Source organism: uncultured Cellulomonas sp., assembly GCF_947494015.1.
Classification (GTDB): domain Bacteria; phylum Actinomycetota; class Actinomycetes; order Actinomycetales; family Cellulomonadaceae; genus Pengzhenrongella.
This window is the reverse complement of sequence record NZ_CANLTL010000002.1, coordinates 170,421-228,091: the sequence shown is the minus strand read 5'-3', so window position 1 is coordinate 228,091 and position 57,671 is coordinate 170,421. Positions and strand designations below refer to the sequence as shown.

The 57,671-nt window shown below is 74.0% G+C and carries 46 protein-coding genes and 1 tRNA gene (2 of these 47 cut by a window edge); 30 read left to right on the top strand and 17 right to left on the bottom strand.

All coding sequences use genetic code 11. The annotated features are described in order from the left end of the window. Window positions 1–75 carry the 5' end (the start) of a DUF1003 domain-containing protein gene (locus Q0840_RS02850; protein ID WP_298456049.1) on the bottom strand. Its footprint begins 504 nt before the window's first position, so 75 of the gene's 579 nt are visible here — the first part of the coding sequence; the start codon lies at window positions 73–75; its stop codon lies off the left edge, out of view. Further along, entirely contained in the window at window positions 68–1,366 is a 1,299-nt protein-coding gene (locus Q0840_RS02845) for a magnesium transporter MgtE N-terminal domain-containing protein (RefSeq protein WP_298456047.1), read from the bottom strand. The genes Q0840_RS02850 and Q0840_RS02845 overlap by 8 nt, the downstream gene beginning before the upstream one ends. Window positions 1,367–1,485: 119 nt before the next feature. On the opposite strand from Q0840_RS02845, the gene Q0840_RS02840 reads away from it, so the two are divergent. Both Q0840_RS02840 and Q0840_RS02835 read left to right on the top strand, forming a co-directional pair. Then, window positions 1,486–2,169 carry a general stress protein gene (locus Q0840_RS02840; protein WP_298456045.1) on the top strand — a complete coding sequence of 228 codons (684 nt, stop codon included), beginning with the start codon at window positions 1,486–1,488 and terminating at the stop codon, window positions 2,167–2,169. 181 nt (window positions 2,170–2,350) lie between these two features. After that, window positions 2,351–6,166, top strand: a complete 3,816-nt coding sequence (locus tag Q0840_RS02835) for an FG-GAP-like repeat-containing protein (RefSeq protein WP_298456043.1) — start codon at window positions 2,351–2,353, stop codon at window positions 6,164–6,166. An 84-nt stretch (window positions 6,167–6,250) separates the two neighbouring features. On the opposite strand, the gene Q0840_RS02830 is transcribed toward Q0840_RS02835, so the two are convergent. Further along, window positions 6,251–6,577 (bottom strand): biopolymer transporter Tol, encoded by a 327-nt coding sequence (locus Q0840_RS02830; RefSeq protein ID WP_298456041.1) that lies wholly within the window; start codon window positions 6,575–6,577, stop codon window positions 6,251–6,253. Between the two features lie 102 nt (window positions 6,578–6,679). Further along, window positions 6,680–8,209, bottom strand: coding sequence for an aminopeptidase P family protein (locus Q0840_RS02825; protein ID WP_298456039.1), 1,530 nt, complete (start codon window positions 8,207–8,209; stop codon window positions 6,680–6,682). Between the two features lie 123 nt (window positions 8,210–8,332). Here Q0840_RS02825 and Q0840_RS02820 point away from each other — a divergent pair, with 123 nt between their 5' ends. Both Q0840_RS02820 and Q0840_RS02815 read left to right on the top strand, forming a co-directional pair. Then, entirely contained in the window at window positions 8,333–9,175 is an 843-nt protein-coding gene (locus Q0840_RS02820; protein WP_298456037.1) for a PHP domain-containing protein, read from the top strand. 19 nt (window positions 9,176–9,194) lie between these two features. Beyond that, window positions 9,195–9,815 carry a MarC family protein gene (locus Q0840_RS02815; protein WP_298456034.1) on the top strand — a complete coding sequence of 207 codons (621 nt, stop codon included), beginning with the start codon at window positions 9,195–9,197 and terminating at the stop codon, window positions 9,813–9,815. A gap of 38 nt (window positions 9,816–9,853) precedes the next feature. Here the strand turns inward: Q0840_RS02815 and Q0840_RS02810 are convergent, their stop codons facing one another. After that, entirely contained in the window at window positions 9,854–10,414 is a 561-nt protein-coding gene (locus tag Q0840_RS02810; protein WP_298456032.1) for a TetR/AcrR family transcriptional regulator, read from the bottom strand. Window positions 10,415–10,514: 100 nt separating this feature from the next. Here Q0840_RS02810 and Q0840_RS02805 point away from each other — a divergent pair, with 100 nt between their 5' ends. Then, on the top strand, window positions 10,515–11,231 hold the full coding sequence (locus Q0840_RS02805; protein WP_298456029.1) for an MBL fold metallo-hydrolase: 717 nt from the start codon (window positions 10,515–10,517) through the stop codon (window positions 11,229–11,231). A gap of 81 nt (window positions 11,232–11,312) precedes the next feature. On the opposite strand, the gene Q0840_RS02800 is transcribed toward Q0840_RS02805, so the two are convergent. Then, window positions 11,313–13,031: a DEAD/DEAH box helicase gene (locus tag Q0840_RS02800; RefSeq protein WP_298456026.1), complete on the bottom strand. Its 1,719-nt coding sequence runs from the start codon at window positions 13,029–13,031 to the stop codon at window positions 11,313–11,315. Window positions 13,032–13,275: 244 nt separating this feature from the next. Here Q0840_RS02800 and Q0840_RS02795 point away from each other — a divergent pair, with 244 nt between their 5' ends. Continuing rightward, window positions 13,276–13,983 carry a ferritin-like fold-containing protein gene (locus Q0840_RS02795; RefSeq protein ID WP_298456023.1) on the top strand — a complete coding sequence of 236 codons (708 nt, stop codon included), beginning with the start codon at window positions 13,276–13,278 and terminating at the stop codon, window positions 13,981–13,983. A gap of 116 nt (window positions 13,984–14,099) precedes the next feature. On the opposite strand, the gene Q0840_RS02790 is transcribed toward Q0840_RS02795, so the two are convergent. Further along, entirely contained in the window at window positions 14,100–14,324 is a 225-nt protein-coding gene (locus Q0840_RS02790; protein WP_298456020.1) for a DUF3107 domain-containing protein, read from the bottom strand. Between the two features lie 93 nt (window positions 14,325–14,417). Then, the gene (locus tag Q0840_RS02785; protein WP_298456017.1) at window positions 14,418–15,128 is read right to left on the bottom strand and encodes a TetR/AcrR family transcriptional regulator; all 711 of its coding nucleotides are present in this window, start codon (window positions 15,126–15,128) and stop codon (window positions 14,418–14,420) included. 166 nt (window positions 15,129–15,294) lie between these two features. Here Q0840_RS02785 and Q0840_RS02780 point away from each other — a divergent pair, with 166 nt between their 5' ends. The 3 genes from Q0840_RS02780 (at window position 15,295) to Q0840_RS02770 (ending at window position 23,092) form a co-directional block, all read left to right on the top strand. Continuing rightward, window positions 15,295–16,212, top strand: a complete 918-nt coding sequence (locus Q0840_RS02780) for a DUF3152 domain-containing protein (RefSeq protein ID WP_298456014.1) — start codon at window positions 15,295–15,297, stop codon at window positions 16,210–16,212. A gap of 92 nt (window positions 16,213–16,304) precedes the next feature. After that, window positions 16,305–19,574 carry an ATP-dependent helicase gene (locus Q0840_RS02775; RefSeq protein WP_367183060.1) on the top strand — a complete coding sequence of 1,090 codons (3,270 nt, stop codon included), beginning with the start codon at window positions 16,305–16,307 and terminating at the stop codon, window positions 19,572–19,574. Next, window positions 19,571–23,092 carry an ATP-dependent DNA helicase gene (locus Q0840_RS02770; protein ID WP_298456011.1) on the top strand — a complete coding sequence of 1,174 codons (3,522 nt, stop codon included), beginning with the start codon at window positions 19,571–19,573 and terminating at the stop codon, window positions 23,090–23,092. The genes Q0840_RS02775 and Q0840_RS02770 overlap by 4 nt, the downstream gene beginning before the upstream one ends. A gap of 50 nt (window positions 23,093–23,142) precedes the next feature. Here Q0840_RS02770 and Q0840_RS02765 read toward each other — a convergent pair whose 3' ends face one another. Next, on the bottom strand, window positions 23,143–24,081 hold the full coding sequence (locus Q0840_RS02765) for a phosphotransferase (protein WP_298456008.1): 939 nt from the start codon (window positions 24,079–24,081) through the stop codon (window positions 23,143–23,145). 76 nt (window positions 24,082–24,157) lie between these two features. On the opposite strand from Q0840_RS02765, the gene nudC reads away from it, so the two are divergent. Beyond that, a complete protein-coding gene (gene nudC / locus Q0840_RS02760) occupies window positions 24,158–25,216 on the top strand; it encodes an NAD(+) diphosphatase (RefSeq protein WP_298456000.1) in 1,059 nt (352 codons plus the stop codon). Window positions 25,217–25,389: 173 nt separating this feature from the next. On the opposite strand, the gene Q0840_RS02755 is transcribed toward nudC, so the two are convergent. Further along, window positions 25,390–25,650, bottom strand: coding sequence for a mycoredoxin (locus Q0840_RS02755; protein ID WP_298455998.1), 261 nt, complete (start codon window positions 25,648–25,650; stop codon window positions 25,390–25,392). Window positions 25,651–25,831: 181 nt separating this feature from the next. Between Q0840_RS02755 and Q0840_RS02750 the strand changes: the two genes are divergently transcribed. The 3 genes from Q0840_RS02750 (at window position 25,832) to Q0840_RS02740 (ending at window position 28,695) form a co-directional block, all read left to right on the top strand. Beyond that, entirely contained in the window at window positions 25,832–27,859 is a 2,028-nt protein-coding gene (locus Q0840_RS02750; protein ID WP_298455996.1) for an ATP-dependent helicase, read from the top strand. Window positions 27,860–28,045: 186 nt separating this feature from the next. Continuing rightward, window positions 28,046–28,198 carry a hypothetical protein gene (locus Q0840_RS02745; protein ID WP_298455994.1) on the top strand — a complete coding sequence of 51 codons (153 nt, stop codon included), beginning with the start codon at window positions 28,046–28,048 and terminating at the stop codon, window positions 28,196–28,198. Between the two features lie 143 nt (window positions 28,199–28,341). Continuing rightward, window positions 28,342–28,695 carry a WhiB family transcriptional regulator gene (locus tag Q0840_RS02740; protein WP_298455991.1) on the top strand — a complete coding sequence of 118 codons (354 nt, stop codon included), beginning with the start codon at window positions 28,342–28,344 and terminating at the stop codon, window positions 28,693–28,695. Here the strand turns inward: Q0840_RS02740 and Q0840_RS02735 are convergent. Then, the gene (locus Q0840_RS02735) at window positions 28,681–29,847 is read right to left on the bottom strand and encodes a ThiF family adenylyltransferase (RefSeq protein WP_298455988.1); all 1,167 of its coding nucleotides are present in this window, start codon (window positions 29,845–29,847) and stop codon (window positions 28,681–28,683) included. The genes Q0840_RS02740 and Q0840_RS02735 overlap by 15 nt on opposite strands. Window positions 29,848–30,041: 194 nt before the next feature. Further along, on the bottom strand, window positions 30,042–30,200 hold the full coding sequence (locus tag Q0840_RS02730; RefSeq protein ID WP_298455985.1) for a DUF5679 domain-containing protein: 159 nt from the start codon (window positions 30,198–30,200) through the stop codon (window positions 30,042–30,044). 225 nt (window positions 30,201–30,425) lie between these two features. Here Q0840_RS02730 and Q0840_RS02725 point away from each other — a divergent pair, with 225 nt between their 5' ends. Beyond that, window positions 30,426–31,070, top strand: a complete 645-nt coding sequence (locus tag Q0840_RS02725; protein WP_298455983.1) for a M48 family metallopeptidase — start codon at window positions 30,426–30,428, stop codon at window positions 31,068–31,070. Window positions 31,071–31,083: 13 nt separating this feature from the next. On the opposite strand, the gene Q0840_RS02720 is transcribed toward Q0840_RS02725, so the two are convergent. Next, entirely contained in the window at window positions 31,084–32,613 is a 1,530-nt protein-coding gene (locus Q0840_RS02720; RefSeq protein WP_298455981.1) for a zinc-dependent metalloprotease, read from the bottom strand. A 188-nt stretch (window positions 32,614–32,801) separates the two neighbouring features. Here Q0840_RS02720 and Q0840_RS02715 point away from each other — a divergent pair, with 188 nt between their 5' ends. Further along, window positions 32,802–33,950, top strand: a complete 1,149-nt coding sequence (locus Q0840_RS02715; RefSeq protein ID WP_298455978.1) for a PDZ domain-containing protein — start codon at window positions 32,802–32,804, stop codon at window positions 33,948–33,950. Window positions 33,951–34,001: 51 nt separating this feature from the next. Here Q0840_RS02715 and Q0840_RS02710 read toward each other — a convergent pair whose 3' ends face one another. Next, a complete protein-coding gene (locus Q0840_RS02710) occupies window positions 34,002–34,598 on the bottom strand; it encodes a PPA1309 family protein (protein WP_298455975.1) in 597 nt (198 codons plus the stop codon). Between the two features lie 113 nt (window positions 34,599–34,711). Between Q0840_RS02710 and Q0840_RS02705 the strand changes: the two genes are divergently transcribed. From Q0840_RS02705 to Q0840_RS02690, 4 genes are all read left to right on the top strand, one after another. Next, window positions 34,712–37,750 carry a UPF0182 family protein gene (locus Q0840_RS02705; RefSeq protein ID WP_298455972.1) on the top strand — a complete coding sequence of 1,013 codons (3,039 nt, stop codon included), beginning with the start codon at window positions 34,712–34,714 and terminating at the stop codon, window positions 37,748–37,750. Between the two features lie 130 nt (window positions 37,751–37,880). Further along, window positions 37,881–37,954, top strand: a tRNA-Met gene (locus Q0840_RS02700). A gap of 496 nt (window positions 37,955–38,450) precedes the next feature. Next, window positions 38,451–38,798 carry a YciI family protein gene (locus Q0840_RS02695; RefSeq protein ID WP_298455970.1) on the top strand — a complete coding sequence of 116 codons (348 nt, stop codon included), beginning with the start codon at window positions 38,451–38,453 and terminating at the stop codon, window positions 38,796–38,798. Window positions 38,799–38,877: 79 nt separating this feature from the next. Continuing rightward, window positions 38,878–40,089 (top strand): RNA polymerase sigma factor, encoded by a 1,212-nt coding sequence (locus Q0840_RS02690; protein ID WP_298455967.1) that lies wholly within the window; start codon window positions 38,878–38,880, stop codon window positions 40,087–40,089. A 201-nt stretch (window positions 40,090–40,290) separates the two neighbouring features. Here the strand turns inward: Q0840_RS02690 and Q0840_RS02685 are convergent, their stop codons facing one another. Next, window positions 40,291–40,890, bottom strand: a complete 600-nt coding sequence (locus tag Q0840_RS02685; protein ID WP_298455964.1) for a putative glycolipid-binding domain-containing protein — start codon at window positions 40,888–40,890, stop codon at window positions 40,291–40,293. Window positions 40,891–41,196: 306 nt separating this feature from the next. Between Q0840_RS02685 and Q0840_RS02680 the strand changes: the two genes are divergently transcribed. Together Q0840_RS02680 and Q0840_RS19030 are read left to right on the top strand one after the other, a co-directional pair. Further along, the gene (locus Q0840_RS02680) at window positions 41,197–41,475 is read left to right on the top strand and encodes a hypothetical protein (RefSeq protein ID WP_298455961.1); all 279 of its coding nucleotides are present in this window, start codon (window positions 41,197–41,199) and stop codon (window positions 41,473–41,475) included. A gap of 285 nt (window positions 41,476–41,760) precedes the next feature. Next, complete coding sequence (locus Q0840_RS19030) at window positions 41,761–42,114, top strand: DUF6308 family protein (RefSeq protein WP_367183064.1); 354 nt, start codon at window positions 41,761–41,763, stop codon at window positions 42,112–42,114. Window positions 42,115–42,285: 171 nt separating this feature from the next. On the opposite strand, the gene Q0840_RS02675 is transcribed toward Q0840_RS19030, so the two are convergent. Beyond that, complete coding sequence (locus Q0840_RS02675) at window positions 42,286–43,326, bottom strand: LacI family DNA-binding transcriptional regulator (protein ID WP_298455958.1); 1,041 nt, start codon at window positions 43,324–43,326, stop codon at window positions 42,286–42,288. 238 nt (window positions 43,327–43,564) lie between these two features. Here Q0840_RS02675 and Q0840_RS02670 point away from each other — a divergent pair, with 238 nt between their 5' ends. Then, on the top strand, window positions 43,565–45,901 hold the full coding sequence (locus Q0840_RS02670; protein WP_298455956.1) for a hypothetical protein: 2,337 nt from the start codon (window positions 43,565–43,567) through the stop codon (window positions 45,899–45,901). Between the two features lie 138 nt (window positions 45,902–46,039). On the opposite strand, the gene Q0840_RS02665 is transcribed toward Q0840_RS02670, so the two are convergent. Next, window positions 46,040–47,059, bottom strand: a complete 1,020-nt coding sequence (locus Q0840_RS02665) for a LacI family DNA-binding transcriptional regulator (protein ID WP_298455952.1) — start codon at window positions 47,057–47,059, stop codon at window positions 46,040–46,042. A gap of 202 nt (window positions 47,060–47,261) precedes the next feature. On the opposite strand from Q0840_RS02665, the gene Q0840_RS02660 reads away from it, so the two are divergent. The 8 genes from Q0840_RS02660 to Q0840_RS02625 form a co-directional block, all read left to right on the top strand. Then, on the top strand, window positions 47,262–48,569 hold the full coding sequence (locus Q0840_RS02660; RefSeq protein WP_298455947.1) for an ABC transporter substrate-binding protein: 1,308 nt from the start codon (window positions 47,262–47,264) through the stop codon (window positions 48,567–48,569). Between the two features lie 71 nt (window positions 48,570–48,640). After that, window positions 48,641–49,606, top strand: a complete 966-nt coding sequence (locus tag Q0840_RS02655) for a carbohydrate ABC transporter permease (protein WP_298455943.1) — start codon at window positions 48,641–48,643, stop codon at window positions 49,604–49,606. Next, the gene (locus Q0840_RS02650; protein ID WP_298455940.1) at window positions 49,606–50,442 is read left to right on the top strand and encodes a carbohydrate ABC transporter permease; all 837 of its coding nucleotides are present in this window, start codon (window positions 49,606–49,608) and stop codon (window positions 50,440–50,442) included. Before Q0840_RS02655 ends, Q0840_RS02650 begins: the two co-directional genes overlap by 1 nt. Continuing rightward, window positions 50,439–52,052, top strand: coding sequence for a glycoside hydrolase family 43 protein (locus Q0840_RS02645; protein WP_298455937.1), 1,614 nt, complete (start codon window positions 50,439–50,441; stop codon window positions 52,050–52,052). Before Q0840_RS02650 ends, Q0840_RS02645 begins: the two co-directional genes overlap by 4 nt. A 133-nt stretch (window positions 52,053–52,185) precedes the next feature. After that, window positions 52,186–54,507 carry a hypothetical protein gene (locus tag Q0840_RS02640; RefSeq protein ID WP_298455935.1) on the top strand — a complete coding sequence of 774 codons (2,322 nt, stop codon included), beginning with the start codon at window positions 52,186–52,188 and terminating at the stop codon, window positions 54,505–54,507. 473 nt (window positions 54,508–54,980) lie between these two features. Then, window positions 54,981–55,985, top strand: a complete 1,005-nt coding sequence (locus tag Q0840_RS02635; protein ID WP_298455932.1) for a LacI family DNA-binding transcriptional regulator — start codon at window positions 54,981–54,983, stop codon at window positions 55,983–55,985. 586 nt (window positions 55,986–56,571) lie between these two features. Further along, window positions 56,572–57,402 carry a sugar phosphate isomerase/epimerase gene (locus Q0840_RS02630; RefSeq protein ID WP_298455929.1) on the top strand — a complete coding sequence of 277 codons (831 nt, stop codon included), beginning with the start codon at window positions 56,572–56,574 and terminating at the stop codon, window positions 57,400–57,402. Window positions 57,403–57,474: 72 nt separating this feature from the next. Next, window positions 57,475–57,671, top strand: the 5' portion of a protein-coding gene (locus Q0840_RS02625) for a substrate-binding domain-containing protein (RefSeq protein WP_298455926.1). The gene runs 997 nt beyond the window's last position; 197 of the gene's 1,194 nt are visible here — the first part of the coding sequence; its start codon is at window positions 57,475–57,477; its stop codon lies off the right edge, out of view.

The following is a 57,671-nucleotide window of genomic DNA, read 5'->3' as shown; positions in this document are numbered from 1 at the left end:
GGCGTCGGGGTCGGCCTTGAAGCGCGGCACCCAGGCCCGTCGGGTGACCTTGGGGGTGTCGAGGCGCTCAGGCACGACCGGCCCCCGTCCCGCCGAGGTGGACGATGCCGTCGGTCGCGTCGTCGTGGGACTCGCGCCAGTCCTCGGGCAGCAGGTGGTCCAGGACGTCGTCGACGCTGACCACGCCGAGCAGGCGCCGCTCGGCGTCCAGCACGGGGACCGCGAGCAGGTCGTAGGTCGCCAGCAGCCGGGTGATCTGCAGCAGCGGGGCGTCGGCGGTGACCCCGTCGATGCCGGAGTCGACCAGCGTGCCGATCGGCTCGTGCGGGGGTTCGCGCAGCATGCGCTGCAGGTGCACGACGCCGAGGAAGCGCCCGGTCGGGGTCTCGGCCGGCGGGCGCGCGACGAAGACCATCGACGCGAGCGCCGGGGTCAGGTCCTGCCGGCGCACGTGCGCGAGCGCGGCGGCGATCGGCGTCTCGGGCGGCAGCACCACGGGCTCGGTGGTCATCAGGCCACCGGCGGTGTTCTCCTCGTAGGCGAGCAGCCGGCGCACGTCGCGCGCCTCGCCGGGCTCCATCAGCCCGAGCAGCTCGGTGGCCTGCTCCTGCGGCAGCTCGCCGAGCAGGTCGGCGGCGTCGTCGGGCTCCATCGCCTCGAGCACGTCGGCCGCCCGGCCCTGGGTGAGCCCGGACAGGATCGTGACCCGGTCGTCCTCGGGCAGCTCCTCCAGGACGTCGGCGAGGCGGTCGTTGGTCAGCGCGGTCGCGACCTCGAGCCGTCGCGGTGCGCCCAGGCCGTGCAGCACCTCGGCGAGGTCGGCGGGCTTGAGGTCCTCGTAGGCGGCCAGCAGCAGCGCGGCGCCCTGGCCGGCGTGGGACCGGGCGAGCCCGGTCACGCCGGTCACCGGGACCAGCAGGGTCTCGCCGCGCCGGCGCAGCAGCCCGCCCTTGGCCCGCACATGGCGGCGCAGGAACAGCTGGGTGACGAGCCAGTCGCCGTTGCGCTGCCGCTCGATGGCGAGGTCCTCGACGGTGGCGCTGCCCGAGCCGTCGGTGAGCTCGACCGACCGGTCCAGCAGCTCGCCGACCGCCAGGGTCTCCATCGCCCGCTGCTCGAAGCGCCGCATGTTGACCAGGCCGGTCGAGATGACCTGGCCCGAGTCCATGCTCGTCACGCGGGTCAGCGGCAGGAACACCCGGCGCCGACCCGGGACCTCCACGACGAGCCCGACGGCACGCGGCAGACCCTTGGGCCGGAGCAGCACGACGACGTCGCGCACGCGGCCGACCTGGTCACCGAGGGGGTCGAAGACGATGGTCCCGGCGAGGCGCGCGACGAAGACCCTGGTCCCTGCGCTGCTCACGGCCGCCAGCCTAGTGGGCGTGCGTCGGGCCGGGCCCGGCCAGGGCGCCGGTGGTCCCCGCTCCGGCCCGGCCGGGCACCGACGTGGCCACCCGTCGCGCGGTGGGGGAGGATCGGGGCATGTCCTTCGCGAACCCGGCCCGCGTCCCGCGCACGCCCACCCTGCCGCAGGGCGAGCAGGTCGCCGCCTACGGCACCTACCTCGAGGCCCAGCGGGCCGTCGACCACCTGGCCGACAAGCAGTTCCCGGTCCAGCTCGTCACCATCGTCGGCGGCGACCTGCGGATGGTCGAGCGGGTCACCGGGCGGCTGTCCTACCCGCGGGTGGCGCTGGCCGGTCTGGCGTCGGGTGCCTGGTTCGGGCTCTTCGTGGGCTTCCTGCTGCTGCTGTTCAGCTCGCCCGAGGGGCAGACGTTCCCGCTGATCGCCGCCATCCTCATCGGTGGTGCCTTCGGGATGCTGTTCTCCGTGGTCACCTACTCCTTCACGGGGGGCAAGCGCGACTTCACGTCCCAGAGCCAGATCGTGGCGAGCACGTACTCGGTGCTGTGCGCGGCCGAGCAGGCGCACAAGGCCCGGGCGCTGCTGCAGGAGATCGGAGGCACGACGTCGGGGTGGCCGACGCCGCCGGCGTCCGGCCCAGGGGCGCGGCCGTCGGACCCGACGTCGGCCCACCCGCAGGGGCACCCGGCGCAGCCCTCGGGTTCGCCGACCGTCCCCCCGCCGCCGGCTCAGCAGCCGCCGGCCCAGCAGCCGCCGACGGGCGAGAGCCCGTACGCCCCGCCGCGGGACCCGCGCACCTGACGGAGCGCGACGCGCCGCCACCGCGCTCACGGGGCACGGGGCACGGGCTTCTTTTCACCCTGCTGGACGCCGCGCGACGGGGCCCCCGGGCTCGATGGTGTGCCCGTGGGGACGGCTGCGTCCTCCCGGACCCCTGGAGCCCTCTGCCGTGCGACACCTCGCTGCTGCCGTCCTGACGGCTGTGCTCACGTCGACCCTGCTCGTGCCCGGCGCGGGCGCGGGCGCGACCGCCCCGGCCCCGGCGCGGGTCGTGCCGACCCCGGACCCCGAGTGGTCGCCGGTGGACGACCTCGTCCTGCGGGTGCCTCGGGCGTGGCAGGTGACCGCGGGCGGCGGAGTCACCGTGGCGGTCGTGGACAGCGGGGTCGACGCGACCCACCCGGAGCTCGCCGGTGCGCTCGCACCGGGCGTGGACCTGGTCGGGAGGGACGCCGTCCCGGATGACACCACCGGCTTCGGCACGGCGGTCGCCGGGGTGATCGCCGCCCGCCTCGACGGAGCCGGCACGACGGGCGTCGCGTACGAGGCGACCGTCCTGCCGGTCAAGGTCACGGACGCCGGGCCGGATGCACCCGCGTCGAGCGAGGTGGTCGCCGAGGGGGTGCGGGCCGCGGCAGCGCGCGGTGCGGCCGTCATCCACGTGTCCCACTCCGTCCCGGAGGCGTCGACCGCGCTGCGCTCCGCCGTGGCCGCGGCCATCGCGTCCGGTGCCGTCGTGGTCGCCCCGGCCGGCGACGCGCGCGACGGATCGCCGTGCTACCCGGCGGCGTGGGCGACGGAGCTGCCCGGTCTGGTCGCGGTGTCGCGGTCGGACGAGGACGAGACGCGCAGCGGGTTCCAGAGCTGGGGCGACTGGGTCACGGTGGCGGCCCCGGGGGACGACGTCCCGGTCCCCACCGCAGGCGCTGCCGTGTCCACGATGTCGGCCGATGCGCTCGCCTCTGCCCGGGTGGCCGGGGTGGTCGCCCTCGTGCGGGCCCACGAGCCGGGCCTCACGCCCGCGCAGGTGGACGCCCGCCTGGCGCTGACCGCACGCGACGCCGGGACGCCCGGCGCCGACCCGTACTACGGCGACGGCGTCGTCGACGCGGCGGCCGCGGTGACGCTGGACGACCCGGTGCCCGCCGCCGTGGCGCCGGCGCTCGACCGCTCGGCCGTCGACGGCGGGCAGGACGACGTCATGGCCGGCGCTCGCCGGATCGACCGGACGAGCGGCGACAGCCCGCAGATGCGGGGCACGTTCGACACCGAGGGAGACGTCGACTGGTACGTGGTGGATGCGGCGCCCGGTGAGCGGTTCGTCGCCCGGGGCACCGGGGTGATCGACGTCTACGCCGCCGACGGCGCCCATCTGGCCACGACGGGCTGGTCGCCGATGCCGCTGTGGTCCCAGGTGGAGGGCCCCGGGCCCCTGTACCTGCGGGTGCGTGCCGACTTCCCTCGCGTCCTGGGGGGCTACGAGGTGGAGCTCAGACGCCTGGACGAGCAGCCCGTCACCGCGCTGCGGTTCGATCGAGAGCCGGTCGCGTCACGGGGCGGATTCGCGTGGGGCGGGCTCGGGGTGGCGGACGTCACCGGCGACGGGGTCGACGACGTCGTCGCCGGGACCATCGCCTGGGAGAGGCTGCCCCAGGGTGGTTCCCGTGGGATGCCGGCCGTCGGGTACATGCCGGGCCGGGGCGACGGGACCTTCGGCACCTTCGCGACCGTCACGGTGGGTGCCGTGAGCGGCGGGACGCCGTCGCTGACCAGCGCGGACCTGGACGGGGACGGCGTCACCGAGGTCGTCGTGGCGACCGGGACCGAGCTGTGGACCGTCGACCTGAGCGGGACCGATCCCGCCGCGCGACGGCTGGCCCAGCGCGACGACTGGTCACCGCGGAGCCTGGTCGCCGTGGACCTCGACGACGACGGAGACCAGGACCTCGCCGGCGTCGACTCCGTCGGTGCTCTGGTGGTGCTCAACGACGGGTCGGGCGGCATGACGCCGACGTCCGTCCCGGCAGCCGGGCTGACGATCACGCCTGCTGCGGCGGACGTCGATCGCGACGGGATGCTGGACCTGGTGTACGGGGGGCCGGCCAGCACGGTGCTGTACCGGCAGCGCGACGGGTCCTTCGTCGTCGGACCGGCCATCGACTGGCTGATGGGTTCGTCCGCGGTGCAGGCCGGCGACCTGACCGGCGACGGCCGGGACGACGTCGTCGCATCCCTCGTCGACGGCCGCGTCGTGGTGAGCCGGTGGACGCCGACCGGATGGTCCGGGCCGCAGACCGTCACGACCCTGGCGCCTGAGAGCCATCGGCTCGCGCTGGTCGACATGGACGCCGACGGACGCACCGACGTGGTGAGCTCTCCCGCGTTCGTCACCGCCGTGAGCCTGCAGCAGCCGGACGGCACGTTCCTCACCGACACCTTCCGGATCGCGTTGCCGGACGAGCCGCTCGGCGGGCCGGCCGTGCCCGCCGACCTCGATGGGGACGGACTGCCCGAGCTGGCCCTGACGGACCGTTCGGGCGCGGTGCAGGTCGCTCACCAGGGCCGGCAGCTGCGGGGGATGACGCCCTGGGTGACCGGCGTCTCCCCGGCCCCGACCAGCGCCGGCGCCGCGGTCCGGCCGACCGTCGCCGTCACGCTGGGGCGAGACGTCGAGCGCGCGTCGGTGACCGCCCAGACGGTCCGTCTCGTGGATGCCGCCACCCGAGCGCCCGTCGCGGTCCAGCGCACCGTCTCGGCCGATGGCGTCGTCCGCATGGTGCCGACCGCCGACCTGGTGCCCGGACGGACGTACACGGTGCGCACGGAGGGCCTGCGGGCGCACGACGGCACGGTGCAGACCGAGGCGACCCGGTCGTGGTTCACCGTCGCAGCGGGCGGTGACCGGTTCACCCCGCTCGAGCCGGTACGGGTGTTCGACAGCCGTGACGAGGTCGGCCGCATCGACCCGGACCAGCCCATCCAGCTCTGGTTCGGCGGCGTGCTGCCGCAGGACGCGACGGCGGTCGTCCTCAACGTCACAGCGGTCGCCGCCGATGCGGTCGGGAACGTGCGCGTGTACCCCACGACGGACGGCGGCGTCCCGCCCGAGGTCTCGAACATCAACGTCGTACCGGGGGTGGACCAACCGGCAGCGGTGACGGTCGGGCTGGGTGTCGACCTGTCCGTGGACGTCCTCACCGAGGGAGCCTCGGCGGACCTGGTGGTGGACCTCGCGGGCTACTTCTCCCCGTCGGCGGCGACCGCGTTCACCGCCACCTCGCCCGTCCGGCTGATGGACACCCGCGACGGCACCGGGGGCGTGCCGGCGCTGCCGGTGACGGCTGGGCGGTGGGTGGAGCTGCAGGTCGCCGGTCGTGGCGGGGTGCCGGTGGACGCGTCCGCCGTCGCACTGAACGTCACCGCCACCGAGGTGGCCGCCCGCACGCACGTGCGGGTCTACCCGACCCCGGCCGCGTACGCCGACCAGGCACCGCCGATGGTGTCCAACCTGAACCTGATGCCGGGGCGGGATCAGGCCAACATGGTGGTGGTCCGCGTCGGTGACGGCGGACGCATCCGCCTGTACACGCACAGTGCCGCCGCGCACCTGGTCGTCGACCTGGCCGGCTGGTACACCGCGACCGGCGAGCTGGGCTTCGTCCCCGTGGAGCCGGCCCGCATCGTCGACTCCCGACGCGGCCAGGGTCTTGCGGGAGCACTGAGGAGCGGGCGCTCGGCCGAGGTCGCGGTGGGTGGCCTCGCCGGTGTGCCGGGGACCGCCCGGGCTGCCGTCCTCACCGTGACGGGAACCGGTCACCGGGCCGGGACGCACATCCGGACGTTCCCGGTCACGGACCCGGCGACGCTGCCCTTGGTGTCCACGCTGAACCTCGTCGCCCGGCGGGACGAGGCGAACGCCACGGTCGCGCGACTGGGGCGGGGTGGCCGGGTCGGGGTGTACAGCGCGAGCGCCGACATCGACCTCGTGGTGGACGTCTCGGGCTACTTCACGCGGTGACGCCCGGCCCGACATGACCGGCAGCCCGCTGACCGCGTCGCGACCGGGCGCCGGGCCGACCCGGTGCCGGTCCGCTGTCCCGGGTCAGGCTCCGGGTGGGAGTCCGGCGAACCAGTCGGCGTACGGTCCGGTGCGAGCCAGGTGCCCGGTGAGGTCGGGAGCGCCGTCGTCCCACCACACGGGGCCGCGCTCGCCCAGGGCGACCTTCGCCGCGTCCACCCGCGCACGGGCCAGCTCACGCGCCTCGGCGTCGCGGGCGCGCATCGCGTCCCCCTTCGCGCGGCGTGCCGCCATGAGCTCGTGGACGAGCCGGTCACGGACCTCGGGGTCCAGGTCCGGGTCGGCGCACCGCCACAGGCGTCCCCGCACGACGAGGTACCGTCCGTCCGGCGTGGTGGTCGGCTGGGGCACCTGCGCAGCGTGCTCGGTCGGTGATCCCGCCGCCACCGCTGGGCCCGGCACGTCGCCGACCCGGACGCCGCCCCCCGCACGGCTCGGACCGCCGGCCGGCGGTCAGTCCTGGAGGATCGTCGCCATCCACCGCTCCACGTCGTCCGGCCGCCGCGGCAGGGCGGCCGACAGGTTCTCGTTGCCGTCGGCGGTCACCAGCACGTCGTCCTCGATGCGCACACCGATGCCGCGGTACTCCTCGGGCACGGCGAGGTCGTCGGACTTGAAGTACAGCCCCGGCTCGATGGTGAACACCATGCCCGGCTCGAGCAGGGCGTCGAGGTACATCTCGCGCCGGGCCTGGGCGCAGTCGTGCACGTCCAGACCCAGGTGATGACTCGTGCCGTGCACCATCCACCGCCGGTGCCACTGGCCCTCGGGGTCGAGCGACTCCTCGGCCGTGCCCGGCAGCAGGCCCCACTCCGCGAGCCGGGCCGCGATGACCTCCATGGCCGCGGCGTGCACGTCGCGGAACCGCGCCCCCGGCACGGCGACGGCGAAGGCGGCGTCGGCGGCGTCGAGCACGGCGGTGTAGACCCGGCGCTGCACGTCGGTGAACGTGCCGTCGACGGGCAGGGTGCGCGTGACGTCGGCGGTGTAGAGCGAGTCGGCCTCGACGCCGGCGTCGACCAGCACGAGGTCGCCCGGCCGGACGGCGCCGTCGTTCTGGGTCCAGTGCAGCGTGGTCGCGTGCTCGCCGGCGGCCGCGATCGTCTCGTAGCCGACCGTGTTGCCCTCGAGCCGGGCGTGCGCGCCGAAGGTGCCCTCGATGACCCGCTCGCCGCGCGGGTGCTCGACGGCGACCGGCAGGTCCCGCACGATCTTGGCGAACCCGGCGATCGTGGAGTCGACCGCGACCCGCATCTGCTCGACCTCGTGGGCGTCCTTGACCAGGCGCAGCTCGGACAGCGCCTCGGCGAGTCGGGCGTCGTCCTGCCCGGCGTCCTCGGTGGCGCGGATCTCCTCGACGACGGCCTCGACGGAGTCGTCGGCCCCCGGCACCACGAGCAGGCGCACGCCGTCGGCTCCCACGTCCTTGGCGAGGTCGTCGCGCAGCGTGTCGAGGTGGGCGGTCGTGATCCCGGTGAGGGCGGCGAGGTCCTCGAGCGTCGGGCGCGCCCCGACCCAGAACTCCCCGTACCGGGAGTCGGAGTAGAACTCCTCGGTGTCCCGGCCCGCGAGCGGACGCATGTAGAGGACGGCGCGGTGGGCCGAGCCCTCGTCCGCGGAGCCGTCGTCGGCGGGGTGCAGCACCAGGACGGCGTCGGGCTCCTGCTCGGTGCCCAGCCCGGTCAGGTGGGCGAAGGCCGAGTGCGGACGGAACCGGAAGTCGGTGTCGTTGCTGCGCACCTTGAAGCCGCCGGCCGGGACGACCAGGCGAGCGTCGGGGAACGCGGCCGACAGCCGCGCGCGGCGCTGCGCGGTGAAGGGCGCGGCGGCGCCGGGACCGGTCGCGGCGGCAGCGCGCTCGGCCCAGCCGGAGGTGATGAAGGCCTTGAACGCCGCCGAGCTGGGCCGCTGGGAGCGGTTGTCGCCGCGGGACTCCAGCGGCTGGGCGTCGGTCGCGGCCTCGGGGCTGATCTGCTCGCTCATGAGCCCATCGTCGCACCGGCGTCCGACACGGGCGCTCAGCACCGGCTCGGCACCGGCGCGGAGGCGACGTGCGGGACCGGGGGCGCGTCAGAGGCGCGTCGGGCAGCCCCTACCCTGGGCTCCGTGCTGATCGACCTCCATGCCCACTCCACCGCGTCGGACGGCACCGACGCACCGGCGGGTGTGGTGCGGGCCGCGGCCGCGGCCGGGCTGGACGTGGTCGCGCTCACCGACCACGACACCACCGCGGGGTGGGACGAGGCGACCGCCGAGGCGCACGCGTCGGGCGTCACCGTCGTGCTCGGCAGCGAGATCTCCGCCCGGTGGGACGGCATCAGCGTCCACCTGCTCAGCTACCTGCAGGACCCGGATCACCCGGCGCTGCTCGCCGAGATGGAGCGCACGCGCCAGGCGCGGCTGGTCCGGGCCCGCACCATGGTCGCTCTGCTCGAGGAGGACTACGGGCTCACCTGGGACGAGGTCATGGCGCAGACCGGCGCCGACGCCACCGTCGGGCGCCCGCACATCGCCGATGCGCTGGTCGCCCGCGGCGTCGTCACGGACCGCAGCGCCGCCTTCGCGACGCTGCTCGTGCCGTCGTCGCGCTACTACGTCCCCCACTACGCCCCGGACGCCGTCGACGCCGTCGCGGCGATCCGGGTCGCCGGTGGGGTGCCGGTCTTCGCCCACCCCGGCGCCGACGTCCGCGGCCGGGTGGTGCCCGACGCCGCCGTCGAGCAGCTCGTCGCCGCGGGGCTGGCCGGCCTGGAGGTCCACCACCGCGACCACAGCCCCCAGCAGGTGGCGCGCCTGACCGCCCTCGCCGACCGGCTGGGCCTGCTGGTCACCGGGTCCAGCGACTACCACGGGGACGGCAAGCCGAACGGGCTGGGGGAGCGCAGCACCGCACCCGACGTGCTGGACCGCATCGCGGAGCAGGGGACGACCGCGGTGGTCCGTCCGTGAGGGGGGACGTGGTGCGGCCGTGAGCGCCGTCTGGGACGGGCGACTGTTCAGCGAGGTCTTCATCACGCTGTTCGTCATCATGGACCCGCCCGGGACGGTGCCGATCTTCCTCGGCCTCACCGGGTCGATGACCGCCCGGCAGCGCACGCGGGCCGCGCGGCAGGCGATCCTGGTCGCGTTCGGCGTGATCGTCGCGTTCGCCCTGTTCGGCCAGCAGCTGCTCGACTACATGCACATCTCGCTGCCGGCGCTGCAGGCGTCGGGAGGACTGCTGCTGCTCGTCGTGGCCATGGAGCTGCTCACCGGCAAGATGGAGGACCCGGCGCCGTCGGGCAACACGGGCGTCAACGTGGCCCTGGTGCCGCTGGGCACGCCGCTGCTGGCCGGTCCGGGCGCGATCGTCGCGACGATGGTCTTCGTCGCCGGCTCCGAGGAGTCGTGGTCTGACTGGATCTCGATCGGGCTCGGCGTCGTGGCCGTCCACGTGTGCCTGTACCTGTCGATGCGGTTCGCCAACGTCATCCACCGCGTGCTCAAGGACAGCGGCGTGATCCTGGTGAGCCGGATCGCCGGCCTGCTGCTGGCCGCGATCGCGGTCCAGCTCGTCGCCGACGCCGTGCGGGCGTTCATCGAGGGCTGACGCCGGGCGCTCGTGGCGGGACGGCGGGGGCGTGGCCGTCAGCGGGCGACGAGGGCGTCGACCACCCGGGTCAGGCCGTGGTCGAAGGCCTGGTCGACTTCCCCGCCCAGGGTGAAGGCGCCGCTCAGCTCCATGCTGAGGAAGCCGTGCGCCCAGGCGGTCACGGTCCGTGCGGCCACCAGGGCGTCGTCCGGCCCGGCGAGCTCGGCGGTGGCCCGCAGCACCGGTTCGCTCGCCCGGGCGAGCAGGGCGGGATCGGGCCGGGTGGCCGCCGGGCCCGGCGTGAAGACCAGGCCGTACGCCACGGGGGACGCGTGGGCGAAGGCGCGCAGCGCACGGGCGATCCGGCGCAGGTCGTGGCGCGGGTCCCCGGACCGCGCGACCGCCGCGAGCTGGTCCGCGAGGTCGCCGACGGCCGCCTCGGTGACCAGCCGCAGCAGGTCGTCGCGGTTGCGCACGCGCTTGTACAGGGACGGCGGACGCACGCCCACCCGCGCCGCCACGGCGGCCATGGTCACCCCCGCCGGACCGTGGGCCTCCAGCAGGTCGCGGCCGGCGCGGACCACCTCGTGCGTCGTCGTGCGCTCGGGTGCCGGCACGGTGCCCCTCTCGGTATGACGGCTGTTGACCTCAGCCTTGAAGGCTATCTAGCGTAGCCATGCCGGCCATCGCCGGCGACCCGACGTCCCGAGGATGACCATGGAGCTCGCACCCGGACTGCACCGCATCGGCAACGACCTGGTGGCCGCCTACCTCGTGGTCACCGACGCGGGCGTGACCGTCGTGGACGCCGGGCTCGCCGGGCACCGTCGCGAGCTGCTGGCCGAGCTCGACGCCGTCGGCCGCACGGTCGACGACGTCCGCGGCCTCGTGCTCACCCACGGTGACACCGACCACCTGGGCTTCGCCGAGTGGCTGCGGCGCGACCACGGCGTGCCGATCCACGTGCATGCCGCGGACGCCGCCCGGGCGCGCGGTGAGGTCCGGCCGCGCGCGACCTGGGGACGGGTCGACCCGCGGGCGGTGGCGCGCTTCCTGACCTACGCCGCACGCAAGGGCGGGCTGCGCACCACGTACGTCACCGAGGTCGTCACCGTCCACGACGGCGACGTGCTCGACCTGCCCGGTGCGCCCCGCATGGTCGCCCTGCCGGGGCACTCCCCGGGCAGCGTCGCGGTGCATGTCCCCGCCGTCGACGCCGTCTTCGTCGGTGACGCCCTGACGACGCGCCACGTGCTGACCGGACGGGTCGGGCCGCAGCCCGCGCCGTTCACCGACGACCCGGAGCAGGCGCTGAGCTCGCTGCGCCGCCTGCGGGGGCTGGGGGTCCGCTGGGTGCTGCCGGGGCACGGAGCGCCGTGGGACCGCGGCGTCGAGGAGGCCGTGCGGGCGGTCGAGGTGGCCGCCGGGCGGTGACCGCTCCGGCGTCTGACCCCACCGACGACGGCGGCCGCGGACGTCGTGTCCGCGGCCGCCGTCGTCGTGCGGTGGTGTGCGTCAGGCGTCGGTGCCTGCGGTCGGTGCGCTCGCTGCCGCGTCGGACGAGCCCGCCGCGCCCAGGGCGCCGCTGCGGGTCCGACGGCGGCTGCGGTTGCGACGCGGACGGTCGCCGCCCGCCGCCTCCGCCGGAGCGCTGCTCCCGGCCGGGGCAGCGGTGTCACGGGCTGCATCGGCGTCCGTGGCGCGGGGGGCGTCGGGCGCCGCGGTGCTGCGGCCCCCGCCGTCGCGGCGACCGGACGCGCCGCGACCACGACCGGCGTCGCGGCCGCCGTCACGCGAGCCGCCGTCCCGCGAGCCGCCCGCACGGCTGCCGCCGTCGCGCCCACCACGACCACGCCCGGCGTCACGGCCGCCGCCGTCGCGGACGCTCGAGCTGTGGCGCTTGCCGGTCTCGCCGAGGTCCTCGAGCTTCTCCGCGTCCAGGCCCTCGCGGGTCCGGGCCGCCTGGGGCAGCGTGCCCTTGGTGCCGGCCGGGATGCCCAGGTCGGTGAACAGGTGCGGCGAGCTGGAGTACGTCTCGACGGGCTCCGGGATGCCGAGGTCGAGCACCCTGTTGATGAGCCCCCAGCGCGGCATGTCATCCCAGTCGACGAAGGTGACCGCCGTGCCCTTCTTGCCCGCGCGACCGGTACGTCCGATGCGGTGCAGGTAGGTCTTCTCGTCCTCGGGGCACTGGTAGTTGACGACGTGCGTGACGTCGTCGACGTCGATCCCCCGCGCGGCGACGTCGGTCGCCACCAGCACGTCGACCTTGCCGTTGCGGAACGCACGCAGGGCCTGCTCGCGCGCACCCTGACCGAGGTCGCCGTGGATCGCGCCGGCGGCGAACCCGCGGGCCACCAGCTCGTCGGCGACCTTGGCCGCGGTCCGCTTGGTGCGGGCGAAGACGATCGTCAGGCCGCGGCCCTCGGCCTGCAGGAGCCGGGCGAGCACCTCGACCTTGTCCAGCGCGTGCGCGCGGTAGACGACCTGCGTCGTGTTCTTGACGGTGGCGCCGGCATCGTCCGGGTCGTTGGCCCGGATGTGCGTCGGCTGCGTCATGTACCGACGCGCCATCGCGACCACCGCACCGGGCATCGTCGCCGAGAACAGCATGGTGTGGCGTGAGGCGGGCGTGCGGGAGAGCAGCCGCTCGACGTCGGGCAGGAAGCCGAGGTCGAGCATCTCGTCCGCCTCGTCCAGCACGACGCAGCGCACCGACGTCAGGTCCAGGTAGCCCTGGTTGAGCAGGTCGATCATCCGCCCCGGCGTGCCGACGACGACGTCGACGCCCGTCTGCAGTGCGGAGACCTGCGGCTCGTAGGCGCGGCCCCCGTAGAGCTGCAGCACACGCACCGAGCGCCGGCTGGAGGCGGTGGCGAGGTCACCGGCGACCTGGACGGCCAGCTCGCGCGTCGGGACGATCACCAGCGCCTGCGGCTTGCCGGGCGCGGGCAGTGCGTCGTAGCCGTCCTCCCCGGGCGCGACGACGCGGTGCAGCAGCGGGACGCCGAAGCCGAGGGTCTTGCCCGTGCCGGTCTTGGCCTGCCCGATGATGTCGTGCCCGGCGAGCGCGACCGGCAGGGTCATCGCCTGGATCGGGAACGGGTTCACGATCCCCGCCGCGGCGAGGGACTCCACGATCTCGGGGCGGACGTCGAAGTCCGCGAAGCTGGGGTCGGTGGCCTGGACGCTGCTGCGCGCAGCGGGGCCGGTGGTCGGGTCGGTCGTCGTCACGTCGTGGTGCCTCACGTGCTGGTCGGCGTCGAGGTCGCGGGCTGCGCCAGGTGGCGTGCGGCGGGTGCGCAGGCGCCGGGTCGGCGAGCGGGCCTCATCGCTGAGGATGGCCGGCAGCCGATCGTGAATGTGTCACGGCCGCGGCGGCGTGGCCGCTGCGGGGCGATGCGGTCGGGACGACCGGGCAACCGATGTACCCGGCCATGGTATCCGACGCCGGCCACGCGACGGCTACGCTCGGCGGATGACCGCAGCAGTGACGCACCCTCGTGCGAGCGCCGGCCGTGCGGACGTCCTGGCGCTGCTGGGGCTCGTCGGCCACCTCGAGCTCACGGCCTTCACCCGGCTCGCCGCGGACTCGGCCCTGGCTCCGACCCTCGACCAGCAGCTGCGCCTCGTGCACTTCTCCGCCGGAGCGGTCGCCCGGCTGGACCGCGTCGTGGCGCGGATCACCGAGCTGGGCGGGTCGCCGCAGGTCGAGCTGGCGCGGTTCGCCCGGGTGCTCGACGACTTCGACGCGCGGACCACCCCCGGGTCGTGGTGGGAGCGGCTGCTCACGGCGTACGTCGGGTACGGGGTCGCCGACGACTTCTGCAAGGCCGCGGCCGCAGGGCTCGACGACGACACACGGGACCTGGTGATGGACGTCCTCGACGGCGCCAGCCACGCGGAGCTGACGGTCGCGACCCTCGCCGCCGCGGCCGCCGACGACGAGGTGCTCACGTCCCGGCTGGCGCTGTGGGGCCGACGTCTGGTGGGCGAGGCCCTCGGCGTCGTGCAGAACCTCCTGGTCACCGAGCCGTCGCTCGCGCGACTCGCGCTGCCCGCACCGGGGGAGCCGGACGCGACGGCGCCGTCGTCCGACGCCGTCGGCGACGCCTCGGTGCGTCTGTTCGGCCGGCTCACCGCCGAGCACACCCGCCGGATGGGGCGGCTCGGGCTGACCGCCTGACCGCCTCGGCCCGACCCCCTGATCGCCTCGGGGCGGGCCCGGGACGGGCACTGGCAGAGGCCGGGCAGAGCGCTGCCCCGGCCGGTGACGACCGGGGCAGCGCTCCGCGACGGGGTCTACAGCGAGCCGAAGCCCACCCGGCTCTTCTCCTCCGACCCGATCTCCACGTACCCGATCGAGGCCGTCGGGACGAGCACCCGTCGGCCCCGGGTGTCGCGCAGCTCGAGGAGCGGCTTCCCCTCGAGCGCGGCCGACACGATCCCAACGATCTCCTCGGACGTCTGGTCGGACTCGATGACCAGCTCGCGAGCCTGGTTCTGGACGCCGATCGTGATGTCCACGGTGCTCTCCCTCGTCAGTTCCGGGACCCGACGACGCTCGCCGGGCACGCTGCTCCCCGCCACGTGCGCGGGCAGGTGGGAGCACGGGCAATCCTACGGGCGACGTCCGGATCGGCTCGGGTCGGCGGCCGGGGGCGTGGCCTCGGGCGGCGGGTGCCCGCCGGCGTCGGTCCGGACGAGCCCGGCGACGCCGTGCCAGGCGAGCCGCGCGACCAGGTCGACGGCCTCGTCGACGTCCAGCGGGGCGTCGGCACGGAACCTGCTGGTGGCACCGGTCTGCGCCATCCCGACCAGCGTCGCGGCGAGCAGCGACGTGTGCTGGTCGGGCAGGCCGGTGAAGTCGGCGAGCACCCGGGCGATGCCCTGCGCGGCCTGGGCCGCGGCCTGCTCGACCCGGGCCCGGACCGCGGCGTCGTGGGTGACGTCGGACTCGAACAGCAGCGAGAACGACTCGCCGGCGGCCTCGACGAACTCGAAGTACGCCCGCACCAGCGCGTGCACGACCTGGCGTCCCTCACCGCGCCGCACCGGTCCGGCCACGACGGGGGCCAGGGCCTGGTCGACCGCCCGCAGCAGCTCGGTGCCGCGCTCCTCGACCACCTCGAGGTACAGGTCCAGCTTGGACGGGAAGTGGCGGTACAGGACCGGCTTGGACACCGCCGCCCGGACCGCGATGTCGTCCATCGACACGTGGTGGAAGCCCTCGCCGGCGAACAGCTCCTGAGCCACGGCGAGGACCTGCGCCCGCCGGGCGTCGCGGCCCATGCGGGGGCCGCGCGGACGCACGCCCGTGGTCTGGGTCACCCGCCGATGGTAGCCAGCGCCTGTGACGCCGGGTGACCATAGGGCCATGACCCCGCGACCGTGGCCCCTCGCCCTGCCGCCGCGGTCCACCCCCCGCCACGGGCGTGCCCGGCGCGCGCCCGTCGCGTCGATGCCCCCCTCGCGCGCTCGGTCGGGTCGGCCGGTCGTGGCCACCCCCCCGACGTGGGTGGCGGCGGGGGTCGTCACGGTGGCGGCGATGGCCGGCGTCGGGACGGCGTCGCTGACCGGGGGAGCGTGGACCGGGCCGGCAGCCGGGGCCCGTGCGGACGCGTCGACGTCGTCGGCCGGCGGGTCCACCCGACCGGGCGGCACGGACGACGTCGACCCGCTGCGCGGCACCGCGGTGCAGCGCTCCGGTGTGCGGGCGTCCGCGGCCGGGGTGGACGCGCCCGCGGCCGCGGATGCGCCGGTGGTGTCGGTCGCGCCCGGCGAGCTGACTGACGTCCGCCCCCTCCCGCTGCCGCAGGTGGTCGACCGCGACACGGTCGGCCCGCTGTGGCTCACCCCCGAGGACCGCGCCGCGGGCCTGCTCTCCCTCGACGTCCCGCAGTCCGCGGACGGCGTGCTCGACGTGGTCCCCGGCGCGGCTCCCGCGGTCGGGCCGGGACCGGTGCGCACCGTCCGGGTCGAGGTGGAGCGCGGGCTCGCCGTGGACGGGCCCGCGTTCGCCGCGACGGTGATGGCCACGCTCACCGACCCGCGCGGGTGGGGCGCGCGGGGCGAGGTCGCGTTCGCGCAGACCGACGGCCCGGCCGACATCCGGGTCGTGCTCGCCTCGCCCGACCTCGTCGACACGATGTGCGCCCCGCTCGACACCGGTGGGCAGGTGTCGTGCGGCCGCAACGGGCACGCCGCGCTCAACGTCCGCCGGTGGGTCGAGGCCACACCGGAGTTCGCGGACCGGACGCAGTACCGGCAGTACCTGGTCAACCACGAGGTGGGCCACCTGCTCGGGCACCAGCACGAACGCTGCCCGGGGTCGGGGCCGGCGCCGCTCATGCAGCAGCAGTCGCTCGCGGTCTCGCCGTGCGAGCCGAACGGCTGGCCGTACCCGCAGGGATGAGCCGGCTCCCGAGGGGGCGGGCGCCGGCGGTGCGGGGTCGGGCGACGGCGGTGGTGGCGGGGCGTGTGGGTGGCCCGTGATGTGATCCTCGCGTGAACCGCTCCGGACTGCTGGACGCTCCTCGCGTCCGCCTCGTGCGCCCGTCGCCGGCGGGTGGTGCCGCGGTGGCGCTGGACGCGACCCAGCGCGCGGTGGTCGAGGCGGTCGCTGCCGGCGGGCAGTCGGCGCTGCTCGTGCTCGGGGCACCGGGCACCGGCAAGACCACGACGGCGATCGAGTCGGTCGTCGCGGCGACGGACGCGCTCGGGCTCGCCCCGCACGACGTGCTCGTGCTCGTGCCGACCCGCCGGGCGGCGGCGGACGTCCGCGACCGGCTGTCGGCCCGGCTGCGTCGCACCGCGGGCCAGCCCGTGGTGCGGACCGCGGCCTCGGCCGCGTTCTCCGTGCTGCGCGCCCGCGCGGCGTACCGCGGCGAGCCCGCGCCCACGCTCATCTCCGGGCCGGAGCAGGACCTCCTGCTGGCCGAGCTGCTGGCCGGGCACGCCGCCGGCGACGGCGTCCCCCTGGACTGGCCGGCGTCGGTCCCGCCCGAGGTGCTCGGGCTGCGCAGCTTCCGCGACGAGCTGCGCGACCTGCTCATGCGCGCCGCCGAGCGTGGTCTGGCTCCCGAGGACCTCGCCGCCCTCGGCCGGCGTCACGGCCGTCCTGAGTGGACGGCGGCGGCCCACCTGTACCGGGAGTACCTCGACGTCACCGAGCTGCGCCAGGCGACGCCGGACGCCGGCGACCGCTACGACCCGGCCGTCGTGGTCGACGAGGCGGCCGAGGCGCTGGGGACGTGGGAGACCGAGCTGCCGGGTGCGCCGCGACCGCGCTGGCGCCTGGTGGTCGTCGACGACCACCAGGAGAGCACCGCCGCGACCGCGCGCCTGCTGCGCGTCCTGGCCGACGACGGCGCGCGCGTGGTGCTGTTCGCCGATCCCGATGAGGCCGTGCAGACCTTCCGCGGGGCGTCCCCCGCACTGGTCGGGCGAGCAGCGGTCGCCGGCCGGGGACTCGGCGAGCTGGGCGCGGAGCAGCTCGTGCTCGGCACGGCCTGGCGGCAGGGGCCGGCGCTGCGCGACGTGACCGTGGCCGTGACCCAGGAGATCGGGGCGGTGGCCGGCGTGGCGCACCGGCGGGCGTCCGCACCCCAGCTCGCCCCGGCGGCCGGGGCCGGCTCGGGCCGCGGGGACCACGACCCGACGACGGCGCGGGTCGCCGTCCTGCCCAGTGCCGCGCAGGAGGCGGCCTACGTGGCGCACGCGCTGCGGGCCGCGCACCTCGAGCGTGGTGTGCCGTGGGACCGGATGGCGGTCGTTGCGCGGTCCGGTGGCCAGGTCGCCGCCCTGCGACGCGCGCTCGCCGGGGCGTCCGTGCCCGTCTCGGTGCTCGGCAGCGACGTCCCGCTGCGCGAGGAGCCGGCGGTGCGCCCGCTGCTGCTCGCGCTGCGCTGCGCCCTGGACCCGTCGGCGCTGGACGCCGACGCCGCGGTCAGCCTGCTGACCTCGCCGTACGGTGGCGCCGACGCGGTGGGACTGCGCCGGGTCCGCCGGGCGCTGCGCGCCGAGGAGCTCGCCGGTGGCGGTGGGCGGGCGAGCGACGCCCTGCTGGTCGAGATGCTCGCCGACCCGGCCCGGACCGCGACGCTGCCGGCCACGGTGCGTCGGGGTCCGCAGCGCCTGGCGGGGCTGCTCGCGGCCGGGCGGCTGGCCGGTCTGGAGCCGGCGGCGACCGCCCAGACCGTCCTGTGGTCCCTGTGGTCGGCGGCGGGGCTGGCCGAGCCGTGGCGGCGGGCGGCGCTCGCGGGCGGTCCGGCCGCGGCCCGGGCCGACCGCGACCTCGACGCCGTGATGGCCCTGTTCCGCGCGGCCGAGACGTTTGCCGACCGGATGCCGCAGTCGCCACCGCTGGCGTTCGTGGACTACCTGGAGTCGCAGGACCTGCCGGCCGACAGCCTGGCCGCCCAGGGCGCCGTCGGCCGCACCGTGCCGGTCCTGACCCCCGCCGGCGCAGCCGGCCGGGAGTGGGACGTCGTCGTGGTCGCGGGCGTGCAGGACGGCACCTGGCCCGACCTGCGGCTGCGGGACTCCCTGCTGGGCGCCCAGGGGCTGGTCGAGCTGCTCGCCGGCCGCGCGCAGGACGGCCACGTCGCCGGGGCGCAGGCACGCACCGCCGTGCTCGCGGACGAGCTGCGGTCGTTCGCCCTGGCCACCTCCCGAGCCCGCGTCGCGCTGCTGGTCACCGCCGTGTCGGACGCCGACCAGCAGCCGTCCCCGTTCATCGACCTCGTGCAGCCGCCGGACCTCGGCGGGGGCACGGCCGGGGAGGCGGCGCAGGCGCGCGACCCGCGCCTCGCCGGTGCGCCGACACCCCTGGACCTGCGCGGCCTGGTGGGACTGCTCCGCTCGCGGCTCGAGGCCGGACTCGGCGAGCCGCGCGGTGCGGTCGACGCGGAGGCGGCGTCGCTGCTCGCCCGGCTGGCCCGGGCCGGCGTGGAGGGTGCGGACCCGGCCGGCTGGCACGGGCTCGCCGCGGTCACCACCGCGGCCCCGCTGTGGGCGGCGGACGAGAAGGTCCCGGTGTCGCCGTCCAAGGCGGAGACGGTCTCCACGTGCGCGCTGCGGTGGGCGCTGGAGTCCGCGGGCGGGACCGTGGCCGACGGCACCAGCCAGACCCTCGGCACGCTGGTGCACGCCATCGCGCAGTCGCTGCCGCACGGCACCGAGACCGAGATGCTCGCGGAGCTCGACCGGCGCTGGCCGGAGCTGGGCCTGGCTCCCGGCTGGCCGTCGGTCGCCGAGCGTCGGCGTGCCGAGCGCATGATCGGTCGGCTGGCCGCCTACGTCGCCGAGGCCGGTCGGGCCGTGCTGCGCGAGGCGGAGTTCAGCGTCGAGCTGGACCGCGCCGTGCTGCGCGGCGTCGTCGACCGGGTGGAGGACGTCGGCGCGGGGGTCGTGCGCATCGTCGACCTGAAGACCGGCAAGCGGGCACCCAGCGCGGCGGAGACCGATCTCAACCCTCAGCTCGGCAGCTACCAGCTCGCCGTCGCCGAGGGTGCGTTCGACGCCCTGCCGCCGGGGACCCGCAGCGCGGGCGCGCAGCTCGTCTTCGTCGCGCTCGGCGCCAGGGCGACCGTGCGTGCCCAGGGCGCGCTCGAGGTGGCCGAGGACGGGTCGAGCTGGGCGCGCACGATGGTCGAGGGGGTCGCGACCACCATGGCGGCGTCCGCGTTCACCGCGCGCGTCAACGACCTGTGCGAGATGTGCCCGGTGCGAGCCAGCTGCCCGGTGCGCACCGAGGGTCGGCAGGTGGTCGAGTGAGCACGCTGACGGCGGTGGAGATCGCGCGCCTGCTCGAGCGCGACCCACCGACGCCCGACCAGGTCCGGATCATCGAGGCACCGCTCGAGCCCCTGCTCGTGGTGGCCGGCGCGGGGTCGGGCAAGACCGAGACCATGGCGGCGCGGGTCGTGTGGCTGATCGCCAACGGGCACGTGGCGCCGCACGAGGTGCTGGGGCTGACCTTCACCCGCAAGGCCGCGGCCGAGCTCGGCGACCGCGTCCGGCTACGGCTGCGGCGGCTGCTGCGTGCCGTGCCGGGCGCCGGGCTCGCGCTGCCCGCGTCGCTGCGGACCACCGAGGGGTCGGCCGCCGGGGCCGACGGAGCCTCGCCCGGGGCCGGTGCGGTCACCGGTCGCGGCCTCGACCTGGCCCGCCCGACGGTCTCGACGTACAACTCCTACGCCGCCTCCATCGTGACCGACCACGCCCTGCGGCTCGGGATCGAGCCCACGTCCCGTCTGCTCGGCGAGGCGGGGCAGTGGCAGCTGGCGCACGCCGTGGTGGAGTCGTGGGCAGGCGACCTGGAGACCGAGGCGGCCACCTCGACCCTCGTGGACGCCGTGCTGTCCCTGTCCGGCGCCCTGGCGGAGCACCTGTGCACCCCGGCGCAGGCGCGGTCGGTCATCGAGGACCTGGCCGCCGCGCTCCTGGAGATCCCCGACGCGCCACGCAAGAAGGGCCCGTACGCCGAGGTCGCGGCCCTGGTGCGGTCGCTCGGTGAGCGCGCGCGCCTGCTCGACGTCGTCGAGGCGTACCACCGGCGCAAGCGCGTCGCGGACGTCATCGACTTCGGGGACCAGGTCACCATCGCGGCCCGGCTGGCCCGGGAGGTGGACGCGGTGGGGCTGACCGAGCGGTCCCGGTTCCGGGTCGTGCTGCTCGACGAGTACCAGGACACCTCCCACGCGCAGCTCGAGCTGCTCTCGGCGCTGTTCGGCGGGGGCCACCCCGTGACCGCGGTGGGGGACCCGCACCAGTCCATCTACGGCTGGCGTGGTGCGAGCGCCGGCGGGCTCGAGCGCTTCCCGGAGCGGTTCCCGCGGGTCGTCGACGGTCGGACCGCGCCGGCCGAGGTGCGCTACCTGTCGACGTCGTGGCGCAACGACCACGCGGTGCTCGCTGCCGCGAACGCTGTCGCGGGGCCGCTGCGTGCCCCACGTCGTGATCCGGGTGCGCCGGACGTCGCCCGGCTGGTCGATGTCCCCCCGCTCGTGGCCGCTCCCCGCGCCGCAGCCGGGACGGTGCGCTCGGTCTACCCCGCCACGGTCGAGCAGGAGGCCGCTGCGGTCGCGCAGTTCGTCGCCGATCGGTGGCGACCCGCCGGTCGGGGACCGGGCGGCGGCCGGGTGACCGCCGCGGTCCTGTGTCGCAAGCGCTCGCAGTTCGACGCCCTGGAGGTCGCGCTCCGCGGCGCCGGCCTTCCCGTGGAGGTGGTCGGGCTCGGCGGGCTGCTGCACACGCCGGAGGTGGTGGACCTGGTGTCGGTGCTGCGGGTGGCGCACGACCCGTCACGCGGCGACGCGCTGATGCGCCTGCTCACCGGTGCACGGGTGCAGCTGGGCGCTGCGGACCTGCATGCGCTCGGGCACTGGGCCGGTGAGCTGGCGCGCGCCCACGGGGCCGGCAGCGCCGACCGCGCCTCGGCGGACCGTGGTGCGGCGGTGGACCGGACGGACGACCCGGGCGGGGACGTCGCCCTGGACGCCGGCGGGGCCGTCCTGGTGGAGGGTGACGTGGTCGACGAGCGCAGCATCGTCGATGCGCTCGACGACCTGCCGCCGCGGGCGTGGCGCAGCCACACCGGACGGTCCCTGACCGACGCCGCCCGGGACCGGCTCGAGGACCTCGCCGGTCTGCTGCGGACGCTGCGCTCGCACACCTACCTGTCGCTGCCCGAGCTGGTCGGTGAGGCGGAGCGGCTGCTCGGGCTCGACATCGAGGTGGCCGCCCGTCCGGGGGTGAGCCCCGGCCGCGCGAGAGCCCACCTCGACGCGTTCCGCGACGTCGCCGTGCAGTTCAGCGACGGTGCGGACGCCCCCACGTTGGGCGCGTTCCTGGCCTGGATCGACGCGGCCGCGCGCGAGGAGCGGGGGCTGGACCGGCCGGTGACCGAGCCGGACCCGGACGCCGTCCAGCTCATCACCATCCACGCGGCCAAGGGGCTCGAGTGGGACGTCGTCGCGGTGGCCGGCATGACCGACGGCGTCCTGCCGGCCACGTCGACGACCGGTCCGCACGGTCCCGCGGCGGGCGGGTGGCTGACGGGGCTCGGCGTGCTGCCGTACCCGTTGCGTGGGGACGCGGACGAGCTGCCCGTCCTGGTGATCGACGACGCGGTGGACCAGAAGGAGCTCGAGTCACGCCGCAAGCAGTTCCGCCGCGACGTGGGCGCGCACGAGGTCGCCGAGGAGCGCCGGCTGGCCTACGTCGCCCTGACCCGGGCCCGCTCCGCGCTGCTGCTCAGCGGGTCGTGGTGGCGCGACCGCAAGGAGCCCCAGCCGCCGTCGGCGTTCCTGCAGGAGCTGGTGCGTGCCGGCCTCGTCCAGCCCGACGGGTGGGCCGCCGAACCGGGGCTCGGTGCGGTCAACCCACGCACCGCCGAACCGGTGACCCACACCTGGCCGACCGACCCGTTCGGTGCCGGACCGCGGCGTGCACGGGTCGTCGCCGCCGCGGCCGCCGTCCGGTCCGCGCTGGCCGTGCTGCCCGAGGAGGGTGAGCGCGGGAGCAGCGCCGGGCCCGCCGAGCAGGCCGGGTCCCGGGACGGCGCCGGTCCCGACCCCGCGGACCCCGCGGCCGCCGGTCCGGGCCTGGGGGCCGAGATGTCCCTGCGGCGGACGGCCGAGCTGCTGCTCGCGGAGCGGGACCGGCTCCGTGAGCCGCGCGCCGACGTCCCGCTCCCCCCGCACCTGTCCGCCTCCGCCGTCGTCCGGCTCGCCGCCGACCGGGCCGCCTTCGCCGAGGCGCTGCGCCGGCCGGTCCCGCTCGAGCCGTCGGTGCAGGCGCGGCGCGGCACGGACTTCCACGCGTGGGTCGAGCGCTACTTCGGGTCCGCGTCGCTCGTCGACGTCGAGGCGCTGCCCGGGGCGGACGACGACTCGGTGCCGGTCGACGCCGGCGGCGCGGAGCTGCGGGCACGGTTCCTGGCCACGCCCTGGGCGGCGATGCGCCCCCGGGCCGTCGAGGTCGACATCGAGACCCCGGTCGCCGGCTACGTGCTGCGGTGCCGGGTCGACGCGGTGTTCGACGGCCCCGACGGCAGGGTCACCGTGGTGGACTGGAAGACCGGCCGCCCACCGGCCGACGCCGTCGCCGCACGCGCCCGAGAGGTGCAGCTTGCCGTCTACCGGCTCGCGTGGTCCAGGTGGTCGGGTACGCCGATCGACCGGGTGGATGCGGCGTTCTGCTACGTCGGGACGGGGCAGACCGTCACGCCGGAGCGGCTGCTGGACGAGTCGGAGATCGAGGCCCTGCTCGAGGAGGCGTCGACCGGGTGAGCCGTCGGGACGCCGGGGTCACCGGACGCCCGGCCACCGCTCGGCGAGGATCAGGCCAGGGAGGGTTCGGTGTCGGCGGCGTGGGTGTGGTCGTCCAGCTCCTCGAGCATCCCCACCGCGTCGGCGACGACCGCCGGGTCACCGGATCGCACGCCGTACAGCAGCCAGCGCGCCAGGGCGAGCTCGCCCGCGAGCAGCGCCCGGTCCAGCAGGTGCGGGTCGGTGAGCTCGGTGCGGCGCAGCTGGTACGCCTCCATGATGGACTCGACGGCGTCCTCGGGTGCGGCCACGACCAGCCATGCCAGGTCGTCGGCGGGGTCGGCCACCTGCGTGTCCCCCCAGGCCAGCACGCCGGTCACCGTCATCCCGTCGCTGAGCACGTGCTCGGCGCTGAGGTCGCCGTGCACGACGGTCGGCTGGAAGCGCCACATCGAGACGTCCTCGAGCTGCTCCTCCCACCGGCGCAGCAGCGCGGGGGGGACCTTGCCGGTCCGGGCGGCCTCGTCCAGCTCGGCGAGCCGCCGCGCCCGGTACGACGCCGCGTCGTAGGTCGGCAGGCCGGCGTTCTCGACCAGGTCGACCGGCAGCTCGTGCAGGGCGGCGATCGCCCGGCCGAGCGATGCGGCGAGCCCCGGTCCGGCCGCCAGTGCGTCGATCCGCAGCGGTCGGCCGGCGACCTCGCGGTGCACCACGGCGCGACCGCCCTCGGGCAGGTGCGCGAAGCCGGCCGGGCGCGGTACCCGGAACGGGACCCGGCCCGCGTCGACGTGCTCGGCGAGCAGCTCGAGTAGCGCGGTCTCCGCCTCCAGGGACGCGCCGGCAGCCGGGCTCGCGGGGGCGCGCACGACCCACCGGCGTCGCTCGGAGTCGATCACCACGGCGACGTCGTGATCCCCGCCGCCGGGAGCCGGGCGGCGGACGTCGAAGGCGTCCATCCCGGGGATGGCCACCGTCGCGAGGGCGGCGAGCGCGAGCGGGGAACGAGGCACGACGCCAGGGTAGAGCGCGCCCGCGCGGATCCGGCGCCCCGGCGCGGGCGTGTCCCGTGCGGGTTAGCGTGACGGCGTGAACTGGACCGACCTGCCCCTGGCCCGTGCGACCGTCGACCGCGCGGCCGAGCGCCGGGCCGATCCGCAGCTGCTGACGCGGCTGCGCGCCGACCCCTCCACCCGGGTGGTCCTGGTCCGCGGGGGACTGGTCGCGACGGCGTCCGGCGCGTCGTCAGCGTCGACCTCGCCGGCGCTCCGGCTGGTGGAGCCGGCGGAGGCTGAGGCGCTCGACCCCGCGGACGACGGCTGGCTGTTCCTGGGTGCGGACACCGAGCGCGGCTACCTCGCCCGCGTGCTCGCCGACCCGGCACCAGCGCCCGACGCCGCCACCGCGTCCGAGGCCACCGCGTCCGAGGCCACCGCGCCCGAGGCGCCCGTGACCGACCGCGCCGACGCCGCCACCGCACCGGTCGCCGGCCACGACGACGCGTCCGCGCAGCTCGCGCTGCGGCTGGAGTCGCTCGAGTGGTCCCACATGCGTGCGGTCGGGGCCACGATGCCCGCCCGCGACGCCGGGCTCGGCGTGACGGCGGTCGCGCTCGCGGCCTGGCACCGCAGCCACCGGTGCTGCCCGCGGTGCGGGACACCGACCGTCGTGGGGCACTCCGGCTGGGTGCGGCACTGCCCCACCGAGGGGCGCGACCAGTACCCCCGCACCGACCCGGCGGTGATCATGGCCGTCGTCGACGACGCCGACCGGATCCTGCTGGGGCACGCCGCCCACTGGCCCGAGCGCCGCTACTCCACGCTCGCGGGCTACGTCGAGCCGGGGGAGGGGCTCGAGCAGGCGGTGCGCCGCGAGGTCGAGGAGGAGGTCGGGGTCACGATCGGCGAGGTCGTCTACCGGGGCAGCCAGCCCTGGCCCTTCCCGGCCTCGCTCATGCTGGCCTTCCGCGCGCGGGCCACCACCACGGACATCACCGTCGACGGGACCGAGATCACCGAGGCGCGGTGGTTCACCCGTGACGGGCTCGCCGCCGAGGTCGCGGCGCGCTCCGTGCTGCTGCCGTCCCGGTCGTCGATCGCGCGGGCGCTGATCGAGGAGTGGGCCGGCGCGCCGCTCGCCGGGGAGTAGCGCGCCGGCACGGGGTTCCGCGGTGCCGGGACCGCGCCGGCGGCGACGTCGCCGGAGACCACTGGGGCGATCACGGCGCCGAGGCACCACGCCGCCGACGACCTCGCCGTCCGCCACCGCGGACGGCAGCGGGCGCCGCGCGGAGCCAGCAGCGGCGCCGCGCGGCCCCCGGGTCAGACGCCCAGGCGCGCCTTGACGTCCGCGAGCGACGGGTTCGTGGCGGCCGAGCCGTCGGGGAACACCACGGTCGGCACCGTCTGGTTGCCACCGTTGACCTTCTCCACGAACGTCGCCGCAGCCGGGTCCTGCTCGATGTTCACCTCGGTGTAGGCGATGCCGACGCAGTCGAGCTGCGTCTTGAGCCGGCGGCAGTACCCGCACCAGGTCGTGGAGTACATCGTGATGGTGCCGTCGGCGGGCGTGGTGGTCGTCATGGGTCCTCCGGGTGCGGGTCCTGGGCGCCCGTCCAGGGCGCCGCGCGTCGCCTGCACAACCACGGCGGCGTCCGGGCCCATTCCCGGCCGGGCGTGACCACCACCGCAGGGTGGAGACCCCGGCACGGGCGGCGACCGGCGGCGCACCGGACTGTCGGTGCCGGCTGGGACAATCGTCGCGATGTCCGCCGACGAGATCCTCGACGCCCTCGACCCCGACCAGCGCGCGGTCGCCCTCGCGCTGCGCGGACCCGTCTGCGTGCTCGCCGGGGCCGGCACGGGCAAGACCCGGGCGATCACCCACCGCATCGCGTACGGAGTGCGGACGGGCGTGTACACGCCGACCACCGTGCTGGCGGTGACCTTCACCGCACGCGCCGCCGGGGAGATGCGGACCCGGTTGCGTGACCTCGGGGTCGCCGGCGTCCAGGCGCGGACGTTCCACGCCGCCGCGCTGCGCCAGCTCGGGTTCTTCTGGCCCAAGGTCGTCGGCGGTGCCCCGCCGCGCATCCTCGAGCACAAGGCGCCCGCGGTCGCGGAGGCCGCCGCACGGCTGTCGCTGTCGGTGGACCGGATCGCCGTCCGCGACCTCGCCGGTGAGGTCGAGTGGGCGAAGGTCTCGCTCGTCACGGCGGACGACTACGTGCGGGCGACCACGGCGATCGACCGTCCGGCGCCGGCGGGCTTCGACCGGCAGACCGTGGCCCGGCTCCTCGCCCGGTACGAGGACGTGAAGACCGAGCGCGGCGTCATCGACTTCGAGGACGTGCTGCTCATGCTCGCGGACATGCTCGGCACCCGCGGCGACGTCGCCGAGCAGGTCCGCCGCCAGTACCGGCACTTCGTCGTGGACGAGTACCAGGACGTCTCCCCGCTGCAGCAGTTCCTGCTCGACCAGTGGCTCGGCGGGCGTGACGAGCTGTGCGTCGTCGGGGACCCCAGCCAGACCATCTACTCGTTCACCGGTGCGACGCCGCACCACCTGCTGACCTTCCCCACCGTCCACCCCGGCGCCCAGGTCGTCCGGCTGGTCCGCGACTACCGCTCCACGCCGCAGGTCGTCGGGCTGGCCAACCGGGTGATCGCCCAGCGTGGCCGGCGCGGGGCGCCGGCGCTGGAGCTGGTCGCCCAGCGGCCGGCCGGCCCGCCGGTCGGCTTCACGGCGTACGACGACGACGAGTCCGAGGCCGCCGGGATCGCGTCGCGGATCGCCCGCCTGCTCGCGGCCGGGACGCGCGCGAGCGAGGTGGCGGTCCTGTACCGGACCAACGCGCAGTCGGAGGCGTTCGAGCAGGCCCTGACCGCGGCCGGTGTCGGGTACCTCGTGCGCGGAGGTGAGCGGTTCTTCGCCCGGCGCGAGGTCCGCGAGGCGATCGTGCTGCTGCGCGGCGCCGGGCGGTCCGCGGACGCGGACACGCCCATGACGCAGGTCGTCCGTGACGTGCTGCTCTCGGCGGGCTGGTCGCCCGACCCGCCCGCTGCGCGTGGCGCCGCGCGCGAGCGGTGGGAGTCGATGCAGGCCCTGGTCGCCCTGGCCGACGACCTGGCCGCGCGCCGGCAGGCGTCGCTGGTCGACCTGCTCGCCGAGCTGGACGAGCGGGCCGCCGCACAGCACGCGCCCACCGTGGAGGGCGTCACCCTCGCCTCGCTGCACGCGGCCAAGGGCCTGGAGTGGGACGCCGTCTTCCTGGCCGGCATGAGTGAGGGGCTGATGCCCATCTCCCTCGCGGAGACCGACGAGGCGGTGGCCGAGGAGCGACGGCTGCTCTACGTGGGGATCACCCGGGCCCGGGAGCACCTCGAGGTGTCGTACGCGCGTTCGCGCACCCCGGGCGGTCGCGCGTCGCGCCGCCGCACCCGGTTCCTCGACGGGCTGTGGCCCGAGGACGGCGCGCCGCGCCGGCGCAGCGTTGCCGGGCCTCACGGACGCGCTCTGCTGACGGGCGAGTACGACGAAGGCCTGTTCGCCGAGCTGCGCGACTGGCGCGCACAGGTCGCCGCCGAGGTCGACCGGCCGGCGTTCACCGTGGTCTCCGACGCCGTGCTCGCCGCGGTGGCCGAGACCCGCCCGGGGTCCATGGCGGACCTCGCGCGCATCAAGGGCATCGGCCCGCTGAAGCTGGACCAGTTCGGTCCGGCGATGCTCGCGCTCGTCGCCGGTCACCGGTCCGGTCCGGGCGGTCGGCCCGCCGGCGCCGAGGTGCGCTGACGGGTGCGCTGACCCGCGGGGACGCGGTCCGGCGCACCTGCGCGGACGGGCGCGGGACCCCGGACGTCATGCGCGGCGACAAAAGAGGTTGTGCGCCTGACGCGCCGGGGCCTAACGTGATCGCTGTTCTTGCTGAGACCCGCATCACAGCGATGCGGCGCGGACCTGTGGAGGAGGCGAGAGGCGATGAAGAAGTACGACGACACCCAGGCGGCTCTCGCCGCCGACCGCGCACGGCGCACGCTCGCGCCCACCTTCGACGGGGTGCGGGGCGGAGCTGTGCCCGTTCACAGCGACCCCGCACGTGACTCCGCTCGAGCCAGGATCCCGATGGTCTGACACGACCAGATCCCAGGCCGCGGAGTCCGTCACGGACCGCGGCCTCTCTCTTTGTCCGGATGTCTCCGGGGAGGAGGAGCCACGGCTACCGCGTCGGGCTCCCACCATCGCCCCGCTCATCGCCAGGACATCAGGAGGACATCGTGCGGCAGACCATGCTGCTCGACGCAGTGAACCAGGGCGGATCCGGACCCTGGCCGACCACACCGGTGGCGGATCCCACCGACGATCGTCGCAGCTTCGACGAGATGGTCGCGGGACTCATCCCGTGCCGGAACAACGACCCCGAGCTGTGGTTCGCCGAGCAGACCGCCCGGGTGGAGCAGGCCAAGGCCCTGTGCCGGGAGTGCCCGCTCGTCCAGGGCTGCCTCGCGGGGGCTCTGGAGCGCGCCGAGCCGTGGGGCGTGTGGGGTGGTGAGGTCTTCGTGGCCGGAGTCGTCGTCGCCACCAAGCGCGGGCGTGGCCGGCCGCGCAAGGACGCCTCACCGGCGGCGTGAGCCGGTGTGCCGGTCTGCCGGGTCGCGCGCGAGCGGACCCGGCAGACCGGCGCACCCGCACTCGGGGTGCGTCGCCCACCGGCGCACCCGCGGGACGACGTCGGGCAACGTCAGCTCCAGGCTCGCCCCGACGGTCGACGGCGTCCGGCCGTCCAGCTGCGCCAGGACCTGGCCGGCGGCGAGGGCACCGGCGACGGCGGCCACGGTCGACTCCTCCGGCGCGCTCCGGCGCCGGGGGTCGGCCGCCAGTTGGGCTGCCAGCACCGGCCACGCCGGGTCGGCCGCGGTCCGGTGCAGGTCCAGGCAGCGCAGACACGGTGACGCGCCGGGCCGCACCAGCGGCCCCACCAACGCGTCCGCCTCACGCACCACCACCGACAGGTGCACCAGCTCCGCCGACATCATCGTCCGCGCACGCGCCGCGTCGGCGACCGCGTGCTCCACGCTGACGACGACGTCGGGCCGGACCGACGTCGGGCCGGACGTGCGCACCTGCGGGGCGAGGTCCCGCAGGACCCGCGCCGCGGCCGCCGCGCGCGAGGAGCCGACGTCGCGGGCGGTGAACCCGCCGACCCCCAGGTCGGCGGTGGTCACCGGGGCGTCGTCGTCCAGCAGGACGGTGCCCACCCCGGCGCAGGCCAGCACGCACGCCGCCGTGAGGGCGAGGCGTCCGGCGCCGAGGAAGCCCACCACGCGGTCGGCGCGGGAGCGGACGAGCGAGTCACCGTCGCCGTCGTCCAGCACGAGCGACCAGGCGGCGGCGTCGGCGGCGGTTCCCGAGGGCAGGGGTGCGGTGGCCGGTGCGGCGCGCCGCACGGGCGCGGGCACGAGCAGTCGCGCGTCGGTGAGGGCCGCCCGCACCGGGCCGACGTGCCCGCGGGGCAGCCCGTCGACCGGCACCGCGGTGCCGGCCGCCGTGCCGGCCGCCGTGCCGGCCGCCGTGCCGGCCGCCGTGCCGTCCGCCGCTGCGTCGGCGTCGCCCGGGACGAGCGCATCCAGGTCCGGCAGCGGCGCGCCGTCAGGCAGGGACGTGAGGGCGTGGACCTGCGCCGCGTGCAGGCCGGTCAGCCGGACGGCCCAGCGCGGGTCGGTGCCGACCTGCACCTCGTCGGGACCGCGCCACAGGACGGCGAGGCCGGGTCGCAGCCGCACGCGTCACCTCCGGGGACCGGGACCCGGGCACGCTGCGCCGGGCCTGTGCCGTCAGCGTGCCAGCGGCGCCGGCGCTCCCCGGCCGCCCGTCCACAGGCCCGCGCGGCGGCCCGCGCCCACGGCGGACAGCGAAGGGGCGGCCCAGCGCGTCGTGGTCGACGCGCGGGCCGCCCCTTCGGCGGTGCGGAGGTCGATCAGGCCTTGCCGAGGATCCGGTTCAGCTTGGTGCCGCACACCGGGCAGATGCCCTTGGCCATCTTGCGGCCGGACTCGGAGACGACGACGTCCCCCTCCGTCTCGCGCTTCTCCTTGCACTTCACGCAGTAGAACTCGCCCTTGTACGTCTCAGCCATGAGTTGTCTCCGTTCGGATGTCTGTGCGCCGTCGCGGGGTCCGGCGGTCGGCGGCAAGGTCGTGCAGCCGGGCGGCCACAGGTCCCCCTGCACCGCCACAGTAGTGGCCGATGCGGCGCGCCACGCGCGCTCGCCGCCCGCGAGCCGCCGATCCGCACGCCCCGTCCGGGCGACATGGTGCCGATCAGGGCGTCGAGGTCGGGGCCCGCCCGCTAGCGTCAGCGCGTGCAGTCGTCCACGCCGTCCGGCCCCGTCGAGGTGCGCCGGAGCCGCAAGCGCGTGCGGACGGTGACCGCCTTCCGTGAGGGTGACACGACGGTGATCTCCATCCCGGCGCGGTTCACGCGGGCGCAGGAGCGCGAGTGGGTGCAGCGCATGGTGGCCCGGCTGGCCGCCCAGGAGCGCCGGCGTCGGCCGTCCGACGAGGGGCTGGCCGCCCGGGCGGCGGAGCTGTCCGACCGATACCTCGGGGGACGGGCGCGCCCGTCCAGCGTCGCCTGGTCGACCCGGCAGGGACGCCGCTGGGGGTCGTGCACCCCGGTCGACGGCACGATCCGGATCTCGACGCGGGTGCAGGGGATGCCCCGGTGGGTCATCGACTACGTCCTGCTGCACGAGCTCGTGCATCTGCTGCACGCCGGGCACGGACCGGACTTCTGGGCGGAGCTGGAGGCCTACCCGCGCACGGAGCGCGCCCGCGGGTTCCTCGAGGGCTACTCCTACCGGGACGACCGCGGGCCCGGCGACGACCGTCCCGGCGACGACGGGCCGGACGAGGACGGGTCACTCGGCCCCGTGACCGACGACGACGCGGACGACGTCGGCCCGGACGGCGACGACGCCGACGCGCCCCCCGGCCGCGCGGGCTGACCCGCCGGCCCGGTCACGCGCCCGGGTGCGTCCCCCGCCCGTCCTCGGCGGTCCCGCCGTCCGCACCGCCGTCGGCGGTGCCGTCGCCCGAGCCGCCGGTCGCGCCACCGAAGATCTCCTCCAGCGCGCGGTCGACGTCGGCGTGCGCGTCCTCGGTCTCCGCCCGGCGGGCGGCGTAGCCCGCGGGGTCGTCGAGGTCCTCGGCCGTGGGCAGCAGGTCCGGGTGGTCCCACACGGCGTCGCGGGCGCCCGTGCCGCCGGCCCGGGTGATGTGCGCCCACAGCGCGGCGGCGTCCCGGGACCGCCGCGGCCGCAGCTCGAGCCCGACCAGGGACGCGAAGGTCTGCTCGGCCGGGCCGCCGGCCGCGCGCCGGCGGCGGATCATCTCCCGCAGCGCGACGGCGTGCGGCAGGTGCGGCAGGGCCGCAGCGGCCACGACCTCGTCGACCCATCCCTCCACCAGGGCGAGCGCGGTCTCCAGCCGGCCCAGCGCGGCGAGCTGCTCGGGGGTGGTGTGCGGGGCGAACACGCCCCCGGATAGCGCCGCCTGCAGGGCCTCGGGGTCCGTCGGGTCGATGGACCTGACCGCCTCCTCCAGGCTCTCCACGTCGATGGTGATGCCGCGGGCGTACGCCTCGACGGTGCCGAGCAGGTGCCCGCGCAGCCACGTGACGTGCGTGAACAGCCGCGCGTGCGCCGCCTCCCGCAGGGCGAGGAACAGCCGGACCTCCTCCAGCGGCGCGTCCAGGCCGTCGGCGAACGCGGCGACGTTGGCGGGCAGCAGCACGGTCGCGGGCTCACGCAGCAGCGGCAGACCGATGTCGGTGGCGCCGAACGCCTCCCGGGACAGCGTCCCCGCGGCCTGGCCGACCTGCATGCCGAACACCGCCGAGCCGAGCTGACGCAGCATCTGGCCCGGGTCGAAGCCGCCCGCGCCGCCGACCGCGCCCCCCATCCCCGGCAGCCCCAGCCCCCCGGGGAGCCCGACACCGGGCGGCAGACCGAGACCGCCGCCGTCGGGGCCGAACGCGTCCCCGAGCTGACCACGCAGCGCGCCGGCCAAGGCCTCCGAGAGCGAGCCGGCGACCGGCTCGGCCAGGGTGCGCCACGTGGGCAACGTGTGCTCGACCCACTCCGAGCGGCTCCACGCCCGCGAGCCACCGCCGGACGGCGGCAGGTCCGTGGCGGCGTCGAGCCACAGCTCGGCGACCGACAGCGCCTCGGTGGCCGCGCGCACCTGCGCCCGGGTCAGCGACGGGTCGCCCTCGGCGACCGCGGCCTGCCGGGCGACGTCGTGGGCGACGTCCCAGTTGACGGGGCCGTCACCGGAGGCCGCGAGCATCCGCTGGACCTGGGCCAGCACGTGGCCGAGCGACCGGGCGTCGTCGGGCAGCCCGGCCGCGGCCGCCATCGCCGCGGGGTCCATGCCGCGGGCCCGCAGCTCGCGCAGCGCCTCGTCGGCGTCCGCGCCGAACATCGACCGCAGCAGCTCCTCCCAGGCGGGGGGCTCGCCCGCTGCGCCGGCCGGGTTCTCGCTGGTCATGGGTGCCTCCTGGTCAGATGGCGGCGGGTCGCTCCACGGTAACCACAACCGGCCGGGCCCCGCGGGCGCCCGTGTCGGTGCGGGCACGCGGTTCGCTGACGGCGCACCACCGACGCCCGGCGGGCGTCCGGCCCGTGCCGCCGAAGTGCCGCCGCGTGCCGACGCGCGCCGTGGGGGATGATCGTGCGGTGCCCGAGCAGTTGCCCACGCCGCAGACCGCCGCCCGCCCCGACGCCGGTGCGCACGCCGAGCCGCTCCCCGGTCCCGCCGACGCCGCCGCGCCGTCGCCCCGGTCGGTCACGATGAGCGTCGCGGTGCTGGTGACCCTGCTGCTGCTCACGGTCATGGTGTTCCTGCGGGTCCCGTACGCCGTCAGCTCGCCGGGTCCGACGCGCGACACGCTCGGCGAGGTCGACGGGGCGCCGCTGATCGAGGTGGAGGACGGGACGCCGACGTACCCGTCGACCGGTGAGCTGCGGCTGACCACCGTCTCGGTCGTCGGTGGACCGGGCTACCCGGCGACGCTGCCGCAGGTGGTGTCCGGCTGGCTGTCCGGGTCCCGCACGGTGCGGCCGGTCGAGGCGGTGTTCGCCCCGGACATCACCCAGGACCAGCTCGACGAGCAGAACCAGGCGGCCATGACGTCGTCGCAGGAGAGCGCGACCGTCGCCGCGCTCGAGGAGCTCGACTTCGACGTCCCCGCCGAGCTGGTCGTGGCAGGCGCGGTCGAGGGCACCGGAGCGATGGGTGTCGTCGAGGAGGACGACGTCGTCGTGTCGTTCCAGGGGGAGCCCGTCGACTCCTACACCGCCCTCATCGACGCGCTCGCCCAGACACCGCCCGGGACCGACGTCGCGCTGGGCGTGCTGCGAGACGGCGAGCGGCTGGACCTCGACGTCGTCACCGGGGAGCGGCCCGACGGCGGCAGCCAGCTGGGGGTGTTCATCGACCCGCAGTTCACGCTGCCGGTCGACGTGACCATCCGCATCGAGGACATCGGCGGCCCGAGCGCGGGCCTCATGTTCGCGCTCGGGATCGTGGACCTGCTCACCCCCGAGGACGAGGTCGCTGGCGAGGTGGTCGCCGGGACCGGGACCATGGACGTCGACGGGACGGTCGGGCCGATCGGTGGCATCGCGCAGAAGCTCGCGGGCGCCGAGCGGGACGGCGCGGACTGGTTCCTCGCCCCCGCGGCCAACTGCCCGGACGTCGTCGGGCACGTGCCCGACGGGCTGCGGGTGGTCCGGGTCGCGACCCTGGCCGAGGGGCGCGACGCGATCGAGGCGATCGGCGCCGGCCAGGCCGACACGCTGCCCACCTGTACGGCCGCGTCCTGAGCGGTCCGGGCGTCGCCGGCGTCCCGGCGGGTCCACCGCGACGGCGACCGCCTAGCTGAAGGTCGCGCGCAGCGCCTCGAGCAGCCCGGGCACCAGGTCGGGCCCGACGGCGACGTCGTCGTCGGAGTCGTTCGCGCGGGTGCGCAGCGCCGTCCACGACTCGCCGCTGCGCAGCGCGCCGACGGCGATCCGGACGTCCTGCCGGTCGGGGTGCGCCATCAGGTAGGCCAGCGCCGCGTCGTCGTCGGCGGGCATGCCCTCCTCGGCAGCGGGCGGCAGCACGACACGCTCGACGACGACGGCCGCGCCGTCCACGGTGTCGGGCCACTGCAGGCCGCCGAGCAGCTCCTCCAGGTCGGTGGCGCCCGGCAGGCCCTCCTGCTCGACCGAGGTCAGGTGGCTCGCGTCCGCCCGGGCCGCCGTGACCACGTCGGGCGGCAGCTGGTCGGCGAGCTCGGGGGAGGCGTCGAGGGCGGCGGCGGTGCGGACGAGCGCGAACACGCGGACCGGGCCGTCCCAGCCGGCCGTCGCCACGTGCCGTTCGATCTCGTGGACCGCGCCGGCGAGGGCCACCTGCGCCGGGGTGGGCAGGGGCGGCGGGACGGGCGCGGCGGGGTCGTGCGTGGGCGGGTCGGTCTGGTCGGTCATGTGCTTCATCGTCCCACCCGTGTGGGAACCTGGGCGCTGCCCCAGGCGTTCACCGGAAGTCCGGGTGAGCACCCGGCTCTCCCCTGTTCGTCGACGACGAGGACCTCCACGCCGTGAGCTTCACCGCACCTCCCCGCCGGCCCGCCGGCCCACCGAGCGCCCGCCGCCGTCGCGGCCCGCTGGTCCCCACGCTGCTGGTCCTGGCCGGCCTGGCCGTGCTGCTGATGTTCCTGGCGCAGATCTGGACCGAGGTCCTCTGGTACGACGTGCTGGGCTACGTGCAGGTGCTGCGCATCGAGTGGCTCACCCGCGCGCTGCTGTTCGTGGCCGGCTTCGTGCTGATGGCCGCGGCCGTCGCCACGTCGCTGAACGTGGCGTACCGGTCGCGCCCGGTGTACGCCCCCACGACGCCCGAGCAGGCCAACCTCGACCAGTACCGCGAGGCCGTCGAGCCGCTGCGCAAGCTGGTCATGGTGGCCGGTCCGGCGCTGCTCGGGTTCTTCGCGGGCGCCGCCGCCTCCCAGCAGTGGGAGACCGTCCAGCTGTGGATGAACGGCGTCCCGTTCGGCCGCCAGGACCCCCAGTACGGCCTGGACCTGTCCTTCTTCGTGTTCACGCTGCCCGGCCTGCGGTTCGTGGTGTCGTTCCTCATGGCGGTCGTCGTCATCAGCACCATCGGCGCGATCGCGACGCACTACCTGTACGGCGGGCTGCGCATCGGTGGCCCGGGCCCGCACACCACGCGCGCCGCGCGCGTCCAGCTCTCGGTGCTCGCCGCGCTGCTCCTGCTGCTGATCGCCGCCAACTACTGGCTGGACCGGTACTCGCTGCTGATGCAGCCCGGCTCCAACCAGCGGTTCCAGGGCGCGTCGTACGCCGACGTCAACGCCGTCATCCCGTCCAAGGCCATCCTCGCCGCGATCGCGGTGTTCGTGGCGCTGCTGTTCGTGCTGTACGCGGTGCGCGGCAACTGGCGCTGGCCGGCGATCGGCGTCGGCCTCATGGTGGTGTCGGCGGTGGCGATCGGCGGCATCTACCCCGCGGTCGTCCAGCAGTTCCGGGTGACGCCGAACGCGCAGGAGCTCGAGGAGGAGTTCATCCAGCGCAACATCGACGCGACCCGGACGGCGTTCGGGCTGGACGACGTCGAGGTCACCCCGTACTCCGCGACGACCGACGCCGAGCCGGGTGCGCTGCGCCAGGACGCCGAGACCGCGGCCAGCATCCGGCTGCTCGACCCGACGATCGTCAGCCCCTCCTTCCGTCAGCTGCAGCAGAACAAGCAGTACTACGGGTTCCCGGACACGCTCTCGGTGGACCGGTACGACATCGACGGCGAGAGCCGCGACACCGTGATCGCCGTCCGCGAGCTGAACCTCGGCGGGCTCGGGGACGCGCAGCGCACCTGGGTCAACGACCACACCGTCTACACCCACGGCTTCGGCGTGGTCGCGGCCTACGGCAACACCACCAGCGACGAGGGGCAGCCCGCGTTCTACGAGGGCGGCATCCCGCCGGTCGGCGAGCTCAGCGGGTACGAGCCCCGGATCTACTTCGGCCAGAACTCCCCGACGTACTCCATCGTGGGCGCGCCGGGGGAGACCAACCCCTGGGAGCTGGACTACCCCGACGACGAGGCCGGCGGGCAGGTCAACAACTCCTTCCCGACGCAGGAGATCGACGCCGGGCCGAGCGTGGGGAACGTGTTCAACAAGCTGCTCTACGCGCTGAAGTTCGGCGACCAGGAGCTGCTGTTCTCCGAGCGCGTCACCGAGCAGTCCGAGATCCTCTACGACCGCGACCCGCGCCAGCGCGTGGAGAAGGTCGCGCCGTACCTCACGCTCGACGGGCGCGTGTACCCCGCCGTCGTCGACGACCGCGTGGTGTGGATGGTGGACGGCTACACGACCACCGACTCCTACCCGTACTCGACCCTCGCCCAGCTCGAGGACGTCACCATCGACTCGCTCACCGCGCGCGGTGCGGTCGCCGAGCTGCTCCCGCAGCAGGCGAACTACATCCGCAACTCGGTCAAGGCGACGGTCGACGCGTACACCGGCGAGGTGACCCTGTACGCGTGGGACGCCGAGGACCCGCTGCTGCAGGCGTGGCAGCAGATCTTCCCGAACACCATCCGCCCGGTGGCGGACATCAGCGGCGACCTGATGAGCCACATCCGGTACCCGGAGGACCTGTTCAAGGTGCAGCGCACCCTGCTGGCCCGGTACCACGTCGAGGACGCCCTGGACTTCTACACCGGGCAGGACTTCTGGACCTCGCCCAACGACCCGACGCAGGAGGCCGCCGTCGCGCAGCCGCCGTACTACCTCACTCTGCAGATGCCGGGGCAGGAGGAGCCGGCGTTCTCGCTCACGTCGACCTTCATCCCGGCCGGTGGGGAGCGCGAGGTGCTCACCGGGTTCCTGGCCGCCAACGCCGAGGCAGGCGATCAGGAGGGGCAGCCGGCCGAGTCCTACGGGCAGCTGCGGCTGCTCGAGCTGCCGCGCAACACGACGGTCTCCGGGCCCGGCCAGGTTCAGAACCAGTTCAACTCCGACCCCACGGTGTCCCGCGAGCTGAACCTGCTGCGGCAGGGCGACTCGACGGTCCGCAACGGGAACCTGCTGACCCTCCCGGTCGGCGGCGGGCTGCTGTACGTGCAGCCGGTCTACGTCCAGTCGTCCACCGGCACGCAGTACCCGCTGCTGCGCAAGGTGCTGGTCGCCTTCGGTGACACGGTCGGTTTCGCCGACACGCTCGGGGAGGCCCTGGACCAGGTGTTCGGCGGCGACTCGGGTGCGGACGTCGACGTCGACCCGGTGGACGTCGGCCCCACGGCGCCGGACCCCGAGGAGCCCGAGGGCGCGCCGGCGGCCGACCCGGGCGGCAGCCCGGAGCCCGAGCCGAACGTCCCGCCGGCGCTCGACCCCGGCGACAGCGGTGGTGACGAGGAGCCCGTCGAGCCGGTGCAGCCGCCGGCCGGTGACGCCCGTGCCCAGCTCGACCAGGCGCTCGCCGACGCGAACGCGGCGTACGCCGAGGGTCAGGCGGCGCTCGCTGCCGGGGACTTCACCGCGTACGGCGAGGCGCAGCAGCGGCTCCAGCAGGCCATCGAGGCCGCGATCGCGGCCGAGGCGGCGCTGGGCGGGTGACCGGCTCGGCCGGCTCGCCCGGTCGGGCCGGAGCCGGAAGACCGGCGCCGACGTGAGCGGGCTCACGTCCTCGGGCCGGGCCCTGGATTTCCCAGGGCCCGGCCCGGTGACGTAGAGTGGTGATCACCGACGCGGGGTGGAGCAGCTCGGTAGCTCGCTGGGCTCATAACCCAGAGGTCGCAGGTTCAAATCCTGCCCCCGCTACACAGTAAGTGCAGGTCAGAGGCCCTTTCGCTCAGCAGAGCGAGAGGGCCTCTGTCGTGCGGTCGACGGAGCGCGAGAAGGCCGACGCCTCGGCCACCGCCGCCTGGTGCGTCGCGTGCGCCTGCGCCCTGGTGCGGTCATCTGTGGGCTCATCGCACCGGGACGGACTTCGGCGCCGTGGAGGTCAGGTCGTAGCGGACCACCAGCTGGCGACCGGGCGTTCGGGCGTGGCCGGCCGCGGCCCGGTGGGCGTACGACCGTCCCTGTGCCGCGCCGGTGGGCGGGTCGACGCCGTCGCGGAGCCGTGCCGACGGGGCTACCGAGGGCGGGGTCCCGGCGAAGCATCGTCGACGTCCACGCCGCCGACGATGCTTCGTTCATGGCCGACGCCGCTCGTCACCGAAGTCGTTGTGCCGGGCTGTCGATCTGCGCCATCCTCGACCGACGTCCAGGTGACGGCGCTCGACAGAGGACGCCCCAGCCGGAAGGAACGACCATGGCGAAGTACCTGATCCTCATCTACGGCGACGAGCAGGCCTACGCGGCCGGGGGAGCGGCGGCGGTCGACGAGTCGATGCGCGCCCACACCGCCTTCAGCGAGAAGCACGGCGCCGCCCTCCGCGGCGGCGAGGCGCTGCGCGAGACGTCGACCGCGACAGCGATCCGGACTCGGCCCGGTGACGAGCCGCTGGTCACCGACGGCCCGTTCGTCGAGACGAAGGAGACGCTCGGCGGCTTCTACGTCGTCGAGGCCGCAGACCTCGACGCCGCCATCGCGATCGCGAAGGACGTCCCGGCGCCCGACGGCGGCGTGGAGGTCCGCCCCATCATGGAGTTCGAGTGAGCCCGACGGTCCGTCGTCCGGCCGCACGTCCCCGGTCCGCCTGACCGTGGACGTGCGGGCGGCCCAGGTGGCCGCTGCCGTGGCCGACGCGCACCGTCGCGAGTGGGCCCTGGTGCTCGCCGCGACGGTGCGCGTGGTGCGCGACCTCGACATGGCCGAGGAGTGCGCGCAGGACGCCTTCACCCAGGCCCCCACGGCCTGGCCCGGGACCGGGATCCCGCGCAACCCCGGGGCGTGGCTGACCACGGTCGCTCGACGGCGTGCCGTGGACGCGGTCCGGCGTGAGCAGCTCTGGCGGCGGGCCGTCCCGCTCCTCGTGGAGGCCGAGCACGCCCCCGGGCTGGACGACGTGGTCGCCGCACGGGAGGAGCTGCCGGACGACCGACTGCGGCTGGTGTTCACCTGCTGCCATCCCGGCCTGAACCGGGACGCGCAGGTGGCGCTCACCCTCAGGCTCGTCTGCGGCCTGACCACGGGCGAGGTGGCCCGGGCCTTCCTCGTCAGCGAGCCGACGATGGCGGCCCGGCTGACGCGGGCGAAGAAGAAGATCGCCGCCGCACGCATCCCGTACCGGGTGCCGCCACCGGAGGAGCGACCCGAACGAGTCGCCGCCGTCCTCGACGTCGTCCACCTCGTCCTCACCACCGGGCACACCGCGCCCGCCGGAGCCGACCTGGTCCGCGCCGACCTCGTGGAGCGGGCACTGGATCTCGCACGGATGCTCCGAGTCCTGCTGCCGGGCGACCCCGACGTCGCGGGCCTCCTCGCGCTCGTCCTGCTCACGGACTCGCGCCGCGCCACCCGCACTGGCGACGGCCGGCTCCTGCTCCTCGAGGAGCAGGACCGCAGCCGGTGGGACACGACGGCGATCGGGGAAGGCATCGCCCTCGTCCGTGAGGCCCTCGCCCACCGTCCGCCCGGCCGGTACGCGCTGCAGGCCGCGATCGCGGCCGTGCACGCCGAGTCGCCCACCTGGGAGGACACCGACTGGCAGGAGATCGTCGGTCTGTACGACGCCCTCGTCCAGGTATGGCCGTCGCCCGTGGTCGCCCTGAATCGCGCGGTGGCCGTCGGGCTGGCCCGGGGCCCACGCGCGGGACTGGCCGAGCTCGACGCGCTGCGGGACGAGCCGACACTCGCCACCTACCCGTACGCGGCCGCCGCCCGCGCAGACTTCCTACGCCGCCTCGGTCGGGTCGCCGACGCCCGCCTCGCTTATGAGGAGGCGCTGCTGCTCACGACGAACGCGGTGGAGCGGGCGTTCCTCGAGCGCCGGCTCCAGGGGCTCTAGAGGCACGAGGCCGGGCACGAGCGACATGTCGACCCCACCTCGACGCAGGCGACGGCGCTGATCGCTGCTCGTCCACCTCGGCAGGACGCCTGCGGCGCTGCGGCGTTCACCGTCACAGCGGCTACGCGCGCCGCTCCCGCGCAGGCCATCATCCGGTGAGGAGGCGCTTCTTCGGCGCGCTATCGCTGACGAGTCGGCTCGCTAGGAGCGCCGAGCCAGGTCCGGGTAGTCGACCACCAGGCCGTCCTCGTCGACGGAGAGGACTGCGCTGAAGTCGCCGCTGTAGCTGGCGTACCGCACCCTCCGCCCGTCGTCGTCGCTGGGGGCCGAGGCGTAGACCTGGTCACTTCGGAGCACCCGGAGCGAGGGCACCTCGACCCAGGCCATGACCAGGTGCTTGTCATCGACGTCGTGATCCAGCACGCCGAGTCGCCGAATCGGCATGGTGTTGGTGACTGGGCAGAGACCCAGGTCGCAATCGGTCGCACCGTCGAGACTGTCGGGCTCGCCGAGCCCGGGCTCGGGCAGGTCGATGCTGCCGTGGTGGTCGGCGACGGCGGACCACCGGCCACGTGCAGATCTGCTCAGCTCCAGCGTGCGCGACCAGCCGAAGCCGCGCGCCGTGACCTTCAGGGCCCGGGTCTGCCAGCCCTCCGCGACGTCGAGTTCCCAACTGGTAGTGAACCGCTTCGAGCGTGAGCTGCCGATCGCGCGCATCCAGTCGTCGCCCAGCTGGACGCTGGCGTGGTCGACCCGCGCGGGGTCATCGACTCCGGTCCAGGAGAGGAGGCGATCGGTCACCCGACCAAGTATGCCGAGCCTCTCGATCGCGCCGGTCCGCGCAGCGACGACGTGGCGCACATCTGCTTCTCGGCGCGCGACCGGCACCCGCAGGGGTCTGGCCGGGGTACTGCGTGGCGGCTGACCGTTGCTTCGGATAGCCGTGGGTGGCGTGCACGGGCGACGACGACGCTCGCGCCTCGATAGGTTGCGACGATGCGGAACGCGCGGCGGAGGCAAGGCCAGCTCCTCGGATGACACCCGAGGGGCGCCCCCTTGGCGCCGCCCCGTCCGGCGGCGGCGCAGCACGCCGTTGAGGAGAACCGCATGACCTTCATCGACCACAACCTGCGCGTGGAGTACGCCACCCACTACGCCGAGAACTTCGTCGATCAGCTGCTCGACAACCTGAGCGGACATCACCCCGCCGCCAGCGTCACGGCGCATCGGCACTGGGTGCAGGTTCACATCACCATCCCCGCGCGCGACCTGACCGACGCGTTCAGCCGCGGACTGGCACTGGCCCAGTCCGCTGGAGCCCCGGTTCCCGTACTCGCCGTGGAAGTCCTTTCCACCGAAGAGTTCGACGCACGGATCGACGCCTGACCCTCAGAGCGCCCCCGCGGGCGTTTCGGCGGGGGCGCTCTGAAGCGTGGCCAGGATGTCGCACAACGCGCACGGCAATATCAGCAACGCCCGGGCGAGTTGCAGCGGACAAGCGTCTCAACCGTGGTGAACGCGACCATGCCGGCGGCCCCATACGTAAGGATCACCGCATGACGAGCGCCGCCACGCCATGGTTCCAGGTTCCGGACGGCGGGGACACGCCCAGTCAGGTGCTCCTGGAGCACGCCCACCGTCGCGCCTTGACCGCATTGGCGCTCGACGGGCCTGAACCGCCCCGCGCACCATCGGCTGCGAGCCTTCTACGACGTAGACGGGGACTACGCCGGCTCCACCTTCGCGCAACTGGAACCCGTCTACTGCGATGACATCGCCGCAACGGACCTGCATGCCACAAGCCTGCTCAGCGTCCGCATCCGACCACACGCCACCAGGCGCCTGCTGCACGACGGCCCCACCCGCACCGAGATCCTCAACAAGCTGCGGGCCATCCCCGACACTCAACTCCAGGTCGCCGACGCCCACACACTCTCGGCGATGCAGGACCTCTACCTCAGCATCAAAACAGCAATGTTGCGTGCCACCACCCGCGACCCGGACGCGTGGGTCACTGCTAGGTAGGCGACGCGGGCCTTGGGTCCGGCATCTGGCGACGGCCTGGTAGTCCTGCGCGGCCCCGGGCGTCGTCGTGCCACCACCTCGGCCTGCAATGTCTCCGGACACCGAAGACTCCATCGACGCTCTCACCGCGCGTATCGCGTACTTCTCGCCGCCTGGCGGACCGGCCGTCGGTCAGGCGGGGCCAGTGCTCTCGCGGTCGATGAAGACAGGGACGCTGTGCAGCTGCACGGACGTCGCCGCTCCCTGGACGGCGCCGAGTAGGGCGCGTGCGGCCTGAGCCCCGTAGCCCAGAACGTCGCGCCGCATCGCGGAGAGGGTCGGGGTCATCCGCTGGCAGAGCAACGAGTCGTCCCACACCATCAGCGAGATGTCCTGCGGCACCTCCAGTCCTCGGTCGCGCAGTGCTGTCAGGGCGGAGATCCCGACGAGGTCGTTGTCGCAGATGAGGATGCTCGGCCGCACGTCCTGATCGAGCAGACGGTGCGTGAGTGTCGACGCGGAGTCCGGCGTGTCGTCGAGTTCGAGGACTGTCGGCTCCGGAAGTCCGGCGTCCCGAAGGGCCGTGACCATCGCCTCGGTCCGGATGCGACTGTGGAGCAGCGCGGGCGACTCACTGATTCGCGCGAAGTGCCGGTGGCCCAGGGCGACCAGGTGCCCGACGGCCTCACGCATCCCCATCTCGTCGTCCGTCCAGACCGACGTGACCGATGCGCTCTCCACCGGACCTCCCGCCACCACTGCCGGCACTCCTAGCTCCTCGACGAGGCGGACCCGCTGGTCGCCCACACGGGGGTCCAGCAGAAGGACGCCATCCACAGTCCTTCGTGCCCACCACTTCTCGAGGGTCGACATCTCCGCGTCGACATCGGGAACCACCTGGAGGATCAGGGAATGGCCCTCCCCTGAGAGCACCTCGCTCACCCCTGCCGTGAAGGAGCTGAAGAACGGCTCCGTCGCCACCACTTCGGCCGAACGCCCGATCACCATGCCGATCGTCTCGGAGCGCGCCGACGACAGACGCCGGGCTGCGTCGTGCGGCGACCAGCCGAGGCGGGCGGCCGCCTCGAGGATGCGATCCCGGGTCTGGGCGGAGACTCCAGGCCGGTTGTTCAGGGCATACGACACGGCGGCCGTCGACACTCCCGCTTCACGCGCGATGTCGCTGATGCGAGGGCGCCTGACGATCGGCTGCTGCGTCTTCGGTCGGATCACGGTTGCACCTTAACCGGTTAAGTGATTCTCTGCGCGAGGCCGCTGGTCACGTCGACGGCGGCCGGCCGATCCGCATGTCGACGTCTCGCCGCGGTGCACGGTGACGTGCCCGCCCGAGCGGAAGGCAACGGCTCCAGAGAAGTCCCCGTGCGGCACCTCGCCGGGTGGCCGCTGGGAGCGTCCGGCGGGCTCGGTGCCGTTCTGTCCGCGTGCCACCCCTCCTAGGAAGACAGAGAGAATGACCGACCTCACGACCGGATCCCGACTGGCACTGACGCCCCTCGACGTGGGAGGAGGCCTGGGGCTGATCCTCAGCTCCGGAGGCGACCCGGTTCTCGCAGCCGCGTCCCCCGTGCGCCTCATCACCGCTGACGGTGTCGTGACCGCCTGCCCCTACGACTCGCTCGACCAGGACGAGGAGGCGACCCTCGGTCGGCTGGACACCGTCCTCCCCGACGGCACGCGAGTCATCGTCCAGGATCGCTGGTCGCCCTCGCCCGAAGGGGACGGCGTCCTGGTGAACCGGACGCTGTCCATCCCTCAGGCAGGTTCCGCGGCCGGTGTCCGCGCCGAGCTCGTCGTCGAGAGCACGGTGGCCGCACAGCAGACCGACTGGCAGTTCTACGTGACCGGTGCCCTGTACAACCGCAACGACACCGACCTCGACGGCAAGGAGGACTACCTCGGCGGCTACGTCCAGGAGTACCGGGACGACCGCAACGGGCATCTGGCGGTCCTCGCCTACCTCCCGCACGAGCGTCAGGCCTTCTCGCTCGCCCGCACCAGTGCTCCGACTTTCGACGCCGCCATCTCCGAGGCCGAGCTCGTCAGCGGAGTGGTCATCACCGAGTCGGACATCGGCTCCCTCGGCATCGTCTCCCGCGAGGGCGAGGCCCTCGCGCTCCGGGCGGGATATCCCTTCGGTGAGGAGGTCACCTTCAGCCTGGAGACCAGCGGACGCGGGTGGGCCGGATTCCTGCCGGTCCGAGAAGGCCGCAGCGCCGCCGTCGACTACGAGCTCCGGGTGTTCTCCGCCGACGACCTGACCGAGGCCATCTGGGGCGTCACGCAGCGGCAGATCCAGCGTCTCGGCACGCGCCCCGCCGAGCTGCCCCTGCCCATGGAGGAGCTGGAGCGCCACCGCTTCCTCCTCACCCAGCTGTACTACCGGGAGTGGGACGCCGAAGAGGACCCGAGGCAGCCGGCCGGCTACATGACCCACTTCTCGCCACGGACGGGCGAGACCCTGGGCTCGCTGATCGAGTTCGGCTTCACCGGCGCCCAGGCCCTCCACGCCCTCAACGCGATCCGGCGCGGCTACCGCGAGGACGCCCCGCTGTGGACCGATCGGGCGCGGAAGGTCCTCGACTTCTTCGTGCGGGAGATGCAGGCCGAGAACGGGTTCTCCGAAGGCATCTACGACGTGCACAGCAAGAGCTTCGTCCGGTGGTTCACGGGCATCCTGCTGCCGTTCCAGTACTCGGACGACGACGCGGAGGCCCGCGCGTACCTGGGCAGCCAGATGACCGGGGCCCTCGGCCCCATCGCCCGGGCCCTGCGCTCGGTGCCGGGCAACTACACGCGCACCATGTGCGAATCGATCTATCCCCTTCTGCTCGCGTACGAGGAGGAACGCCGCCACGGGGTCGAGCAGAGCGCGTGGCTGGCGGCGGGGGACCGGTTCGGGGCCTTCCTCCTGGAGGTCCAGGGAGACGACGGCGCGTGGTTCCGCGGGTACTCGCCGGAGGGCGAGGGGCTCACCCACCCGGTCGAGTGGTTCGGGAGGTCCGCCGTCGAGCAGCGATCCGGCACGATCTTCCCGATCGAGGTGCTCGCGACGCTGCACCGGATCACCGGCAGGGAGGACTACAAGGAAGCAGCCCTCCGCGCGGCCGACTACATCACCGACACGTTCGTGCCGGAGATCCTCTACTGCGGGGGTCTCAACGACACCTCGCACATCAAGTCGGTGAAGATCGACTCGGTCGGTGTCATGTTCGCCATGCGGTCGCTCATCATGGCCCACAGGCTCGGCGGCGACCAGCGTCACCTCGACGCGGCGCTCAAGGCGGCCAAGGTCCTGAGCTCGTGGCTCTTCCTCTGGGACGTCCCGTTCCCCGAGGGGTCCCTCCTCGACGTCGGTGGCTTCCGGAGCACCGGATGGGCGGTCTGCGACGCCATCCCCGGCGGCGGATACGTCGACGACGAGTTCCTCGAGTTCGTCGGCGACATGCTCCACGTCGCGAAGGCTGCCGGAGAGTCGAGGCTCGTGGACATCGTCGAGATCGTGCTGGCCGGCATGCAGCACGGGCTGTCGATCCCGGGCAACATGCTGGGCTACGCGGCCCCGGGCATCCAGTGCGAGGGCTACATGACCGCGTACTGGCTGAGCGCTCCGGAGGAGACCGCGTTCTCCGGAGCGGTGAACAAGAAGAAGGGTGACGACAACGACACCTGCAACGGGCTCGTCAACGCGCAGGCGCTCTACGGCTTGGACGTCCTCCGCGACACGTTCGGCACCATCGAGTTCTCAGAGATCCGCCGACTCATGGGGGTGACGAGCGCAGGCGCCTGAACCACGGCGCGTCTCCACGCGCGACGGGGGAAGGCGGAGTCCGGCGATCTGCTGGGCTCCGCCCTCCCTGGGCGCTCGGGGTCCGACGACACGGCGCGCCTGTCCCTGCACCCCTGTTCGCGGGGCGCTCACGGGATCTCACGCGCCGGCGGTGACCCTCGGCGCCGAGGTGGACTCCTGCTGCAGGAGCCGGGTGACGAGCTGGATGTTGCGAGATTCCGGGGGGACTCCGCGCGCGCTGTCCACGATCATCCGGACAGCCATGCGTCCCATGTCGGTCAGTGGTTGCTGGACCGTCGTGAGGCGGGGCGTGCTCCACGACGCCTGCGGGATGCCGTCGTAGCCGACGACCGAGACGTCGTCGGGGATCCCCAGGCCCATGGACCGGGCCGCCTCGATGGCACCGATGGCGATCTCGTCGTTGGCCGCCACGAGCGCCGAGGGGCGCGGCTCCCGCGAGAGCAGCGACCTGGCGGCCGTCCGGCCGAAGTCGACGCTGAAGTCCCCGTTGACCTCGATCTCCTCGTCCAGCGGGAGACCGGCGGACTGCAGCGCGGCCCGGTAGCCGTGCAGCCGGTCCGACGACGCCACGGACTCGGTCGGCCCTCCGAGCCAGCCGATGCGGCGGTGCCCGAGATCGATCAGGTGCTCGGTGGCGGCCTTGGCGCCGGCCCAGTTCGTGCTGGCGATGGTCATCCAGTGCTCCGGCTGCGTCGTCGACGGGTCGATGACCACGACGGGGAGGTTCGCCGGGGCCTCCAGGCCGTCCACACTGCGCATCCCGTAGGTGATCGCGACGATCCCGATGCATCCGAGGGGCAGGGTGCGACTCGTCGCCGGGTCGCCTGCCGCAGGTCGGGCACCGAAACGCACGACGATGTCGACGCCCAGCGACTGCCCGGCAGAGATCACGCCGTCGAGCAGCGTGGCGGTGTATGCGGTCGCGATCCCATCGGCGAACGCCAGCACCTGAGGGAGCTGCGCCGCATGGGCACGCGCCGACGGGCTGCGGTAGCCCATCGACTCGATCGCCTGGTAGACGCGCGCCCGGGTCGCGGCGGCCACGTCCTTGTGGCCGTTGAGCACCTTGGACACCGTCGCGGCGGAGACCCCGGCGCGGGCCGCGACCTCCGTCTGAGTCGGAAGGGTTCTCCCCATGGTGGCTCCTCCGCGTGATCTGCCGTCCGAATAGTTTTCGAAGCGTAGTCGGACGGGGGCGCGTGCGGCAAGCGATGTGAACGTGCGCCCGATGGTTGCCAGGCCAAGTTGCGGCGGTGTAGCGTCCGTGACGGCCGAAAGAAAGGCCGAAGGTTTTTCGACTCGATGCGAGCAGAGCAGCTCGCGCGGAAGGGTGACCACCATGTCGCGCAACGTCAGGAAGTACCTCGTCTCCTCGATGGCCCTGTCGATGGCCCTCGGGCTCACGGCGTGCGGTGGCTCGGACGCCGCCGAGGGCGGGTCCGTCGAGCTCGAGTTCTGGAACCCGGAGACGGACCCGGCCGTCGTCTCGGTGCTCGAGGACACCATCGCCGACTACGAGGCCGAGAACCCTGGCGTCACGGTCAACCTCGTGAACGTCCCGTGGGCCGACATCTACACCAAGTGGCAGACCGCCCTGTCCGCAGGCAACGCCCCGGACGTCACCATCGGGTCCGCGGGGTTCGCCACGTCGTTCCAGGCCCAGGGCGTCCTCGAGCCGCTCGACGACGTCGTAGCCGACATCGGCGGCGAGTCGGCGTGGGCGGACACGGCCTCGACGTTGGTGGAGATGAGCAAGACCTCCGACGGCGACTACTTCACGTTGCCGTTCGTCAACAACTCCGTCGTCCTCTGGTACAGCAAGGAGATGCTCGCCGACGCCGGCCTGCAGCCGCCGACGACGTGGGACGAGCTCGAGGCCGCCGCGGCGGCGATGACCCACGGCGACCAGTACGGCATCCTCGTCCCCTCGTCGACGAGCATGGTCACCACCCAGAGCCTGTACAGCATGATCCTGTCCGCCGGCGGTGACCTCGTGGACCGGGATGACCCGACCACCGTCACGTTCGACAGCCCGGAGGCCGTGGAGGCCCTCGACTTCTACTCGTCGCTCGCCCGGTACTCGCCGCCCGGGTCCGGCGGCTACGACCGTCCCGAAGCCCAGGCCGCGATGACCACCGGGAAGCTCGGCATGTTCGTCTACGGCAGCTGGATGCAGGGCGCCCTGGAGGCGGCCGGCCCCGACGTGGCCGCCCAGTTCGGGGCGGTGCCGGTCCCCACCAACGGCGGCGCCGGGGCGTTCATGGGGAACTCGACGCTCATGGCGTTCAACCAGAGCGAGCACCCGGACGAGGCGAAGGACTTCCTCGCCTACCTGCTGGACCCGGCTCACTACGAGGAGCTCGTGCTCGCCAACCCGTCGTCCTACCTCCCGGTGCTGGCCGAGGTTAAGACCAGCGAGACGTACCTGAACGACGAGCACGTGGCCGGCATGGAAGAGCTCCTGGACGCCGTGCGTCAGACCCTGCCCAACGCCTGGGTCTTCGGCCTCCCCAACCCGCACGCCGGTGAGTGGGAGGGACTGAACCTCGTCGCCCAGGCGGCCACGGCGGTCATCGAGGGTGGCGAGGACCCGCAGGCCGCGGCGACGAAGGTCGCCGACCAGATGCGCGACTCGATCGACGAGTGACGCACCCCGTCCACCGACGGAAGCGCGCAGAGCGCTTCCGGTCGCCCCCAGTCCTGCTCGTGGAGGCAGCCATGTCCGGCAGTTCGATCGTCCAGTCGAGTCCGCCGACCCGCGGACTGACCCCCTCGCGTCCCTCCAGCCCCGCGCCACGTCGGTCGCGTCAGCGCCGCGAGCTGCTCGTCAGCCTCGCCCTCCTGGCACCTGCGGCGGCGGTCATCGTGCTGCTCATGGCCGTCCCGCTGGTGACGGTCGTGGCCGACAGCTTCACCGACCGCAGCTTCATCAGCCCCACCAGCTCCTTCGTCGGCTTCGAGAACTACAGCGATGTGCTGACCGGCGACGCCTTCTGGCCGACCTGGAGCCGCACGCTGCTGTGGACGGGCGTCTCGGTGTTCTTCCAGATCGCCATCGGGCTCGCCTTCGCGATGCTGCTCAACCAACGCTTCCGGGGACGGGGCGGGCTGCGGGCGATCTTCCTGCTCCCGTGGATCACCCCGGTGGTCGTGGTGGCGCTCATCTGGAAGTGGATGCTCAACGACCTCTACGGGATCATCAACAACCTTCTGGGTGCCGTGCGCCCGGAGTGGGGCGACCTCGCGTGGTTCTCCGACCAGTCCCTGGCGCTGGCCACCGTCATCGGGGTCAACGTCTGGCGCGGGGTGCCGTTCACGATGATCATCCTCCTGGCCGGGCTGCAGAGCGTCCCGGGGGAGCTCGTCGAGGCCGCGTCGGTGGACGGGGCCGGTCGCCTCCGCACCTTCGCCACCGTCACCCTGCCGCACCTGCGCGGGATCCTCCTGACGGTCGCGCTCATCTTCACGATGTTCAACTTCAACAACTTCGACCTGATCTACCTCGGCACCCGCGGTGGACCCGGAGACCAGACCATGATCCTTCCCGTCAAGACCTACGACGTCGCCTTCAACGGTCTGCAGGTGGGTGAGTCGGGCGCCTGGGCGACCCTCACCCTCATCACCATCGCGGTCATCGCCGGCATCTACTTCGCCTACATGCGGCGCAGGGAGGCGAAGCACTGATGGTGTCCCAGCGCAAGACGCGAACCGGTGCGCGAGCGGCCCTGTGGGTCGCCATCCTCGCAGCGACGATCTACTCGGCCTTCCCGTTCTACTGGCTGTTCATCTCCTCGATCACCGACCCCAGCCAGCTCTTCGGCGGCGCGCTCGTGCCGTCGGACTACACCCTCGACAACTACGCCGAGCTCTTCGCGCAGACCGCCGTGCTGACGTGGATGCGCAACAGCGTGGTGGTGGCCGTGGTGGTCACGGTGGCCACGGTCGTCGTGGCCGTCATGGGCGCCTACAGCCTCGCCTTCTTCGGGACCCGGCTGGGACAGGCCGCCGGTCAGCTCATCCTGTTCACGTACATGTTCCCGGGCGTCGTGATCGTCGTCCCTGCCTACCGGATCCTGAGCCAGCTCGGGCTGGTGGACAGCATCGTCGGGATCGTGCTGGTCGAGCTGGTGCTGACCGTTCCCTTCTGCGTCTGGATGCTGCGCAGCTTCTTCAAGGAGATCCCCAAGGAGCTGTTCGAGGCGGGGCGCATGGACGGGGCGTCCCACCTCCGGGTGCTGTGGAGCATCATGGTTCCCGTCGCCCGGCCGGGCATTATCGCGATCGCCGTGTTCGCCTTCATCTTCTCCTGGAACGAGTACCTGTTCCCGCTGGTGCTCGTGAACTCCGAGGACGGCAAGACGCTGCCGATCGGCGTGGCCGGATTCATGGGGAACCTCACCGTCCAGTGGGGGCCCCTGCTGGCTTCGGGCGTCGTCACGGTGCTGCCCGTGCTGGTGCTCTTCGTCTTCCTCCAGCGCTACCTGGTGCAGGGCCTGATGGCAGGGGCGGTCAAGGGATGACTTCCGCGGACACCTTCGCGAACCCGGTGATCCCGGGCTTCCACCCGGACCCCAGCATCTGTCGCGTGGGAGACACCTTCTACCTGGTGACCAGCTCGTTCGAGTACTTCCCCGGGATCCCGATCTTCACCAGCACCGACCTGGTGTCGTGGACGCAGATCGGGCACGTGCTCACGCGAGTCAGCCAGGTCGACCTGAGCGGCGCCCCGGACTCGGGTGGCATCTTCGCCCCCACGATCCGTCACCACGACGGGACGTTCTACGTCACCTCGACCAACGTCTCGGGCCGCGGGCACTTCATCGTCCAGGCGACGGACCCCGCTGGTCCGTGGTCGGACCCCGTATGGGTGGACCAGAACGGCATCGACCCCTCCCTCTACTTCGCCGACGACGAGGTCTACTTCACCTCGAACGTGGAACCGGACCCCAGCGGTCCGCACCTGGCGGAGCCGGACTTCGAGCGCGGGATCCAGCAGTCGGTCGTCGACCCGGCCACGGGAGAGGTCCTCGTGGCACCGCGCTTCATCTGGGGCGGGACCGGTGCGCGCTATCCCGAGGGTCCCCACCTGTTCCGACGCGGCGGCTACTACTACCTGCTGACCGCCGAGGGCGGCACGGAGTACGGGCACCGGGTGGGAGTGGGTCGGTCCACCTCGCCCTGGGGACCGTTCTCGGCGTCGCCTTACGGTCCCGTCGTGAGCCATGCCGGGATGACCAGCGCGTTCCAGGCGATGGGCCACGCCGACTTCGTCGAGCTGGCGGATGACGAGTGGTGGATGGTCTGCCTAGGAGTCCGGCCGGTCGGCCAGTGGCCGCGTCACCTGCTGGGACGAGAGACGTTCCTGGCCCGCGTGCGCTGGACCGACGACGGATGGCCCCGGGTGGGGGAGCGCGGCGAGGTGGCCGCGGTGCAGCAGCGCCCCGGGTTGCCGGCGACGGGCGCCGAGCCGCCGCCCGTGCGCGACGACTTCGGCGCGGACCGGCTCGCACCGTGCTGGCAGTTCGTCCGGCGCCCGCTCGAGCCGGCCGTCCTGCACGCGCGGCGCGGTCTGCTCGCCCTGCCGACGGAGTCCCGACTGGACGGCCCGTCGCCCACCTTCGTCGGACGTCGTCAGCAGCACCACGCGTTCACCGCCGGTGCCCGGCTCCGTCTCGAGGCGGCTGCCGAGGGAGACGAGGCGGGGATCGCCGTGCGCATGAACGGAGACCACCACTACGCCCTCGGGCTGCGCCGCGCTGGTGCGGTCAACGAGATCGTCCTGCGGATCCGCCTGGGTCGCCTCGACCTGGTCCGGACGCTCGGGACCACGCACGGCCTCGCCGAGGTCGACGTGACCGTGCGCGGCAGTGTGGACTCGTACGTCTTCAGCATGGTCGACGACGCCGGCCATGAGGTCGCGGCCCCGCCCGTGGACGCCAAGTTCCTCAGCGCCGAGGTCGCCGGTGGCTTCACCGGCGTGATGGTCGGCATGTATGCGGCGGGAGCCGGTGGCGGCCGGGGATGGTTCGACTGGTTCGACTACACGCCGCTGTCGTCCGGCGGGAGCGTCCCCAGGGACGACGACGAGCGCGTGATCGAACCGGACCGGGCGGTCCTGACGTCCCCCTAACGCGAGCAGCGCGAGGCGCGTGCACCGTGCGACAGCCCTGCGGGAAACGGTGCCGCACCGCGCAGGCGGTCCGGCGTCCGGCTGTCGCCGCGAGGTCGCTCGCCGGTCGACCCCAAATTTCGAGAAGGAGAAGATGGTGCACGTAGAGGTCTCCGTCGCAGACGGCGGGAATGTCGTGGTTGTGCGTGCCGGCGAGCAGACGCTGGTTCGGGCGGTTGCACCGGTGCAGGTGGAGACGACGGACGGCGCCGGTGTGGCCAGCGCCTACCAGACGCTGAGCCACGACGGTGACGCGCTGGTCGCGGGAGCGACCGTCGTCACCGACGACGGCAGCGAGATCGAGATCAGCGACCGCTGGCACGCCGTCGGCGACGAGGGCCGCGTCGTCGTCCGCAGGGATGTCGTCGTCCGCCGGGCTGCGACAGCCGCGGGAGTGCGCTGGGACTTCGCGGTGGAGGGCCCGGCAGTCGGTCCGAGCGAGCAGTGGCAGCTGTTCATCTCCGGCAACCTGTACAACCTCAACGACACCGATCTCGACGGCCGCGAGGACTACCTGGGGACCGACGTCCACGAGTTCCGCGACGACCGCAACGGGCACCTCGCGGCACTCGCCTTCCTGCCCAGCGCCCAGTACGGCCTGTGCCTGGCGCGCGTCGAGGCGCCCCGGCACGACTCCGCGGTGACCCCCGAGCAGCTGGTCACCGGGGCCGTGATCGCTGACACCGACATCGGCTCGCTCGGTGTCGTCGCGGCGCAGGACGGCCCGCTGGTGCTGCGAGCCGGCTATCCGTTCCGGGAAGAGCGCTCCTACTGCCTGGACACCTCGGGGCGGGGTTGGGCGGGGTACCTGCCGAACGAGACGGGGCTCAGGAGCTCGGTCACGTACGAGCTCAGCGTGGTGGACGCGCCCGACCTGACCGAAGCCATCTGGTCCGTGTCGCGGCGCCAGTGGGTCCGGCTCGGCACGGCTCCGAGCCCCCTGCCCCTGCCGCTCGAGGAGATCGAGGCACATCGCTTCTCGCTGACCCAGCAGTACTACCGGGAATGGTCCGCGGCGGACGACCCCCGCGAGCCGGCCGGATACCTGACGCACTTCTCGCCACGGGACGGGCGGACGCTCGGTTCCCTTCTCGAGTTCGGCTTCACGGGCGCGCAGTCGCTCCTCGCGCTCGCCGGTCTGCGGCGGGGGCACCGCGACGGCGTGCGCCTGTGGACGGACCGCGCGCGGCGGGTCAACGACTTCTTCGTGCGGTCGTGCCAGCACGACAACGGGTTCTGCGACGGCCTGTACGACACCCAGCGAGGCCAGTTCGTGGACTGGTTCACCGGCATCCTCATGCCGTTCCAGTACGCGCAGGACGAGGAGACCCTGCGGGACTACCTCGGATCCCAGATCACGGACGCCCTCGCTCCCGTCGCGGCGCGCCTGCGCGGCGTGCCGGGGAACTACACGCGCACCATGTGCGAGGCGGTGCACGCCGTGCTGCTCGGCTACGAGGAGGAGAAGCGCCACGGTGTCGACCAGCCCGAGTGGTTGCGGGCGGGAGAGCGCTTCGGAAGCTTCCTGCTGGCGACCCAGCGGGACGACGGATCCTGGTACCGGGCGTACTCGCCGGACGGCAGCCCGCTCACCGAGCCGACGGAGTGGTTCGGCAAGAGCGACCTCGAGCAGGGCTCCGGTGCGATCTTCCCCGTCCCGGTGCTGGCAGACCTGCACCGGCTGACGGGTCGGGCCGAGTACGCCTCGGCTGCCCTGCGCGCCGCCGACCACATCCTGCGGACGTTCGTCCAGGGCGTGCGCTACTGCGGCGGGCTGAACGACACCGCTCAGATCAAGTCGGTCAAGGTCGACTCGACGGGCGTGCTGTTCGCGATGCGCTCGTTGATCACCGCGTACCGGCTGGGCGGGGACCCTCGCCATCTCGACGGCGCTGTGCGCGCCGCCAAGGTCGCCAGCTCCTGGCTGTTCTGCTGGGACGTGCCGTTCCCGGAGGGGACGCTGCTGGCAGACGCGGACTTCCGGACGACGGGGTGGGCGGTGTGCGACGCGATCCCCGGCGGCTCCTATGTCGAGGACGTGTTCCTGGAGTTCGTGGGTGACCTGCTCGAGGTCGCACGTGCGGCCCGTGTCCCGGAATTCGTCGATGTGGCCGAAGTGGTGCTCCACGGCATGCAGCAAGGCGTCTCGCTCCCCGGCCGCATGTTCGGCTACGCAGCACCGGGTATCCAGTGCGAGGGCTTCATGACGTCCTACTGGCTCAGCGCCCCGGAGGCGACGAAGTTCTCCGGTGCCGTCGGCAAGGTCAAGGGCGACGACAACGACACGTGCAACGGCTTCGTCGCCGCAGCCGCCTGCTACGGCCTGGACTCGATCCGCGACATGTTCGCCACCGTGGACTTCTCGCAGATCCGGCTGCTGGCCACGCCGGCACTCTCGAGCGCCGAAGCACAATGACACGTCGCCCTTCGCCCGCCGGTCCCAGCGAGCGAGGATGGCCGTGGGCCCGTCGTCGGACGAGCCCTGCCGCACGCCGATGAGGTGCCGCTCATGACCGCGGGGTTCACAAATGGGGGCCTGCCCCGACGACGACGACGTAGCAGGCAGAGGCCCTGTCGCTCACGAGAGCGGCAGGGCCTTTGGTCGTGTGGTCGACGGGTGGGCACGGCGCCGGCCGCGGTGTCGGTGCCGCTCCCGTCGGCCCGACGCGTGCCGGGCCCAGGCGCTGCCGTGGTGCGGCGACACGGTGGATCCGGCTGGGCCCACGGCGGCTCGCTCGGCACCTCGGGTCGACACCTCTCGACCGACCTCTACGCTACGGATGGAACCGCCGGCCCGATCCCCGTGGCGCGTGTCGGCGCTGCGCTGGGGGACCGGGCCACGAGCGCCTCCACGGCCGCACGCGAACCGAACCTCGGAGGAGCATGGTGATGTCCAGGGCCAGGCCGCCCTCGTTGAAGGACGTCGCCCGGGAGGCAGGGGTCTCCTACCAGACGGTCTCGCGCGTCATCAACGACGGGCCGCGGGTCTCGATCGCGACCCGGGATCGCGTGCTCGCCGCGATCGCGGAGCTGGGCTACCGGCGCAACGAGGCCGCCCGTGCGCTCGTGACGAAGCGGTCGCGGACCATCGGGGTCATCGCCGACGCCTCACCCCGCTTCGGCCCGGTGAGCACGCTGGCCGCGGTCGAGTCCGCGGCCCGGAACGCGGGGTACACCGCGCTGGTCGCGACGATGAGCAACCCGAGCGGGGAGCTGCTCGCGGACACCTTCCGCGACTTCAACGAGCGGGACGTGGAAGGCATCGTCGTCATCGCACCTCGCGTGTCGATGGCCCACGTCGCTGAGAGGACCTCCGCCGGGATCCCGGTGGTGATGCTGGCGCCCGGGGAAGCGAGTCAGCCGGGGATCACGGTGTTCTACGAGGACCAGGAGCTCGGCGCGCGGCTGGCGGTCCGTCACCTCGTGCACCTCGGGCACCGCGACATCGCCCACCTGGCCGGCAGCCAGGAGTGGCTCGACGGCCAGGTGCGGCTTCGCGGCTGGCAGGCGGAGCTGGGCGCCCACGGCCTGCCGGCCGCGACGGTGCAGTTCGGGGACTGGACGGGGGAGAGCGCGTACCGGATCGGGCAGCGGATGTCCGCGGAGGGACTGCCGAGGTCGATCTTCATCGCCTCGGATCTCATGGCGCTCGGCTTCATGCGTGCCCTGTACGAAGCCGGCGCATCCGTCCCGCGGGACATCTCCGTCGTGGGGTTCGACGACAACGAGTTCGCGTCCGAGGTGCACCCGCCGCTGACCACGGTCCGGCAGTCGTTCGCCACCGTCGGTGCACGATGCATGGAGATCCTCCTCGGCCTGATCGAGGGCCGGGAGCCGGACACGACGCCCGCCACCCCGCAGCTGATCGTCCGTCGGTCGACCGCTCGTCCCTGACCGCCGGGACGCCCCGGTGGGCGACGCAGTGGGCGACGCAGTCTCGGAGGCAGGACGAGAACGGCTCCTGGACGCGCTGCGATCGCCCATCGGTTGGGCGAACGTTCGCCATCGGGCTTGACTGGACCGAGGGCGAACGTTCACACTCGTGACGTCGGCGTTGCCCGGGATCGAGGCAGAGCGGCGCGGACGTGCCGACGGGCGACGTCCCAGGCAGTTGCACCACCACCACCGCACCGATCGAGGGAGATCGTCGATGTCGTCCAGGACGAGCCCCTGGGTACCTCGTGAGTCGGTCGACGCGGGGGAGCGAGCCCACGCGACGTCGAGCCGTCTCGGACGACGAGGCCGCGGGGGACGTGCTCGACCCTGACGCGGTCCGTCACCCCCGGCTGAGACACCGGAGCGGCGCGCAGCACCGGAGCACCGATCCGGCGGCGCCGCCTTCACGCGGTGCGGTCTCGCGGTGCGGGCTGCAGCCGCACCGCCCCATCGAGGAACGCCGTCCTGCGGGCGCAGCGGCACCGACAGCTGTCCAGACCACGGCCGGGCCGTGGTGCACCACACCAGTCAGAAGGGCGCGACGATGCGCATCGCTCACCACACCATCACCTGGGGCGGAGTCGTGGGCCATCCCGCCGGGGTGACCAGCGTCAAGGACCTCTACTACCTCTCGAACGGCTCGATCGTCGACGCCGTCCGGGAGATCGGCGCCGCCGGGTACGAGGGGACCGAGGTGTTCGACGGCAACCTCGCCGCGATCGCCGACGACCCGCAGCCGTTCCTCGACGCGCTCGCCTCGGCGGGCGTCGAGCTGGTCAGCGTCTACTCGGGTGCCAACTTCGTGTACGCCGACGCCCTGCCCGACGAGATGGCTCGTCTCCGCCGCGCCTGCGAGCTGGCACGTCAGTTCGGCGCCTCACGCCTGGTGGTCGGCGGGGGAGCCCGCCGGGCCGAGGGAACTCCCGACGAGGACTACGACCGGCTGGGCGCAGCGCTCGACCGGGTGTGCGACCTCGCCGCGGAGCACGGGCTGGAGGCGAGCTACCACCCGCACCTGTCCACGATCGTGGAGTCACCGGCGGAGCTCGAGCGGCTGATGGCTGTCACCCGGATCGGCTTCTGCCCCGACACGGCGCATCTCGCAGCCGGTGGCGGGGACCCGGCGACGCTCATCCGCCGCTACCCCGAGCGGCTCGCGCACGTGCACCTCAAGGACATCGACCTGGCCACGGGGACGTTCCTGCCGCTCGGCCAGGGCGACCTCGACCTCGACGACGTCGTGCGCGCCGTCGTGGAGACCGGGTACGACAGCTGGCTCGTCGTCGAGCTCGACTCCACCGACGGTGCCCCCCGGGACGCCGCGGCCGTCAGCCACGCCCATCTCACGGAGCTGCTGAGCCGCCTGCCGGCCTGACGGTCCTCCACCGCCGCACTCCCTGCCTTCTCCCCGCCCCACCCTCAGCCACACCCATCGAAAGGCACAGCCATGCCCGGAATCACCCGGTCCGGACGCCGCGACCTCGCCGTCCGTTACCTCGCCCTCCCCGCCGCGCTCTGCTTCGTCCTCACCGCCTGCACCCCCGCCGACGGCGGCGCGTCGCAGCCCGCGGGTGAGGTGGACGAAGGCTTCCTCGAGCAGGTCGACGCCGCTCTCGCCGAGGTCGAGGCGCAGGTGCTCAGCAC

Bases quoted from the DNA above. Each gene is read 5' to 3' on its own strand.
- Q0840_RS02840 (WP_298456045.1), top strand. From the start codon at position 1,486: ATGTCCTTCGCGAACCCGGCCCGCGTCCCGCGCACGCCCACCCTGCCG.
- Q0840_RS02825 (WP_298456039.1), bottom strand. From the start codon at position 8,209: ATGAGCGAGCAGATCAGCCCCGAGGCCGCGACCGACGCCCAGCCGCTG.
- Q0840_RS02805 (WP_298456029.1), top strand. From the start codon at position 10,515: ATGGAGCTCGCACCCGGACTGCACCGCATCGGCAACGACCTGGTGGCC.
- Q0840_RS02795 (WP_298456023.1), top strand. From the start codon at position 13,276: ATGACCGCAGCAGTGACGCACCCTCGTGCGAGCGCCGGCCGTGCGGAC.
- Q0840_RS02755 (WP_298455998.1), bottom strand. From the start codon at position 25,650: ATGACGACCACCACGCCCGCCGACGGCACCATCACGATGTACTCCACG.
- Q0840_RS02750 (WP_298455996.1), top strand. From the start codon at position 25,832: ATGTCCGCCGACGAGATCCTCGACGCCCTCGACCCCGACCAGCGCGCG.
- Q0840_RS02745 (WP_298455994.1), top strand. From the start codon at position 28,046: ATGAAGAAGTACGACGACACCCAGGCGGCTCTCGCCGCCGACCGCGCA.
- Q0840_RS02730 (WP_298455985.1), bottom strand. From the start codon at position 30,200: ATGGCTGAGACGTACAAGGGCGAGTTCTACTGCGTGAAGTGCAAGGAG.
- Q0840_RS02720 (WP_298455981.1), bottom strand. From the start codon at position 32,613: ATGACCAGCGAGAACCCGGCCGGCGCAGCGGGCGAGCCCCCCGCCTGG.
- Q0840_RS02710 (WP_298455975.1), bottom strand. From the start codon at position 34,598: ATGACCGACCAGACCGACCCGCCCACGCACGACCCCGCCGCGCCCGTC.
- Q0840_RS02695 (WP_298455970.1), top strand. From the start codon at position 38,451: ATGGCGAAGTACCTGATCCTCATCTACGGCGACGAGCAGGCCTACGCG.
- Q0840_RS02680 (WP_298455961.1), top strand. From the start codon at position 41,197: ATGACCTTCATCGACCACAACCTGCGCGTGGAGTACGCCACCCACTAC.
- Q0840_RS02670 (WP_298455956.1), top strand. From the start codon at position 43,565: ATGACCGACCTCACGACCGGATCCCGACTGGCACTGACGCCCCTCGAC.
- Q0840_RS02665 (WP_298455952.1), bottom strand. From the start codon at position 47,059: ATGGGGAGAACCCTTCCGACTCAGACGGAGGTCGCGGCCCGCGCCGGG.
- Q0840_RS02660 (WP_298455947.1), top strand. From the start codon at position 47,262: ATGTCGCGCAACGTCAGGAAGTACCTCGTCTCCTCGATGGCCCTGTCG.
- Q0840_RS02655 (WP_298455943.1), top strand. From the start codon at position 48,641: ATGTCCGGCAGTTCGATCGTCCAGTCGAGTCCGCCGACCCGCGGACTG.
- Q0840_RS02650 (WP_298455940.1), top strand. From the start codon at position 49,606: ATGGTGTCCCAGCGCAAGACGCGAACCGGTGCGCGAGCGGCCCTGTGG.
- Q0840_RS02645 (WP_298455937.1), top strand. From the start codon at position 50,439: ATGACTTCCGCGGACACCTTCGCGAACCCGGTGATCCCGGGCTTCCAC.
- Q0840_RS02640 (WP_298455935.1), top strand. From the start codon at position 52,186: ATGGTGCACGTAGAGGTCTCCGTCGCAGACGGCGGGAATGTCGTGGTT.
- Q0840_RS02635 (WP_298455932.1), top strand. From the start codon at position 54,981: ATGTCCAGGGCCAGGCCGCCCTCGTTGAAGGACGTCGCCCGGGAGGCA.
- Q0840_RS02630 (WP_298455929.1), top strand. From the start codon at position 56,572: ATGCGCATCGCTCACCACACCATCACCTGGGGCGGAGTCGTGGGCCAT.